54 protein-coding genes and 1 tRNA gene are annotated in these 53392 nt (G+C 67.6%); 30 read left to right on the top strand and 25 right to left on the bottom strand.

Annotation, left to right across the window (positions count from 1 at the left end):
• Window positions 1–479 precede the first annotated feature (479 nt).
• From OXU42_12535 to OXU42_12510, 6 genes are all read left to right on the top strand, one after another.
• Window positions 480–695: an acetyl-CoA carboxylase biotin carboxyl carrier protein subunit gene (locus OXU42_12535; GenBank protein ID MDE0030215.1), complete on the top strand. Its 216-nt coding sequence runs from the start codon at window positions 480–482 to the stop codon at window positions 693–695.
• A 39-nt stretch (window positions 696–734) separates the two neighbouring features.
• Window positions 735–851, top strand: coding sequence for an OadG-related small transporter subunit (locus OXU42_12530; protein MDE0030214.1), 117 nt, complete (start codon window positions 735–737; stop codon window positions 849–851).
• Window positions 852–863: 12 nt separating this feature from the next.
• Window positions 864–2006 carry a sodium ion-translocating decarboxylase subunit beta gene (locus OXU42_12525; GenBank protein ID MDE0030213.1) on the top strand — a complete coding sequence of 381 codons (1143 nt, stop codon included), beginning with the start codon at window positions 864–866 and terminating at the stop codon, window positions 2004–2006.
• Window positions 2007–2354: 348 nt separating this feature from the next.
• On the top strand, window positions 2355–2651 hold the full coding sequence (locus OXU42_12520; protein ID MDE0030212.1) for a GIY-YIG nuclease family protein: 297 nt from the start codon (window positions 2355–2357) through the stop codon (window positions 2649–2651).
• A 250-nt stretch (window positions 2652–2901) separates the two neighbouring features.
• Window positions 2902–4485 (top strand): acyl-CoA carboxylase subunit beta, encoded by a 1584-nt coding sequence (locus OXU42_12515; GenBank protein ID MDE0030211.1) that lies wholly within the window; start codon window positions 2902–2904, stop codon window positions 4483–4485.
• Window positions 4486–4621: 136 nt separating this feature from the next.
• Complete coding sequence (locus tag OXU42_12510; protein ID MDE0030210.1) at window positions 4622–4996, top strand: hypothetical protein; 375 nt, start codon at window positions 4622–4624, stop codon at window positions 4994–4996.
• Window positions 4997–5099: 103 nt separating this feature from the next.
• On the opposite strand, the gene OXU42_12505 is transcribed toward OXU42_12510, so the two are convergent.
• Window positions 5100–5516 (bottom strand): biopolymer transporter ExbD, encoded by a 417-nt coding sequence (locus OXU42_12505; protein MDE0030209.1) that lies wholly within the window; start codon window positions 5514–5516, stop codon window positions 5100–5102.
• Entirely contained in the window at window positions 5513–6151 is a 639-nt protein-coding gene (locus tag OXU42_12500; GenBank protein ID MDE0030208.1) for a MotA/TolQ/ExbB proton channel family protein, read from the bottom strand. The genes OXU42_12505 and OXU42_12500 overlap by 4 nt, the downstream gene beginning before the upstream one ends.
• 242 nt (window positions 6152–6393) lie before the next feature.
• Between OXU42_12500 and OXU42_12495 the strand changes: the two genes are divergently transcribed.
• The 4 genes from OXU42_12495 to OXU42_12480 all read left to right on the top strand — a co-directional run bounded on the left by OXU42_12495 (window position 6394) and on the right by OXU42_12480 (window position 9052).
• The gene (locus tag OXU42_12495) at window positions 6394–7122 is read left to right on the top strand and encodes a cytochrome c biogenesis protein CcdA (GenBank protein ID MDE0030207.1); all 729 of its coding nucleotides are present in this window, start codon (window positions 6394–6396) and stop codon (window positions 7120–7122) included.
• Between the two features lie 163 nt (window positions 7123–7285).
• Window positions 7286–8566 (top strand): phosphopyruvate hydratase, encoded by a 1281-nt coding sequence (gene eno, locus OXU42_12490; GenBank protein MDE0030206.1) that lies wholly within the window; start codon window positions 7286–7288, stop codon window positions 8564–8566.
• A gap of 48 nt (window positions 8567–8614) precedes the next feature.
• Window positions 8615–8941, top strand: coding sequence for a septum formation initiator family protein (locus OXU42_12485; GenBank protein ID MDE0030205.1), 327 nt, complete (start codon window positions 8615–8617; stop codon window positions 8939–8941).
• Between the two features lie 36 nt (window positions 8942–8977).
• Window positions 8978–9052 (top strand) — tRNA-Gly (locus tag OXU42_12480).
• Between the two features lie 4 nt (window positions 9053–9056).
• On the opposite strand, the gene OXU42_12475 is transcribed toward OXU42_12480, so the two are convergent.
• From OXU42_12475 to gpmI, 4 genes are all read right to left on the bottom strand, one after another.
• Window positions 9057–10118: a glycine betaine/L-proline ABC transporter ATP-binding protein gene (locus OXU42_12475; protein ID MDE0030204.1), complete on the bottom strand. Its 1062-nt coding sequence runs from the start codon at window positions 10116–10118 to the stop codon at window positions 9057–9059.
• A complete protein-coding gene (locus OXU42_12470; GenBank protein MDE0030203.1) occupies window positions 10115–10999 on the bottom strand; it encodes a proline/glycine betaine ABC transporter permease in 885 nt (294 codons plus the stop codon). Before OXU42_12470 ends, OXU42_12475 begins: the two co-directional genes overlap by 4 nt.
• Before the next feature lie 191 nt (window positions 11000–11190).
• Window positions 11191–13896, bottom strand: coding sequence for a DNA polymerase I (gene polA / locus OXU42_12465; GenBank protein MDE0030202.1), 2706 nt, complete (start codon window positions 13894–13896; stop codon window positions 11191–11193).
• A complete protein-coding gene (gene gpmI / locus OXU42_12460) occupies window positions 13880–15604 on the bottom strand; it encodes a 2,3-bisphosphoglycerate-independent phosphoglycerate mutase (protein ID MDE0030201.1) in 1725 nt (574 codons plus the stop codon). Before gpmI ends, polA begins: the two co-directional genes overlap by 17 nt.
• A 118-nt stretch (window positions 15605–15722) precedes the next feature.
• Between gpmI and OXU42_12455 the strand changes: the two genes are divergently transcribed.
• Entirely contained in the window at window positions 15723–16445 is a 723-nt protein-coding gene (locus OXU42_12455) for a glutamine amidotransferase (protein ID MDE0030200.1), read from the top strand.
• A gap of 151 nt (window positions 16446–16596) precedes the next feature.
• Here the strand turns inward: OXU42_12455 and OXU42_12450 are convergent, their stop codons facing one another.
• A complete protein-coding gene (locus OXU42_12450) occupies window positions 16597–17514 on the bottom strand; it encodes a hypothetical protein (protein MDE0030199.1) in 918 nt (305 codons plus the stop codon).
• 231 nt (window positions 17515–17745) lie between these two features.
• Here OXU42_12450 and OXU42_12445 point away from each other — a divergent pair, with 231 nt between their 5' ends.
• Complete coding sequence (locus OXU42_12445; protein ID MDE0030198.1) at window positions 17746–17940, top strand: DNA gyrase inhibitor YacG; 195 nt, start codon at window positions 17746–17748, stop codon at window positions 17938–17940.
• Window positions 17941–18045: 105 nt separating this feature from the next.
• Window positions 18046–18846 (top strand): acyl-ACP--UDP-N-acetylglucosamine O-acyltransferase, encoded by an 801-nt coding sequence (gene lpxA, locus OXU42_12440; GenBank protein ID MDE0030197.1) that lies wholly within the window; start codon window positions 18046–18048, stop codon window positions 18844–18846.
• A gap of 138 nt (window positions 18847–18984) precedes the next feature.
• On the opposite strand, the gene OXU42_12435 is transcribed toward lpxA, so the two are convergent.
• A complete protein-coding gene (locus OXU42_12435; GenBank protein MDE0030196.1) occupies window positions 18985–19713 on the bottom strand; it encodes a hypothetical protein in 729 nt (242 codons plus the stop codon).
• Window positions 19714–19785: 72 nt separating this feature from the next.
• Between OXU42_12435 and OXU42_12430 the strand changes: the two genes are divergently transcribed.
• Complete coding sequence (locus OXU42_12430) at window positions 19786–20520, top strand: competence/damage-inducible protein A (GenBank protein ID MDE0030195.1); 735 nt, start codon at window positions 19786–19788, stop codon at window positions 20518–20520.
• Window positions 20521–20571: 51 nt separating this feature from the next.
• Here the strand turns inward: OXU42_12430 and OXU42_12425 are convergent, their stop codons facing one another.
• The 5 genes from OXU42_12425 to dnaA all read right to left on the bottom strand — a co-directional run bounded on the left by OXU42_12425 (window position 20572) and on the right by dnaA (window position 24479).
• Entirely contained in the window at window positions 20572–21030 is a 459-nt protein-coding gene (locus OXU42_12425; protein ID MDE0030194.1) for a molybdenum cofactor biosynthesis protein MoaE, read from the bottom strand.
• A 12-nt stretch (window positions 21031–21042) separates the two neighbouring features.
• Window positions 21043–21318 (bottom strand): MoaD/ThiS family protein, encoded by a 276-nt coding sequence (locus OXU42_12420; protein ID MDE0030193.1) that lies wholly within the window; start codon window positions 21316–21318, stop codon window positions 21043–21045.
• Window positions 21315–21821 carry a MogA/MoaB family molybdenum cofactor biosynthesis protein gene (locus tag OXU42_12415; GenBank protein ID MDE0030192.1) on the bottom strand — a complete coding sequence of 169 codons (507 nt, stop codon included), beginning with the start codon at window positions 21819–21821 and terminating at the stop codon, window positions 21315–21317. Before OXU42_12415 ends, OXU42_12420 begins: the two co-directional genes overlap by 4 nt.
• A 5-nt stretch (window positions 21822–21826) precedes the next feature.
• Complete coding sequence (dnaN, locus tag OXU42_12410) at window positions 21827–22933, bottom strand: DNA polymerase III subunit beta (GenBank protein ID MDE0030191.1); 1107 nt, start codon at window positions 22931–22933, stop codon at window positions 21827–21829.
• A 232-nt stretch (window positions 22934–23165) separates the two neighbouring features.
• Complete coding sequence (gene dnaA, locus OXU42_12405; protein MDE0030190.1) at window positions 23166–24479, bottom strand: chromosomal replication initiator protein DnaA; 1314 nt, start codon at window positions 24477–24479, stop codon at window positions 23166–23168.
• A gap of 363 nt (window positions 24480–24842) precedes the next feature.
• Between dnaA and hemL the strand changes: the two genes are divergently transcribed.
• From hemL to OXU42_12380, 5 genes are all read left to right on the top strand, one after another.
• Window positions 24843–26147 carry a glutamate-1-semialdehyde 2,1-aminomutase gene (gene hemL / locus OXU42_12400; protein MDE0030189.1) on the top strand — a complete coding sequence of 435 codons (1305 nt, stop codon included), beginning with the start codon at window positions 24843–24845 and terminating at the stop codon, window positions 26145–26147.
• 78 nt (window positions 26148–26225) lie between these two features.
• A complete protein-coding gene (locus OXU42_12395; GenBank protein ID MDE0030188.1) occupies window positions 26226–26477 on the top strand; it encodes an AtpZ/AtpI family protein in 252 nt (83 codons plus the stop codon).
• Window positions 26474–26848: a hypothetical protein gene (locus tag OXU42_12390; GenBank protein ID MDE0030187.1), complete on the top strand. Its 375-nt coding sequence runs from the start codon at window positions 26474–26476 to the stop codon at window positions 26846–26848. The genes OXU42_12395 and OXU42_12390 overlap by 4 nt, the downstream gene beginning before the upstream one ends.
• A 7-nt stretch (window positions 26849–26855) precedes the next feature.
• The gene (gene atpB / locus OXU42_12385) at window positions 26856–27557 is read left to right on the top strand and encodes a F0F1 ATP synthase subunit A (GenBank protein ID MDE0030186.1); all 702 of its coding nucleotides are present in this window, start codon (window positions 26856–26858) and stop codon (window positions 27555–27557) included.
• 79 nt (window positions 27558–27636) lie between these two features.
• On the top strand, window positions 27637–27963 hold the full coding sequence (locus OXU42_12380; GenBank protein ID MDE0030185.1) for an ATP synthase F0 subunit C: 327 nt from the start codon (window positions 27637–27639) through the stop codon (window positions 27961–27963).
• A gap of 158 nt (window positions 27964–28121) precedes the next feature.
• Here OXU42_12380 and OXU42_12375 read toward each other — a convergent pair whose 3' ends face one another.
• Together OXU42_12375 and OXU42_12370 are read right to left on the bottom strand one after the other, a co-directional pair.
• On the bottom strand, window positions 28122–28580 hold the full coding sequence (locus tag OXU42_12375) for a cytidine/deoxycytidylate deaminase family protein (GenBank protein MDE0030184.1): 459 nt from the start codon (window positions 28578–28580) through the stop codon (window positions 28122–28124).
• A gap of 63 nt (window positions 28581–28643) precedes the next feature.
• Window positions 28644–29438, bottom strand: coding sequence for an SAM-dependent chlorinase/fluorinase (locus OXU42_12370; GenBank protein ID MDE0030183.1), 795 nt, complete (start codon window positions 29436–29438; stop codon window positions 28644–28646).
• A gap of 131 nt (window positions 29439–29569) precedes the next feature.
• Between OXU42_12370 and OXU42_12365 the strand changes: the two genes are divergently transcribed.
• Window positions 29570–30256: a glutathione S-transferase N-terminal domain-containing protein gene (locus OXU42_12365; protein MDE0030182.1), complete on the top strand. Its 687-nt coding sequence runs from the start codon at window positions 29570–29572 to the stop codon at window positions 30254–30256.
• Window positions 30257–30465: 209 nt separating this feature from the next.
• Here the strand turns inward: OXU42_12365 and OXU42_12360 are convergent, their stop codons facing one another.
• From OXU42_12360 to OXU42_12320, 9 genes are all read right to left on the bottom strand, one after another.
• The gene (locus tag OXU42_12360; GenBank protein ID MDE0030181.1) at window positions 30466–30771 is read right to left on the bottom strand and encodes a rhodanese-like domain-containing protein; all 306 of its coding nucleotides are present in this window, start codon (window positions 30769–30771) and stop codon (window positions 30466–30468) included.
• A complete protein-coding gene (locus tag OXU42_12355; GenBank protein ID MDE0030180.1) occupies window positions 30771–31682 on the bottom strand; it encodes a vitamin K epoxide reductase family protein in 912 nt (303 codons plus the stop codon). The genes OXU42_12360 and OXU42_12355 overlap by 1 nt, the downstream gene beginning before the upstream one ends.
• 129 nt (window positions 31683–31811) lie before the next feature.
• Window positions 31812–32450, bottom strand: a complete 639-nt coding sequence (locus tag OXU42_12350; GenBank protein ID MDE0030179.1) for an SCO family protein — start codon at window positions 32448–32450, stop codon at window positions 31812–31814.
• 14 nt (window positions 32451–32464) lie between these two features.
• Window positions 32465–33859: a cytochrome c oxidase assembly protein gene (locus OXU42_12345; GenBank protein MDE0030178.1), complete on the bottom strand. Its 1395-nt coding sequence runs from the start codon at window positions 33857–33859 to the stop codon at window positions 32465–32467.
• A 130-nt stretch (window positions 33860–33989) separates the two neighbouring features.
• Window positions 33990–34808, bottom strand: coding sequence for a metal ABC transporter permease (locus tag OXU42_12340; GenBank protein ID MDE0030177.1), 819 nt, complete (start codon window positions 34806–34808; stop codon window positions 33990–33992).
• A 108-nt stretch (window positions 34809–34916) separates the two neighbouring features.
• The gene (locus OXU42_12335; GenBank protein MDE0030176.1) at window positions 34917–35789 is read right to left on the bottom strand and encodes a metal ABC transporter ATP-binding protein; all 873 of its coding nucleotides are present in this window, start codon (window positions 35787–35789) and stop codon (window positions 34917–34919) included.
• A gap of 152 nt (window positions 35790–35941) precedes the next feature.
• Window positions 35942–36973: an amidohydrolase family protein gene (locus tag OXU42_12330; GenBank protein MDE0030175.1), complete on the bottom strand. Its 1032-nt coding sequence runs from the start codon at window positions 36971–36973 to the stop codon at window positions 35942–35944.
• Between the two features lie 219 nt (window positions 36974–37192).
• Complete coding sequence (locus OXU42_12325; GenBank protein MDE0030174.1) at window positions 37193–38215, bottom strand: metal ABC transporter substrate-binding protein; 1023 nt, start codon at window positions 38213–38215, stop codon at window positions 37193–37195.
• Window positions 38216–41818, bottom strand: a complete 3603-nt coding sequence (locus tag OXU42_12320) for an ABC transporter ATP-binding protein (protein MDE0030173.1) — start codon at window positions 41816–41818, stop codon at window positions 38216–38218.
• A gap of 255 nt (window positions 41819–42073) precedes the next feature.
• On the opposite strand from OXU42_12320, the gene OXU42_12315 reads away from it, so the two are divergent.
• The 3 genes from OXU42_12315 to OXU42_12305 are packed head-to-tail and all read left to right on the top strand — an operon-like array spanning window position 42074 to window position 44344.
• Window positions 42074–43081, top strand: coding sequence for a Fe(3+) ABC transporter substrate-binding protein (locus OXU42_12315; GenBank protein ID MDE0030172.1), 1008 nt, complete (start codon window positions 42074–42076; stop codon window positions 43079–43081).
• 56 nt (window positions 43082–43137) lie between these two features.
• Window positions 43138–43632, top strand: a complete 495-nt coding sequence (gene bfr / locus OXU42_12310) for a bacterioferritin (protein MDE0030171.1) — start codon at window positions 43138–43140, stop codon at window positions 43630–43632.
• Window positions 43633–43678: 46 nt separating this feature from the next.
• Window positions 43679–44344: a metal-dependent transcriptional regulator gene (locus OXU42_12305; GenBank protein ID MDE0030170.1), complete on the top strand. Its 666-nt coding sequence runs from the start codon at window positions 43679–43681 to the stop codon at window positions 44342–44344.
• 107 nt (window positions 44345–44451) lie between these two features.
• On the opposite strand, the gene OXU42_12300 is transcribed toward OXU42_12305, so the two are convergent.
• The gene (locus OXU42_12300; protein ID MDE0030169.1) at window positions 44452–45321 is read right to left on the bottom strand and encodes a hypothetical protein; all 870 of its coding nucleotides are present in this window, start codon (window positions 45319–45321) and stop codon (window positions 44452–44454) included.
• Between the two features lie 226 nt (window positions 45322–45547).
• On the opposite strand from OXU42_12300, the gene OXU42_12295 reads away from it, so the two are divergent.
• The 7 genes from OXU42_12295 to OXU42_12265 form a co-directional block, all read left to right on the top strand.
• Window positions 45548–46981, top strand: coding sequence for a UbiD family decarboxylase (locus OXU42_12295; protein MDE0030168.1), 1434 nt, complete (start codon window positions 45548–45550; stop codon window positions 46979–46981).
• Window positions 46978–47598: an SCO family protein gene (locus tag OXU42_12290; protein ID MDE0030167.1), complete on the top strand. Its 621-nt coding sequence runs from the start codon at window positions 46978–46980 to the stop codon at window positions 47596–47598. The genes OXU42_12295 and OXU42_12290 overlap by 4 nt, the downstream gene beginning before the upstream one ends.
• Before the next feature lie 181 nt (window positions 47599–47779).
• Window positions 47780–49918 carry an SO_0444 family Cu/Zn efflux transporter gene (locus OXU42_12285; GenBank protein ID MDE0030166.1) on the top strand — a complete coding sequence of 713 codons (2139 nt, stop codon included), beginning with the start codon at window positions 47780–47782 and terminating at the stop codon, window positions 49916–49918.
• A 175-nt stretch (window positions 49919–50093) separates the two neighbouring features.
• Complete coding sequence (locus OXU42_12280; GenBank protein MDE0030165.1) at window positions 50094–51086, top strand: protease modulator HflC; 993 nt, start codon at window positions 50094–50096, stop codon at window positions 51084–51086.
• On the top strand, window positions 51083–51991 hold the full coding sequence (locus tag OXU42_12275) for a protease modulator HflK (protein ID MDE0030164.1): 909 nt from the start codon (window positions 51083–51085) through the stop codon (window positions 51989–51991). Before OXU42_12280 ends, OXU42_12275 begins: the two co-directional genes overlap by 4 nt.
• 87 nt (window positions 51992–52078) lie before the next feature.
• Window positions 52079–53176 (top strand): zinc ABC transporter substrate-binding protein, encoded by a 1098-nt coding sequence (locus OXU42_12270; GenBank protein ID MDE0030163.1) that lies wholly within the window; start codon window positions 52079–52081, stop codon window positions 53174–53176.
• Window positions 53177–53235: 59 nt separating this feature from the next.
• A partial coding sequence (locus tag OXU42_12265; protein ID MDE0030162.1) for an ATP-binding cassette domain-containing protein occupies window positions 53236–53392 on the top strand: 157 nt, incomplete at its 3' end.

The following is a 53392-nucleotide window of genomic DNA, read 5'->3' as shown; positions in this document are numbered from 1 at the left end:
CATCACCATGGCGACGGCCAATGCTATTGCGAAATTTCGCTTCAACATTCCCAGTCCCTTCCGACCGTTTTGAAGAGTCCTCAAGATATCCCGCCTCCGCCTGCGTCCTCGACTTTGTTGACAGGCCTAGACGAACCATTCTACCCGGTTCCCTATCTTCATGCGAGTTTCAGAATTTGTCAAATATTTTCAGTATTGTCAAGTGATTGGTTGGCGCGAAACTCACGGTGAAGGAAGTGGACCGGCTGGGAGTGATCGAGGAGGCGGCTCGTGGAAGCCGTTTCCATATCGCCCGATCGAAGAACTTGAACTCGGCTCGTTTGACTTGTCCCCGCAAAACCCTGATAAAGGGACCATCGCGCCCGCCCGCAACCGTCCCTTCGACTTCGCTCCGCGAAGCCTGTCCCGAGTTCCCGAAGGGCTCGGGACGAACGGAGTTGTTGCTCCAGGGCGAATTTCACGCGCAAGGAGAACATCCATTGGCAACCTCCGTCACAGCCCCCATGGTAGGCAAGATATTGAGGATCGAGGCGAACCCCGGCCAAGCCGTGGAAGAGGACGACGTGGTGATCGTCATGGAGGCCATGAAGATGGAGATCCCGGTGGTGGCGCCGGCGGGCGGGACGGTCAAGGAAGTCAAGGTGGAGGTGGGGCAGTCGGTGGAGGCGGGGGAGGAGCTCGCCGAGATCGAGTAGCCGCGCGGCCGCGCACGGCTTGCGCCCGGCAGGGTTGACATGGGCACCTGGGAATTCGGCCTCACGGTTGCGCTGGTGGGCAGCGTCGGCACGCTGGTGGTGCTGTGGCTGCTGAGCCTGCTGATCCTTTTGATCCGGAAGGTATTCCCTTCCTGACACCCTCACAATATGACATCCGCGATCTTTTCGGGCGTCCTCGGGCTGCTTGACGGCATTACGAACCTGGGGCTCGGCCAGGTGGTCATGATGGCCATCGGGGCGGGGCTGCTCTACCTGGGGATCAGGAAGGGCTTCGAGCCGCTCCTGCTGGTGCCCATCGGCTTCGGCGCCATCCTCGTCAACATTCCCCAGGCCGAACTGATGGCCGAGGGGGGCACGCTCCGATTCTTCTACGACTTCGGCATCCGCACGGAGATCTTCCCGGTGCTGATCTTCATCGGCATCGGCGCCATGACCGACTTCGGGCCGCTGTTCTCCAACCCCAGGATCATCATGCTGGGGGCGGCCGGCCAGTTCGGCATCTTCCTGACCGTGCTGCTGGCCCTGGCACTGGGGTTCAGCAAGCTCGATGCCGTGGCCATCGGCGTCATCGGCGCCTGCGACGGTCCCACCTCCATCTACGTCAGCTCGCGCTACGCGCCGCACCTGCTGGCAGCGGTGTCGGTGGCGGCCTACTCGTACATGTCGCTGGTGCCGCTGATCCAGCCGCCGATCATGCGGGCGTTGACCACCGCCAGGGAGAAGCAGATCGTCATGGGGATGGTGCAGCAGGCGCCGGTCTCCAGGACAACGCGCATCCTCTTCCCCATCATCGTCACGGTGGTGGCGTCGATCATCGCGCCCCTGGGGACGCCGCTCATCGGCATGCTGATGCTCGGCAACCTCCTGCGGGAGTGCGGCGTGGTGGAGCGGCTCAAGCTGGCCTCGGAGAACGAGATCGCCAATATCGTGACACTGCTCCTGGGGCTGGCCATCGGCGGCACCATGGCCGCGGACGCGTTCCTGCGCACCGAGACCGTCATGGTCCTCGCCCTGGGGCTCGTGGCCATCGGCCTGGACACGGTCATGGGGGTGCTCTTCGGCAAGGGCATGTGCCTGCTGAGCCGCGGCAAGATCAACCCGCTCATCGGCGCCGCCGGCATCTCCGCCTTCCCCATGTCCGCGCGCGTGGTGCAGAACGAGGGCCAGCGCTACAACAAGAAGAACCACCTGCTGATGCACGCCATGAGCGCCAACGCCGGCGGCCAGATCGGCTCCGTCATCGCCGCCGCCATCATGCTGTCCGTGCTGCGCGGCATGGGGATCATCTGAGGAAGATGGTTCGGAGAGGGCGCAGTTTTAAAAATGGCGTCCTTCGACTTCGCTCGGCAGACCTCGCTACGCTCAGGACGAACGGTGTTGGTCTCCACCGTGCTGTAACCCAACAACCGTTCGTCCTGAGCGTAGCGGAGCGAAGTCGAAGGGCGCCATCCATGCCCGCCGTTCGTCCTGAGCGGAGCGGAGTGAAGTCGAAGGGCGCCATCCATGCCCGCCGTTCGTCCTGAGCGTAGCGGAGCGAAGTCGAAGGGCGCCATCCATGCCTGCCGTTCGTCCTGAGCGTAGCGGAGCGAAGTCGAAGGACGCCATCTCCAACGACGCAACCTCCGAACCCCCACCGCCATGAGCTTCTGGGTCTATATCCTGCGCTGCGGTGATGGCTCCTACTACACCGGCCACACGGACGACCTGGAGCACCGCCTCCAGCAGCACCACGACGGCCTCTTCGGATACACGGCCTCCCGGAAACCATTCTCGCTGGCATACTCCTGTCCATTTCCGACCCGAGCGGAGGCGCTGGAATCCGAACTGCGGATCAAGGGCTGGAATCGAAAGAAGAAGGAAGCCCTGATGCGTGGGGACTGGGCTGGACTTCACCGGCTGTCTCGTGGGAAAAACAGGCATGAGCGGTCGCGGTAGGGGGAATGGCGTCCTTCGACTTCGCTCCGCTACGCTCAGGACGAACGGGAACGGTTATGGCAGTACGGCGCTGTTTCCATCAACCGTTTGTCCTGAGCGTAGCGAGGTCTGCCGAGCGAAGTCGAAGGACGCCATCTCGATCCATCAACCGTTCGTCCTGAGCGTAGCGAGGTCTGCCGAGCGAAGTCGAAGGACGCCATCTCGAAGGACGCAAGCGCAAGCTGAGCGCGGGCCTGTACCGGGGAAGTAAATGGCGGACGAAACGAAATCCCCTGACAATTTCACACCGGAGAATCAGTCACCCGAGCACAAGCTCGCCGACCTGGAGGCGGGCGTCCTCGCGGGCGACGCCCGCGCCATCGACAAGCAGCACGGCGAGGGCAAGCTCACGGCGCGGGAGCGCATCGAGCGGCTGGTGGACCCGGGCAGCTTCACGGAAGAGTTCATGCTGGCCGAGACCCAGTGCACGGACTTCGGCATGGCGGAGCGGCGCCGGCCCACGGACGGGGTGGTGTGCGGGTTCGCGCGGGTCGACGGGCGGCCGGTGTACCTGTTCGCCCAGGACCGCACGGTGCTGGCCGGGGCGGTGGGCAGCGCCCACGCAGAGAAGATCGCCAACGGCATCCGCACCGCCCGCTCCCTGGGGATGCCCTGCATCGGGCTCTACGACTCGGTGGGGGCGCGCATCCAGGAAGGGCTCAGCGTCACCGCGGCCATCGGCGAGATATTCTTCGAGAACAGCATCGCGTCGGGCGCCATCCCGCAGATCTCGGCGGTGATGGGGCCGTGCATCGGCGTGGCCTCCTACTCGCCGGCGCTCACCGACTTCATCCTGATGGTGCGCGGCACCAGCCAGATGTTCATCACCGGGCCGCCGGTGATCAAGGAGGTGCTCGGCGAAGAGGTCTCCATGGAGGAGCTGGGCGGGGTGCGCATCCACTCGGAGGTGTCCGGGGTGGCGGACCTGGTGAACGCGGACGACGAGGCCTGCTTGGCGCAGATCCGGGAGCTGCTGGCGTTCCTGCCGGCCAACTGCAACGAGGCGCCGCCGCGCCGCGACACGCACGACGACCCCGAGCGGCGCCTGGACGGCATCGAGGAGCTGGTGCCCGACGACAAGCGCAAGCCCTACGACATCGTCAAGGTCATTCGGGCGATGGTGGACGGGGGCGAGTTCCTGGAGCTCAAGCGCCGGTTCGCGCGCAACCTGGTCATCGGGTTCGGACGGCTCGACGGCCACCCGGTGGGGTTCGTCGCCAACCAGCCCATGTTCCTGGCCGGCAGCCTGGACGTGGACGCCTCGGACAAGGCGGCGCGCTTCATCCGTTTCTGCGACGCCTTCAACATCCCCATCGTCACTCTCATGGACGTGCCCGGGTTCTTTCCGGGGCGGCAGCAGGAGGAGCAGGGCATCATCCGGCACGGCGCCAAGATGCTCTACGCCTACGCAGAGGCCACGGTGCCCAAGATCACCATCGTGCTGCGCAAGGGCTACGGCGGCGCCAAGCAGGCCATGTGCACGCGCGAGATGGGCGCCGACCAGCTCTGGCTGTGGCCCGGCGTGGAGCTGGCGGTCATGGGCGGCGGCGGCGCCGTCAACGTGCTCTACCGGCGCGAGATCGCCGCCTCCGACGACCCCGAACGCACCCGCCGCGAGAAGATGGCCGAGTTCAACGAGCGCTTCAACGGCCCCTTCGAAGCCCTCTCCAAGCAATTCTCCCAAGCCGCCATCCCACCCGCCGAAACCCGCGCCCGCCTCATCCGCAGCCTGGCGCTCCTGCGCCGCAAGAAGGAAACCAGGCCGGTCAAGAAGCACGGCGTCATGCCGGTGTAGGGCGCCCGTGCCCTAAAGAAGCCGCGCCGCGCGCCGACAGTTCCTTATGAGACCGTTCTTGACTTTGCCGCCGTTTCTTGGTCTCTTGTTCTGGAACGGCCCTTCCCATGCGAGAGCCGCATCTTGGAGACTGCCGATGGGCCTGATCGTATCCGAAGTCTACGATGCGCTGGTCGAAGCCGGGGCCTCCCCGGACAGCGCGAAAGCCGCCGCCGGCGCCGTGCCACCAGCGGAGAACATGGCAACCAAAGAAGACATTGCCAGGCTCGAGAAAGACATTGCCAGGCTCGAAATGGCCACCAAACAAGAGTTTGCCAGGCTCGAGAGCAAACTGGCCACCAAAGAAGCCCTGGCCAAGCTCGAGGGCAGGGTTGCCAGAATTGAGAACACGATGGCCACCAAGGACGACATCGCCAGACTCGAGAAGCAGATCGCCGTCCTTAGCTTCGCGGTCTTCACCGGTATCCCGGCCATGCTGGCCTTCATGGTCAAGCTGACCTTCTTCCCGTAGGTCCTCACCCGGGGTCCTTGCCCGCGGTTCTTGCCCGGGTCCTCGCCCGCGGTCCTCGCAGCCCGTCGGCCGCGCGAAGCCCCTTCCGGCCACCCCGCCACCCCTACTCGCGCCCCCCCTCCCGCCGCGTCATGATGGCCAGCCGCGTCACCCCCGCGGCGCGCGCCGCGTCCATCACCGTCACCACCAGCCCGTGGGCCACGCGCCGGTCGGCGCGGATCAACACCTGGGCGTCGCGCCGTTCGGCGGCCGCCGCGCGCAGGCGCGCGCCCAGCGCCTCCAGCGTCACCGGCGCGCCGTCGAGGCGGACGGCGCCCTCCGGCGTGATGGCGATGGTGATGTCGCGCTCCTGGCGCGCTACCTCCGGGGCCGCGGCGTCCGGCAGGTCCACGGTGATGCCCGGGTTGGTCAGGAAGTTCATGGACAGGGCAAAGAAGATCAGCAGGTTGAAGATGGTATCCACCACCGGCGTCATGTCGATGAAGCCCGCGGCGGCTCTCCTGCGGGTGCGGAAGTTCATGCCGGCCCGCCGCCTCCGTCGCCCCGGTCGCCCGCGCCCTCGCTCAGCAGGTCCATGAAGCGGGTGCACAGGCGCTCCATCTCCAGCGTGAGGGCGTTGGCCTTGTTGAGGAGATAGCGGTGCATGACCACGGTGGGAATGGCCACGCTCAGGCCCGCCAGGGTGGTGACCAGGGCCTCGGAGATGCCCCCGGCCAGGGTGGCCGGGTCCACCACGCTCTGGGTCGAGATGACCGAGAATATCTCGATCATGCCCGAGATGGTGCCCAGAAGGCCCAGCAGGGTGCTGACCCCGGCGATGGTGCCCAGGGTGTCCACGAAGCGCTCCAGCCCCGCGGCCTCCTGCCGCCCCGCCTCCTCCAGGTGCTCCTTCATCACGTCGCGCCGCTGCCCGGCCACGCGCACGCCCACCGCCAGCACCCGCGCCACCGCCGCCGGACTCCGCCCCAGCAACTCCGTCGCCCTCGCCAGGTCCCGGTCCGCCACCAGCGCCTCCGCCCGCCGGACCAGGTCCGCCGGCACCACCCGCCCCCGCCGCAAACTCCACAGCCGCTCCACGAAGATCCCCAGCGCCGCGACCGAGCACAGCAGGATCGGCACCATGAAAAAGCCGCCCTTGGAAAGGAATTCAAACATGACGGAAGCGCCTTGTGCTCACGTGAGCGGGCATGAAATGGCGTCCTTCGACTTCGCGCCGCTGGCGCGGCGCTACGCTCAGGACGAACGGGTATGCGTGGGTGCTTGTCATCCACCCGTTCGTCCTGAGCGTAGCGCCGTCAGCGGCGCGAAGTCGAAGGACGCCATCTTGTGCCGTGCTCCCCTGTGCCATATCATCTAATCATGGCCCCCGGTAAGCGCCTCGCCCCAAGCGTTCTCCCATGAGCGATGTCAACCTCATCGTGGCCTTCGCCGCCGGCGCACTCTCGTTCCTCAGCCCCTGCGTGCTGCCGCTGGTCCCGTCCTACCTGTCGTTCGTCTCCGGCATTTCGCCGCGCGAGATGACCGAGGGCGGCGCCGGCAGCGGCCGGGTGATGGGCAACGCCCTGGCGTTCGTCCTGGGCTTCTCCATCGCCTTCGTGGCGCTGGGCGCGTCCGCGAGCCTGCTGGGACGCCTGCTGCTCGGCTACCAGGACGTGGTGCGCGTGGTCGGGGGCCTGTTCATCCTGGTGGTGGGGGTCTACCTCACCGGACTCTTCCGGGTCGCCACCCTGGAGCGCTACGCCCAGTTCAACCTGCGCAGCAAGCCCGCCGGCTATCTCGGCTCGGTGCTCGTGGGCCTCACCTTCGCGGTGGCCTGGATCCCCTGCGTCGGGCCGATCCTCGGCGCCATCCTGACCCTGGCCGGCACCTCCGGCGAAGTGTACCGGGGCATGCTGCTGCTCTCCGCCTACGCCGGCGGCCTGGGCCTGCCGCTGCTCCTCAGCGCCCTGGCCATGAACCAGTTCTTCCGCCTCTCCCGCGCCCTCGGCTCCTGGCTCCCCGCCATCCACGTCGCCGCCGGCCTTCTCCTGGTCGCCGTCGGCCTCCTCCTCGTCACCGACAACATGACCGCCGTCAACGCCTACGCCCTCCGCCTCACCCCCGCCTGGCTGGTGACGCGGCTGTAGGCGCGGCCCGCCACCGACCCGACAACCCTTGCGAGGCGCAGCCGAGCCCAATTTGGGCCGTCGTTTACGACCAGGGACCGTCCATTCCGCCGCCCCAAATTCGTCATGCCTTGCGTGATCTGTTACGAAAAAGTGACAGACGGGTACAGATCGGAGGCAAGCGATGAAGATCAAGGGCGTTGCGGCGCGGGAGGTGCTGGACTCGCGGGGGAATCCCACGGTCGAGGTGGAGGTGGTGCTGACCAACGGCGCCCGCGGGCGAGCCACCGTGCCGTCCGGCGCCTCCACCGGCGAGCACGAGGCGGTGGAGCTGCGCGACGGCGGTGAGCGCTTCCTGGGCAAGGGCGTGCGGCGGGCCGTGGGCCACGTGCGGCGCAACCTGGCGCGGCGGGTGGCAGGCATGGACGCCCGCGCCCAGCGCAAGCTCGACCGGTGCATGATCGACCTCGACCGCACCCCGGACAAGGGACGCCTGGGCGCCAACGCCATCCTCGGCGTGTCCTTGGCCGCCGCCCACGCCCAGGCCGCCGCCGACAAGGTGCCGCTCTACCGCTACCTCGGCGGCGAGGAGGCGCGCACCCTGCCCGTGCCCATGCTCAACGTGGTCAACGGCGGCGCCCACGCCGACAACAACGTCGACGTGCAGGAGTTCATGCTGATCCCCTGGGGCCTGCGCTCCTTCGCCGAGGCCCTGCGCGCGGGCGCGGAGATCTACGCCACGTTGAAGAGCGTGCTGTCGAAGAAGGGCTACGGCACCAGCGTGGGCGACGAGGGCGGGTTCGCGCCGCGGCTCAGGAGCAACGAGGAGGCCATCGAGCTGCTGCTGGAGGCCGTGACCAAGGCGGGCTACCAAGTAGGCGGCCAAGTGGTGCTGGGGCTCGACGTAGCGGCCAGCGAGTTCCACGAGAACGGGGCCTACGTCCTCAGGAAGTCGAGCGGCGCCACGCTGAGCAGCGACGACTTGGTGGAACTCTACGCCAAATGGGCGCGCGACTACCCCATCGTGTCCATCGAGGACGCCCTGGGCGAGAACGACTGGGAGGGCTGGGAGGCGCTCACCGCCGCCCTCGGCGGCAAGGTCCAGCTCGTGGGCGACGACCTGTTCGTCACCAACCCCGCGCGCCTGGCCGAGGGTATCCGCCGGGGCGTGGCCAACTCCATCCTGGTAAAGCTCAACCAGATCGGCACCCTGAGCGAGACCCTGGAGACCATCGCCCTGGCGCGCGGCTCCGGCTACACCACCATCATCTCGCACCGCTCCGGCGAGACCGAGGACACCACCATCGCCGACCTCACCGTCGCCACCGGCGCCGGCCAGATCAAGACCGGCGCCCCCTGCCGCGGCGAACGCACCGCCAAGTACAACCAGCTCCTGCGCATCGAGCAGGACCTCGGCCGCCGCGCCCGCTACGCCGGAAGGAAGGCCTTCGCCGCCGCCGGGTGATCCTCCGGTTGCACTCCGGGCGCCGATAAACCATGATAGAATTGTCTTATGGCTCCGGCGAAAACATGGTCGCGGCGCACCGTCAACTATGGTTTGGCGGCCGCGTTGTCGCTGATGCTGGTCTTCCTGGTGTTCGGCGAGTGGGGGCTCTTGCACTACCGCCGCCTGGTGGAGGAACGGCGCCTGCTGGAAGAACGGTCCCAGGCGCTGCAGCGGGAGAACGAGCTGCTGCGCGAGAAGATCTATCGCATCCGCAAGGACGACCGCTACCTGGAGAAGCTCGCGCGGGAGGAGTTCGGGCTGGCGCGAGAGGGGGAGACCATCTACCTGTTTCCGGCCGGCGGGGTGAGGACCGCGAACCGATCGGAACATTGACATCGCTGCCGCGATCCAATATGGGATTGACCTAGAGCGGGCGTAATTCAGCGGTAGAATGCCAGCTTCCCAAGCTGGACGTCGCCGGTTCGATCCCGGTCGCCCGCTCCAACTCCTACGCCGCGCCCGTCAGCCTGTCGCCCGCCAACGCGTGCACCATCCGGCCCACCGAGATGGCGCCCACGGTCTTGCCCTTGACGTCCACCACCGCGGCCTTGTCGTTGGGCGACGCCACCACCACGGGCAATGCCTCCTCGATCAGCATCTCCGAAGGAATGGAGCAATCCTTGCCGCCCGGTTCCGGCGCACGGGGCTGGGTGGGCTCCATGATGGAGCCGACGCGGATCACCCGGCCGCGGTTGATGTTCTTGGTGAAGTTGGAGATGTAGTCGTCGCTGGGCTTGAGCACGATCTCCTGGGAATCGCCGTTCTGCACCACCTCGCCGTCGCGCAGGATGGCGATGCGGTCGCCCAGGGTGATGGCCTCCTCGAGGTCGTGGGTGACGAACAGGATGGTGCGGTGCAGCTCCCGCTGAAGCTCCAGCAGGAGCGTCTGCATGTCCGCCCGGATCAGCGGGTCGAGGGCGCTGAAGGCCTCGTCCATGAGCAGGATCTCGGCCTCGGTGGCGAGCGCCCGGGCGAGGCCCACGCGCTGCTGCATGCCGCCGGAAAGCTGGTGCGGATAGGACCCCTCGTAACCCGAGAGCCCCACCCGCTCGATCCACCGCTCGGCCCGTTCGTCGCATTCCGTCCGCGCCACGCCCTGCATCAGCAGGCCGTACCGGACGTTCTCCAGGATGGTCCGGTGGGGGAACAGCGCGAAGCGCTGGAACACCATGCTGACCTTGTGGCGCCGCAGGTGCTGCAGCGCGGCCTGGCCCAGGCCGAGCACGTCCTGGCCGTCCACCAGCACGGTCCCCTCGGTGGGGTCGATGAGCCGGTTGACGTGCCGCACCAGGGTGGACTTGCCGCAGCCGCTGAGCCCCATCACCACCTGGATGCTGCCCGGGTTGACCGTCAGGTTGATGTCCCGCAGCCCCAGCACGTGCCCGTGGGACTCCAGGAGCTCCTGCTTGTCCACGCCCTCCCGCACAAGGCGCATCACCGACGGGGGATTGTCGCCGAACACCTTGTAGAGGGAATGGATCTCGATATTCGAAGCGCTTGCCGTAGTCATGACGTCTGCCTGCTGGTTTGTATGCGCCTGCCGTAGCTCTGGGTGATGCGGTCGAAGACGATGGCCAGCGCCACCACCGCGGCCCCGTTGAAGAGGCCCAGGGCGAAGTACTGGTTGGTCACCGCCTGGAGCACCGGCTGCCCCAGGCCCTTGACGCCGATCATGGAGGCGATGACCACCATGGAGAGCGCCATCATGATGGTCTGGTTCACGCCCGCCATGATGTTGGGCAGCGCCAGCGGCATCTGGATGTCGAACAGCCGCCTCCAGGTGTCGGTGCCGAAGGCGTCCGCCGCCTCCAGCACTTCCTTGTCCACCAGCCGGATGCCCAGGTTGGTGAGCCGGATCACCGGCGGCACCGCGTAGATCACCACCGCGATCAGCCCGGGTATCTTGCCGAGCCCGAACAGCATCACCACCGGGATCAGGTAGACGAAGATGGGCATGGTCTGCATGATGTCGAGGATCGGCGTGATGAACGCCTGCACCCGGTCGGAGCGGGACATCCAGATGCCCACCGGAATGCCGATGGAGATGGCGATCAGGGTGGAGACGAAGATGATCGCCAGGGTCCGCATGGTGTCTTCCCACATGCCCAGGTAGCCGATGAGGAAGAGCGCCGCGGCCACGGTGATGGAGAGCTTGCGGCTGCGGCCGGCGACCCAGCACACGAACGCCACCACGACGATCACGAGCCACCAGGGGGCGGCCAGGAGCAGCCGCTCGAACCACACCAGGAAGTAGAGCAGGGGATCGAAGAAGGCCTCGATGGCGTCGCCGTAGCTCCGGGAGAACCCCCGGTACCCCGAGTCGAACGCCTTCTTGAGGGCGCGCAGCGAAGCCTGGTCGAGGGTGGGAAATTGCCAGAGCCAACCGTTCATGAACACCTCCCGCCTTCCTAGTGTCCTGTCTCACAAATAGCGTTATGAATCTGCGGGTCCTTTTTGCCGTCGGCTGCGTTGCTCTTCCTCGCGTGGTGCCCGCCACTGCTCGTCATCGCGCCTTGCCGACAACCAAAATGCCCTCGCATCTTCACAACCGTATTTGTGAGACAGGACACTAGAGTGAGAGCCTACGCGTGCGCGTCCGCCCAGTTGCCGCCGGTGTGGACGTCCACCACCAGGCCGCAGCGCAGCTCGGCGGCACCCTCCATGCGCTCCTTGACCAGCGCCGTGGCCCGCTCCAGCGAGGCCCGCGGCACCTCGAACACCAGCTCGTCGTGCACCGTCAGCAGCATGCGCGCCACCGGCTCGTCCAGTAGCGCCCGGTCCACCGCGATCATGGCCCGCTTCATGATGTCGGCGGCAGTGCCCTGGATCGGCGCGTTGAGCGCCATGCGCTCGCCCACCGCCCGCAGGCGGAAGTTGGCGGACTGAAGCTCCGGCAGGTAGCGCCGCCGGCCGAACATGGTGGTGGTGAAGCCGTCCACCCGGGCCTTCTCCACCTGCGCGTCCAGGAACGCCTTCACCGCCGGGAACTGGGCGTAGTAGGCGTCGATGAACTCGCGCGCCTCGCCCACCTCGATGCCGAGCCGCTGGGAAACGCCGAAGGCGGACATGCCGTAGGCGATGCCGTAGGAGAACTGCTTGACGCGGCTCCGCATCTCCGCGGTGACGCCGTCCAGCTCCACGCCGAACACCTTGGCGGCGGTGGCGGCGTGGAAGTCGTGCCCTTGGGCAAAGGCCGCCAGGAAACTCTCGTCCTCGGACATGTGCGCCAGCACCCGCAGCTCGATCTGCGAGTAGTCGGCGGACAGCAGCACGCTGTCCGTGGGCGCCACGAAGGCGCGCCGGATCTGCCGCCCGAGGTCCGCCCGGATCGGGATATTCTGGAGGTTCGGCGCCGACGACGACAGCCGGCCGGTGGCGGCCGCGGCCTGCTCGTAGGTGGTGTGGATGCGCCCCGTGTCCGCGTTCACCAGGCTCAGCAGCGAGTCGGTGAAGCCGGTCCTGAGCTTGGCGACCTCGCGGTACTCCAGCAGCGCATCGATGATGGGATGGCTGCCGGCGAGCTTGCCCAGCTCCGAGGCGTCGGTGGAGTAGCCGGTCTTGATCTTCTTGGTCTTGGGAAGTTCGAGCTTCTCGAACAGGATGCGCGACAACTGCGGGTGGGAGTTCACGTTGAAGGACTCGCCGGCGTGCTCCTGCACCTTGGCCTGGAGCGAGTCCATGCGCTCCCCCAGCTCCCGGTTGAGCCCGTCGAGGTAGCCGTCGTCCACCGCGATACCGGCGTGCTCCATGCGCGCCAGCACCTCGGTCAGCGGGAACTCCAGCGTCTGCGCCAGCTCCCAGCTCCCGGTCTCCTTGAGGCGCGCCTCCAGCACCGGCGCCAGGGCCTGCACCGCCGCCGCCTCGGCCGCCAGCCGGCGCCGGCGCGCCGCTTCCTCCCGGGCCTCGTCGCCGGGGTTGAGGAGGTCGCCCTGGACCGGGCCGCCCCGGGCCTCGGCCTCCGCCCCCTCGCCGTCCAGCTCCGCGTCCAGGTGGCGGCGCACGAGGTCCTTGAGCGCGTAGCCGCCGCTGGCGCCGGGGTCCAGCAGGTAGGCGGCGATCTTGAGGTCGCAGCGCACCCCGCGCAGCGCCGCGCCCCTGGCGATCATGGCGCCGTACAGCGGCTTGGCCTCGTACACCACCTTGGCGGTGCCCTCGGCCGCCAACAACTCGCCCGGGCCGGCGGCCAGGTCCAGGGGCAGCATTCCCACCTCGCCGGGGCGCGCGCACAGCGCCGCCATGCCGCCATTCCCATCGTCCCACGCCACCGCCACCGCGTCGGCCTCGGGCACGTCCGCGCCCGAGTTCCACCGGGAGATGGACGACGGCCGGATCACCGCCTCCTCCGGCGGCTCCGCGTCCGGCGCCAGCGCCAGGAGCCGCTGGTAGAGCGTCCGGAACTCCAGGGAGGTGAACAGCTTGCGCACCGTCTCCGGATCCCACGGCCGGCGCACGAACAGGCTTTCGTCGGTCTCCAGCGGCACGTCGTCCAGCAGCCGCCCGAGCTTGCGGTTGAGCTTCACCTGGTCGGCGCACTCCTCGATGCCCTTGCGGATCTTGGGGGTGAGTTCGGCGGCGTGCTCGATGATCCCTTCGATGTTGCCGTACTTTTCGAGGAGCCGGGCCGCGGTCTTGTCGCCCACCCCGGGCACCCCCGGCAGGTTGTCGGCCTGCTCGCCCTTGAGGGCGGCGAAATCGGTCCAGCGCTCGGGGCTCACGCCGTAGCGCTCCTCCACCATGGCGGGATCGTAGCGGATCATGTCGGTGACGCCGCGCCGCGTCATCAGCACGGTGACGTCGTCGTTCACGAGCTGGAGGCAGTCGCGGTCGCCGCTCACGATGATCACGTGGTGCCCCGCCTCGCGCCCACGCCGGGCCAGCGTCGCCAGCAGGTCGTCCGCCTCGTACCCCTCCAGCTCCACCACCGGCAGGCACAGCGCCTCCAGCACCTCGCGGATGAGCGGGAACTGCCCGCGCAGGGTCTGCGGCGTCTCGTCCCGGCCCGCCTTGTACGCCGGATACTGGTCCAGCCGGAACTGCGGCTCGCCCTTGTCCATGCACGCGATCACCGCGTCGGGCCGCTCCTCGCTCTCCAGCTTGAAGAGCATCGAGGTGAACCCGAACACCGCGTTGGTCACCTGCCCGGAACTGGTGACGAGGCTCTCCGGCAAGGCGAAGAAGGCGCGGAAGGCCAAGGAGTAGCTGTCCAGCAGCAGGATGCGGCTCTTGGCCGAACCACCCCTGGACGCAGAGCTCGTTGTTGTCCCGGACTTGTCACCCTTCGCGGCCATGCAGAGAGTCTACTCCGGGGCGCGAAGGAGGGTCAACAGGCACCCGCAGCAGGCTCGGGGCGAACTCCTCGGGGGGGTGGTAGCCCAGCAACTCGAGCAGGGTGGCGGCGAGGTTGGCGAGGCCGGCGTCCGGCGGCGGGGCGAGGCTGTAGCGGCGGTCCGAGAAGTCCCGGACCACGAACGGTACCGGGTTGATGGAGTGGGCGGTGCGGAAGACGGGCTTGCCGTCCTCATAGAGCGGCGCGCCGTCCTTGTCGCGCTCCACCATGTCCTCGGAGTTGCCGTGGTCGGCGGTCACGACCAGGCAGCCGTGGACCGCCGCCACGGCCGCAAGGATCCGGCCGAGGGCGCGGTCGATGGCTTCCACGGCCCGGACGGTGGCCTCAAGGTTGCCGGTGTGGCCGACCATGTCGCCGCCGGCGAAATTGGCCCGGATGAAACGATAGCGCCTCTCCCAGATCGCGCGGTTGACGGCGTCGGCGGTCTCCGCCGAGCGCATCCACGGGCGCTGCTCGAAGGGCACCTGCTCCGAGGCGATCTCGACGTACTCCTCCAGCGCGTCGTCGAACTTGCCGGAGCGGTTGCCGTTCCAGAAGTAGGTGACGTGGCCGTATTTCTGGGTCTCGGCGCAGGCGAACTGCGGCACGCCGGCGGCGGCGAGGTACTCGCCCAGGGTGCGGCTGACCTCGGGCGGCGCCACCAGGTAGTGCTCGGGGATGCCCAGGTCGCCGTCGTAGAGCATCATGCCGGCGAAGGCCACGTCCGGCACCCGTCCGCGGTCGAAGCGGTCGAACCCGGCACCCTCGGTGAATGCCCGGGACATCTCCATGGCGCGGTCGCCGCGGAAGTTGAAGAAGATGACGCCGTCGCCGTCCTCGATGGGGGCCACCGGCGAGCCGTCGGCGTTGCGTACCGTGAACGCGGGCAGCACCTGGTCGCTGATGCCGGGCTGGGCGGCGCGGAAGTGCTCCACCGCGGCGGCGGCGCTAGAGAACCCTTCGGCCTCGCCCAGCACGTGGGCGCGCCAGCCGCGCGCGACGATGCTCCAGTCCGCCTCGTAGCGGTCCATGGTCACCACCATGCGGCCGCCGCCCGAGGCGATGCGGTAGTCGCGCCCGCCCTGGTCGCGGATGGCGGCGAGGACCGTTTCGAGCCGTTCCAGGTAGACCGGCGCGGTGCGGTCCGGGACGTCGCGGCCGTCCAGGAGCGCGTGCACGTACACGCGTTCCAGCCCTTCGTGGTCGGCGCGGCGGATGAGCGCGTGCAGGTGCGCCTCGTGGGAGTGCACGTTGCCGTCGGACAGGAGGCCCATGAAGTGGAGCGCACCGCCGCCGGCGCGGACACGTTCCACCAGGGTCTTCCAGTAGCCGTCGTACAGCGCCCCGGTCTCGATGGCCTGGTCCACGCACTTGGCGCCCTGGTCGAAAACCCGGCCCGCGCCCATGATGTTGTGCCCCACTTCGGAGTTGCCGATGTCGGCGTCCGAGGGCAGCCCGACCGCCGTACCGTGGGCCCGGAGGGTCGCCGCCAGGCCGTCGCGGCGCAACGAGTCCAGCGTCGGCGTGCGCGCCAGCGCCAGGGCGTCGAATTCGTCCCCCGCGCCCACGCCCACGCCATCGAGTATCAGCAGCACCACCGGCCCCGCCGGCGCCGGCAGAACCGGATGCCCGCGCAGCACCAGCGGCGCGGACCTGTTGTCGTCATCCATGTGTTCGTCTCCTTCACCGCCCTTCCCAGCCGCCTCCGTTTGAGTTTAGACGGTTTGCGCGCTAGGGGGAACTTGCCGAGAGTTTGCCGTCCACGAGCATTCCCATGAACTGCCGCCCATGAGCTATTCCCCGGAAACCATCCCCCGGCGCGCAGTCGTGATCCGGCACGTCGCTTTTGAAGACCTGGGCTCTTTCGCCGGCCCCCTGGCCGAACGCGGCTGCCGCATCCAGTACCTCGAGGCCGGTCTGGACGGTTTCGACCCGGCCGCGGACGCCGATCTGCTGGTGGTCCTGGGCGGGCCCATCGGCGCCGGAGACGACGGCCAGTATCCGTTCCTGGCGGAGGAGGTGCGCCTCATCAAGCGCCGCCTGGCCGTGGACCGTCCGACCCTGGGTATCTGCCTGGGCGCCCAGCTCATGGCGCGGGCGCTGGGGGCGCGGGTGTACGGCGCGGGGCGCAAGGAGATCGGCTGGGGTCCGCTCTCCCTGAGCGAGGCCGGCGCGGCGTCGGCCCTGGCCCTGCTGGCGCCGCCCCATGCCTCGGTGCTCCACTGGCACGGGGACACCTTCGACCTGCCGCGGGGCGCACTTCACCTGGCCTCCACCGAGGCGTGCGAGAACCAGGCCTTCGGCTGGGGCGAGCGCGCCCTGGCGCTTCAGTTCCATCCCGAGGTGACCGCCGCCGGCCTCGAACGCTGGTTCATCGGCCACACCCTGGAGATCGAGACCACCCCCGACATCTCGGTGGCCCAGCTCCGTGACGCCACCCGCCGCTTCGCCCCCGCCCTGGAACGCCAGGGACCGGAGTTCTTCCGCCGCTGGCTCGCCCGCGTGCTGTAGGAGTTTGTCGGATTTGGTTTGGCGTCCTTCGACTTCGCTTCGCTACGCTCAGGACGAACGGTGACAAGTTTGCGACTCCATCAATACTTTTCCGTTCGTCCTGAGCGTAGCGAAGCGAAGTCGAAGGACGCCATCTAGTCCTTACGAAACGTCACCCCGCGACTTCCTCCAGTTCGCGGCGGGTGTCGATGTCCTTGGCGAAGGAGCGGATCCGGGTCACGGTCATGGCTACCGGGTGGGGCATGCCGCCGGCGTCGTCCCGCACCATGATCTGGCGCGACAGCTCGGCGGCGAGCTCCGGCACCGCAAGGCGGTGCGCGGTGTAGCGGAGGTAGGTCTTCAGGATGCCGTACGGCGCCGCCAGGGTGCGTCCCGGGCAGCGGACGTGCCGCAGACGGCGCCAGTCTTCCTCCAGCCACAGGCCCACGGCCCTGAGCGTGATGCGGATCAGGCGCTCGTAGATGCTGCGGTTGCGGTAGCGGTACGCCATCATGAGGAACATGTTGAACCAGTCCAGGCGGACGGCGTTCGGCCGCAGCACCAGCAGGTGGCCCGGATAGAGGTTGAGCAGCGGCTCCCGGGGCGCCGGACGCATGCGGTAGCTGGGCTTCCAACTGCTGACGCCCATCTCCCGGGGCTCGGCCGCGATCATCTGCCACCACAGGCCGCTGCCGGCGCTGGGCGCGTAGCCCTCGTCCAGCAGGGAGCGGAACTCTTCCGCCGTGGGCAATATGTCGCAGGCCGAAACCGCCACCGGGCGCTCCGGGTAGCGCTCGGTCAGGAGCGTGGCGAACCGCTGGATGTTGGCCAGCAGGTCTCCGGGGGTGTCGCTGATCTCACAGTCCACCAGGTCCCCGTAGACGCGCCGCGGCCCCACCAGGACCGGGTCCTCGAACCGGCGGCTGTCACGCATCCGCTGGATCAGCTCGCCCGCGATACAGCGGCCGGACGGCAAGCGTACGGCGCCCTTGAAACCCTTCAGGACTTCGTCGGGCGCCACGCCCTCCGGGATCGTTTCAACCCGGTCGTTGCCGCCGGCCATCACGAGGACCGGCAACGGGTCAATCATTCCCCTCTCGCTCCGTGGGTGTAGCACTGCCGCGCCGGGGTCCGGTCCGGGGACCCGTGGCGCTCGGTCGCGAGGCATCAGTATGCCTCCCTCCGGCGGCGCTCTCAAGTTCCATTCTCAAGTGCCTCATCTTTGAAAAAGCAACATGAAACTGCTAGTCAAGAAGGAGGAGCCGCACGCTGGCGGGAACGTTCTTCGACACGGAACACGCCGGTGCCGGAAAGCGGCTGCATCAACATGCCGACCACTGTCAAGTGCCCGATCTGTCGTACCGAAACGCCATGGACCGGCAATCCTTACCGGCCCTTCTGCTCGGAGCGTTGCCGGTTCGTCGACCTCGGCGCCTGGGCGGACGGGGCCTATCGCGTTGCCGGGGACGAACTTGACGACGAGTCGCGGCCCGTCGAAGAATCCGAGCATCAATGAACCAGGACCCCCTACCCGTGCCCGTGCCCGAATCCGGCGTCTCGCGGCCGAGTGCTTTCGCCGCATCCCTTGCGGCGCTTCAGCCGTAGGAGCCGGAGAGCGAACATGTCGATACATCCTACCGCCGTGGTGGATCCACGGGCCGAAATCCATCCGGACGCCGAGCTGGGGCCCTATGCCGTCATCGACGGTCCGGCGAAGATCGGCGCCGGCACGCGCCTCTTTCCCCACGCCGTGGTGCTGGGTTGGACGGAACTGGGCGAAGGCAACCAGGTTCACAGCGGCGCCGTGCTGGGAGACGCGCCGCAGGACCTCTCGTACCGGGATGCGAAGTCCTACCTCCGCATCGGCGACCGCAACGTGTTCCGCGAGGGCGTCCAGGTCCACCGGGGCACCGCGCAGGACACCACCACGGTGCTCGGCGACGACAACTTCCTGATGGCCAACAGCCACGTGGCCCACAACTGCCGGCTGGGCAACCGCATCATCATGACCAACAACTCGGTGTTGGGCGGCTACGTGGAGGTCGGCGACCGCGCGGTGCTGTCCGCGAGCTGCGCGGTGCACCAGTTCGTGCGCGTCGGTACCATGGCCATGATGCGCGGCTTGAGCGCCACGAGCCGCGACGTGCCGCCGTTCTCCATCATCGACTGGCAGCACACCGTGCGCGGCCTGAACGTGGTGGGACTGCGCCGGGCCGGTTTCGAGGAACCCCGCATCCGGGTCCTGAAAAACGCCTTCCAGATCCTCTTCCGCAAGCGGCGCAACCTGAGCGCGGCGGTGAAGGAACTGGAAGAACACCTCTCCGATCCGTTCGGCGACGTCGCCTTCCTGCTCGAGTTCATCCGCGCGTCCAAACGCGGGGTCTGCGCCGGCCCCAAGTCCCATCCGCTGGGCCGGCCGTAGCCGGGGTTGGCGCCCTTCGAGTTGGCGCCCTTCGACTTCGCTTCGCTTCGCTCAGGACGAACGGTTTGAAACACCAACCGTTCGTCCTGAGCGTAGTGAGGCGCAGCCGAACGAAGTCGAAGGGCGCGCGCATACGGTTCACACCGGGCGGTAGTGTTTCGCGACGCAGCGCTCGACGCCCTCCTCGGACAGCGGGTACTGGAACATCTCGTTGCGCATGCGCACGCGCTGCAGGCTGACGCGCTCGATGGCCCGTTTCATGGTCTTGAGGTGGCGCTTGTTGCCCACCGCCGCGGCCGCCTCGCGCGCGGCCTCGCGGTAGTGGTTCTTCTCGTCCTGGTAGACCACCTCCATGGCCGCGGCGATCTTGCGCGCCAGCACGCTGCCCTTGAGCTTGCGGCCCTCCCGGAAGAGGCGCGCGCCGCCGCCCTCGGTGACCAGGACCGCGGCCTTCTCCACCGCCGAGCCGGCCACGTAGGCGCGGCGCAGATCGCCCAGGGCCTTCTCCTCGGGCAACTGGATGGTGTCCTCGGCGGCGATCTTGCGGCCGAGCAGGTACTCCAGGATGTCGGCCTGGAGGACGTAGTGGTTGAACTCCTGGACCATCTGCTCCATGAGCCCGTGGTAGTGGTGCCGGTCGACGGTGCGGTCCACTTGGGGGAACATCTCCACGAGGTTGGCCAGCTCCCGGTGCAGGCCGGTGAAGTAGCCGTCCACCGGGTGCAACTCCTTCCATAGCTGGGCCTTGAGCCAGTAGACGTGCTGCTCCCGCGTCGGGTTGTTGCGGAAAAAGCGCCTGGCGATCTCGGCCTCGGTCTCCCAGAAGGGATAGGCCACGTCGATCAGGTATTTCTCGGTCTCGTTCATTGCACGCGCACCTCCCTGGTATGCGGCAGCGCTTTCGCTTTGCCGTTCCTTGGCATACTATGAGCCTTCATCATGTCCAAGACCGCGGGCATCATCATCATCGGCAACGAGGTCCTTTCAGGCAAGACCCAGGACATCAACTCCACGTTCCTGTGCCGGGAGTTGCGCGAGCTCGGCGTCGAGGTCCAGCGCGTGACGGTGATACCGGACGACCTGGAGCTCATCGGGCGCACTGCGGCGCGCTTCGCCGAGCGGTGGGACCTGGTCTTCACCACCGGGGGTGTCGGCCCCACCCATGACGACGTCACCATCGAGGGGATCGCCCACGGCTTCGGGGTCAAGGCCGTCATCGAGCCGAGCCTGGAAGGGCGCCTGCGCGCGCGCTACGGCGCGGACGTGAACGCCGCGCGGCTGCGCATGGCCATGGTGCCGGAAGGGGCGGAGCTGCTCGCCGCCGGGGCCATGTTCGCCCCGGTGATCCGCATGCGCAACGTCTACATCTTCGCCGGCGTGCCGCGCATCCTGCAGGACCGTTTCCACGCCATCAAGGAAGCCTTCCGCGAGGAGCCGTTCCACCTGCGCAACATCTACATCAAGGACGGCGAGGGGGTCATCGCGGGCACGCTCAACGACTTGCTGGAGCGCTTCCCCGACATCCTCCTGGGCTCGTACCCGGTGCTGGACAACCCGGACTACAAGGTGAAGGTGACGGTGGAGTCCAAGAGCGGGGACTACCTCGACCGCGCGGTGGCGGACCTGTTGGGGAAGCTGCCGGAGGACGCGATTCTGCGCGTCGAGGAAGGCTAGGATTGCCCCACCGCCCCGCCCCTGGATTCCCGCTTTCGCGGGAATGACGTTTCAGGGGGTGGGGCGGGGCGCGACGGGCGTGTCTCCCTCGAAGCGTTCGCCGGTCTGGGTGCCGATCCAGATTTCGCCGCCCTGGTAGATTTCCTTCTTCCAGATGGGGACGCGCTTCTTGAGTTCGTCGATGGCGTAGCGGCATGCCTTGAAGGCGGCGTCGCGATGCGGCGCGGAGACGGCGATCATCACGCTGGCCTCGCCGATGGGGACGTTGCCGAGGCGGTGGACGATGGCCATGCGGGTGATCTCCCACTTTGCGGCGGCCTCCTCGCCCAGCTTGGCCAGCTCCTGCTCGGCCATGCCGGGGTAGGCCTCGTAGTCCAGGGAGATGATGGAACGCCCCTCGTTGTTGTCGCGGGTGGCGCCGATGAAGGTCGAGACGGCGCCCGCGCCGGGGTCGCCCACGCAGGCCAGCAGTTCGTTCAGGTCGATGGGTTTGTCGGTCAGCCGGTACACGTCATTCTCCGCTCAACGGCTCTGTCGGTCAGCCGGTACAGATGATCCTCCGCTCACGGGCGGGATGAAGGCCACCTCGTCACCGTCGGCGAGCCGGTGTCCGCGGTCGACGTATTCGCTGTTGACCGCGTAGAGGAGCTTGAGGTCGATACCGGAGAGTCCGGGATAGACGTCGCCAAGCCGGTTCCACAACTCGCTCACCGTGCAGCCGTCGGGCACCTCGTGGACCGCGTCGCCGGCGCCCGCTCGCTCCCGCAGCATGGCGAAGAGCTTAACGCGCACGTTCATAGGCCGCGGGCCTGCGCCACCATGTGGCCCAACTGGGGCAGCAACAGGTTCTTCATGGCCGTTTCCACGGCTCCGCGCGAACCCGGCATGGACACCACGATCCGGGGACCCACGGCGCCCGCCACCGCGCGGCTCAGCATGGCCGCGGCGCCGATCTCCTGGTAGCTCAGGGACCGGAACAGCTCGCCGAAGCCGTCGATGCGCTTTTCGATGACGCCGCTCACCACCTCGTAGGTGCCGTCGCGCGGCGCGATGCCGGTGCCGCCGTTGAGCAGCACCACGTCCACGCCGTCGGCCGCCAAGGCCCTGTCCAGGAGGGCGCGGACGTCCGCGGGCTCGTCCTTGACGATCTCGTAGCCCGCCAGCGGGTGCCCTGCTTCCTCGAGCATCCCCTTGATGGCCGCCCCGCTCCGGTCCGTCGTGGCATCGCGGGTGTCGCTCACGGTGATGACGAAGCAGGCGACGGTGTCGAGGCTTCGGTCGAAATGGGACTGGTCGGCCATCCGCTTCAGATCCTCATGGGCATGACCACGTACAGCAGGCTGTCGTCGCCGCCGCGGCGCACCACCGTGGGGCTTTCGTCGTCCATCAGGCCCATCTCGACGTGGTCGTCCTGTTCCATGACGTTGAGTATCTCCAGCAGGTACTGGGCGTTGTAGCCGATGACGATGCGGTTGCCCTCGTACTCCGCGTCCACTTCCTCCGCCGCCTCCCCGAGATCCGGGTTGTTGGCGGAAATCCCGATGGTGCCGCCGGTGAACTCCACCCGGACGCCGCGGAAACGGTCGCTGGAGAGCAGCGATACCCGGCGCAAGGCGCGGAACAGCGTGGCTTGAACCACGTCCGCCCGGTTCTTGTTGTCCGCCGGTATGACCTTGTCGTAGTCGGGAAACTCGCCGTCGATCAGCCGGATGGACATCTCGACGTCGCCCTTCCACACGAACACCATGTTGTCGGTGAAACCCAGGGACACGGTGTCGCCGGCGGGGTCCTCCAGGAGCCGCCGCAACTCGGCCAGCCCCTTGCGCGGGACGATCACTCCCTTGGCTATACCCAGCGGTCCGATTTCCCGCTGCACCAGGGACAGCCGGTGCCCGTCGGTGGTCACCATGCGCACCCGGTTGTTCTCCGTCTCGTGCAGCAACGCTCCGTTCAGGTTGGACCGGGTCTCGTCCGTGGATATGGAGAAGATCGTCTTGTCGATCATCTCCTTCAGCGCCGGCGCCGGGCATTCCTTGCGCTCCGCCTCTCCGCTCGACACGAACGCGGGGAACTCGCGCGCGTCAAGACCCACCATCTTGAACACCGACTTGCCGCTCTGTATCTCCACCCGGTCGTTGTCGAGCCGCTTCACGTCGACGAATTCCTCGGACAGCTCCCGCACGATCTCGTAGAGCTTCCTGGCGTCCACCGTGACGCTGCCCGAAACAAGGATCTCGCCGTTGAGGCTGGCGCGTACGCCCACCTCGAGGTCGGTGCCGGTGAGGCGTATCCGATTGCCATGGGTTTCCACCAGCACGTTGGCCAGGATCGGCATGGTATTGCGCCGCTCCACCGTGCTCTGGCTCCAGTACAACGCGTCCAGAAACTCTTCGCGTTTGGCTCGGATCTGCATTTATCCTCCAGTCCCGCCGGCCCCTATGTATCTTCTGTCTTCTTGAAAATATCAGAAGTAGCAGTAGTGCCTGTGGATATCGGGATAGGCGCGGGAACCTACCGCCATTAAAGCATTATTGCGGTGGAAAAAAAATCGCGGCCATGCCCCTTGTTAGTGGAAGCCGGCCGCGTGATGGCTGAAATGAACGGGGTTTTAACAGGCTGTGTCAGGTTTTCCACAGCGTGTCCACTCAACTCTTGAGCCGCCGCTCCAGGCGTTCCACCGTGGCCTTGATCTCGGGGTCGGTGGTGGCCTTCCTTTCGATGGTCCTGGAGGCATGGATGACCGTGGAGTGGTCGCGCCCGCCGAATTCCGCGCCGATGGCGGGATAGGACGTGGCGGTGTACTTGCGGCAGAGGTACATGGCCACCTGGCGCGCGACGGCGATGTTTTTCGTGCGCCGCTTGGACTTGAGATCGCTGATCTTGACGTCGAAGTGCTCGCAGATGGCTTTCTGGATGTTGCGCACGGTGACTTGTTTTTCGTTCTCCCTCAGGGTGTGCTTCAGCACTTCCTGGGCAAGGTCGATGGTGATCTCGACGCTGGTGAGCGAGGCGAAGGCGCCGAGGCGGGTGAGCGACCCTTCCAGCTCGCGGACGTTGGAGCGGATGTGGGTGGCGAGGAAGTCCGCGACCTTGTGCGGCAGGTCGATCTCTTCCTCCTCGGCCTTCTTGATGAGGATTGCGATGCGCGTCTCGATGTCCGGCGGCTGGATGTCGGCGGTCAGGCCCCACTCGAACCGGTTCCGCAGCCGGTCTTCCAGGTCCGGGATCTCCTTGGGGAAACGGTCGGACGTGAGGATGATCTGCTTGTGGTTCTCGTAGAGCGAGTTGAAGGTGTGGAAGAACTCCTCCTGCGTGCGTTCCTTGCCCGCGATGAACTGGATGTCGTCGAGGATGAGCACGTCGATGCTGCGGAAGTGGTTCTTGAACTCGTTCATGCGGTCGCGCCGAAGAGACGTGATCAGGCGGTTCATGAACGATTCGGAGGTCGTGTAGACGACCTTCTGGCCGGGACCCTGCTCCATCAGCCGGTTTCCCAGGGCGTTCACCAAGTGGGTCTTGCCGAGGCCCACGCCGCCGTAGATGAACAGCGGGTTGTAGTGCTCCGCGGGCCTGCTGGCCACCGCCAGGCACGCGGCATGCGCGAACTGGTTGCTGGTGCCGACCACGAAGTTCTCGAAGGTGTAGCGCGGGATCGGCGTTGATGAATCCGCCGGTTTGGCGGCGGGTTTGGGCGGAGGCGGCGCCTCCCGGGCCGGGCGCGACGGATTCACCGAAAGGCCGACGGGTACGGCCTCGCCGTAGTAGCGGTTGAACTCTTCCTTGATTGCGTCGAGGTAGTTCTCGTTCAGCCAATCGCGGAACAGGATGCTGGGGACCTCGATCGTGATCTCGCCGCCCGCGCTCGCGTTAAGTGTCAGGGGTTTGATCCATGTCTCGAAATCGTGTAAGCCGAGCCTTTCCTTCAACCGGTCCTGGATCTCACGCGGGAGCTTTTTCATTGTATTCTTGCAGAGTTAGAGTGCTTGCGTGACCATGGTTGTCAACAAAATTATCCACAGATGTGGACAACTTTTAGGATATGGTTTTCGGTTTCAGGCCATAGCGGAACCCGAAACCCCGCCTGAATTCCTTGCGGAGGCGGTGAGTGTTCAACCCGTTCGCTGACGAGATGTGTCCAAAGAAAAACCGTCCTTTTAGTGGTTTTGAGGGCGGTTTGCAATACCAAAAACGGACCCGAATTTTTTCTGTAAGGATATCGCTGGATTCGCCGTCTCCTCCGTGTGAGCGGAGGCGCCGGAAAGACAAAGGCCCGGCTGACGGGCGCGTTTCGGCGCGACCGGAGAGAGGCAACGAGGTGCAGTTTGGATAACCGCCCAAGGCCGTCCTCGGCGGATCTGGTCGCACGTTCGCGGCACGTCGTTCCCGGCGGTGTCAACAGCCCGGTGCGGGCGTGGAACGCCGTCGGCGGCGACCCGCTCTTCATCGCCCGCGCCGAGGGGTCGAGGGTCGTCGACCACGAAGGGCGAGGGTACATCGACTACGTCTGCGCCTGGGGGCCGCTGATCCTGGGACATGCGCCGTCCGGGGTGGTGCGGGCCGTGGTGGAGGCGGTGCCCGAGGGGACCGGCTTCGGCGCTCCCACCGCGAAGGAGGTGGAGATCGCCGAGTTGGTGCGCGAGCGCATGGGCGGCATCGAGCAGCTTCGCCTGGTGAACTCGGGCACCGAGGCGACCATGAGCGCCATCCGCCTGGCGCGGGGCTGCACCGGGCGGAGCAAGGTGCTGAAGTTCGACGGCTGCTACCATGGCCACGTCGACGCCTTGCTGGCCAAGGCAGGTTCCGGGGTGGAGAGCTTCTCCCTGCCCGACAGCGCCGGCGTGCCGGAGAGCTTCACCGCCGGCACCGTGCTGGCCCGGTTCAACGACGCGGATTCCGTGCGGAGCCTGGTGGAGCGGCATGGCGAGGACCTGGCCGCGGTGATCGTCGAGCCGGTGTGCGGCAACATGGGAGTGATCCCGCCGGCGCCGGGTTTTCTCGAAGGATTGCGGGAGGTTACGGCGCGGCAGGGCATCGTCCTCATCTTCGACGAGGTGATCACGGGGTTCCGGGTGGCGCGCGGCGGCGCCCAGGAACGCTATGGCGTAACCCCGGACCTCACCTGCCTGGGCAAGGTGCTGGGGGGAGGGCTTCCGGTGGGGGCGTTCGGCGGACGGCGGGACATCATGGCGCGCCTGGCGCCGGAAGGACCCGTGTACCAAGCGGGCACGCTCTCCGGCAACCCGGTGACCGTCACCGCCGGGCTCGCGACCCTGAGGGCGCTGGAGGGGCCGGACGTGTACCGGGAGCTGGAGGAGAAGGGGCGCCTGCTCGAAACGGGACTCCGTGAGGTGCTGGCCCGGGGCGTGCCGGGCACGGTCAACCGCGTGGGCTCCATGCTGACGCTGTTCCTGGGCCCCGAGCGGGTGGCGTCGCCCGACGACGCCAGGACCTGCGACCGGGAACGCTTCGCTCGCCTGTTCCACGGCATGCTCGCCCGCGGCGTCTACCTGCCCCCGTCCCAGTTCGAGTCCTGGTTCGTCTCCCTGGCCCACACGGAGCAGGACATCGCCGCGACGGTGGAGGCCTTCGCGGACTGGGCCGAGGAAGAGGCGGCGACCCCGCGTTGAGCCGCCGGCGTTGCGGTGGTCCTCAACCGGACCGTGCCGTTGACCGGTCCCGGTACGCGTGTTAGTAAACCGGTTTCAGTGAGCGACGCACGGGACGGCCGGGACGGGCCACCTGCAAAGAGCCCGGTTCTCTTCCGGGCCGCCAAATACACCGCCATCGGGTTCGAGTTTCCCACCACGGTGGGAGCCGGGTTGCTGCTGGGGCACTACGCGGACTCTTACTTCGGCAGCTCTCCCTGGATGGTGCTGGTGTTGGGGCTCTTGGGGCTGGTGGTGGCGTTCTACCGGCTCGTGTTGCTCTTGCGGCATTTCGCCAGGGAGCGCGGATGAGCTGGGAAGCGAGCGGCCTCCCGGTCTGGCGCGTGGAGTTGTGGCACGGGCTTCTGGTGGCGGGTTTCCTGGCGCTCGTTCCGCTGGAGTGGCTGGAGCCCGGCGGGCTCTTGCTGGGCGGCCTGTTCATGGGAGTGAACTTCCTGCTCCTGGCGGTGGGCATCCGGTGGGTGATCACGCCGTTCGCGAGCAAGGGGCGGGTCCGGGCGGGCATTTTCCTGCTGGTCTTCAAGTTCTGCTTCCTGCTGGGCGCCTCCTGGTTGTTGCTGACCCGCATCTCGCCGGACGCGGTGTCGTTCGCGGTGGGGGTCAACTGCCTGATCCTGGCGCTCTTGTGGGATCGGCTGTACGATACCAAAATCGGCAGGTAAGTCATCGATGGGACATCATCCATTCACTTGGTACGACCTGGTACCCGCTTTCTTGCAAGGGTGGGTGCCCTTGCAGATCTTCTTCTCCGTGGTGAGCATGGTGCTGCTGGTCTGTCTGGCTGTCGCGGCGCGCCGCCGGCTGCTGGACACCCATAACGCGGTCATTCCCAGCGACCGCATCACCCTGGTCAACATCTTCGAGCTGTTGATCGAGTTCGTCACGAACCTGAGCGACAGCATCATCGGGCACCACGGCCGGCGCTACCTCTCCCTCTACGGGACGTTCTTCATCTTCATCCTGCTGTCCAACTTCATCGGCCTCGTGCCCGGGTTCTCGCCGCCCACGAGCAACCTCAATATCACCCTCGGCATGGGCCTGGTTTCCTTCGGGGCGTACCATTACTTCGGCGTGCGCGAGCACGGCGGCGCCTACCTCAAGCAGTTCATGGGGCCGTTCCTGGTGATCGCGCCGCTGTTCTTCCTGATCGAGGTGTTCTCGCACATGTTCCGGCCGCTCACCCTGGGTCTGCGGCTCGCCTTCAACATGTTCGCCGACCACCTGGTGGTGGAGATCTTCACCGGCCTGACCTACGTGGCGATCCCGGTGCTGTTCTACCTGCTGGGGGCCCTGGTGTCCGTCATCCAGGCCTTCGTTTTCACGCTGTTGAGCATGATCTATGCGTCTCTGGCTCTGAGCCACGATCATTGACGCCGCGGTTTGCCGGTCGGAGAGGATGAGGATGAGAGGCTGGCGGCAACGGCCTCGGCGCCGGAAAGGAGAAAGAAAGATGAAGCAACTCACAGCCTTCGTACTGACGGGACTCTTCACGCTGCTGCTGTCGGGCGTGGCCGTCGCCGCGGACGCCGCGGGCGGCGGCTCGGCCGGCCTGGTCCCGGGCATCGTCGCACTGGGCGCGGGCCTCGGCATCGCCATCGCCGCGTTCGGCTGCGCCCTCGCGCAGGGCCGGGTGGGCGGCGCGGCCATGGAAAGCATCGGCCGCAACCCCAACTCCGCCGACAAGATCTTCACGCCGTTGATCCTGTCGCTGGCCCTCATCGAAGCCCTGGGCATCTACGCCCTGATCATCGCCTTCCTGCTCGCGGGCAAGGTCTAACCGTTTTCCGCTTCGCCGCATGCGGCGCACGGGACACTCGAAAGGCAGGGGCCGCCATCCGGGGCTCCTGCCTTTTTTCGTCCGGCGCGAAATGACACCGGCACCCCGGAACGTCATTCCCGCGGAAGCGGGAATCCAGGCGAGGTGGGCGGGGGACCTTACGGCATGGTCACCGGGTGCAGCCGGACGCCGGTGTGCTCCAGGATGTCCGCCACCGTGTCGAGCTTGTACGGCTTCTCGTAGAAGATGTCGCCGATGCCGGTGTTCACCAGCACCTTGAGGCAGTGGATGCAGGGCGTGTGGGTGATGTAGATGGAGGCGTCCTTGATGCTGGCGCCGTTCTTGGCCGCCTGGGCGATGGCGTTGATCTCCGCGTGGATGGTGCGAAAGCAGTTCTGCTCGATCTCGCCGTCGGGGTTCCTGGATTCATAGACGAGACAGCCCACCTCCGTGCAGTGGGGCATGCCCGCGGGCGAGCCGTTGTAGCCGGTGGCGAGAATGCTCCGGTCGCGTACGATCACCGCGCCCACCTTGGCGCGGGTGCAGGTGGAACGCTCCGCCACCTGCCGGGTGATGGTCATGAAGTACTGGTCCCAGCTCAGCCGCTCGTCTGTCATCGCCACCTCCGCGGACGTGTCCCGGGCCGTTCGGTTCCACGGGCCGGCCAACACAATACCACATCAAGCGCACCGCAGAAGCACCCGCGTGCCGACATGGGCGTCGAGGCCGGATCGCGCGCTGCCCTCGCACCGGGAGACCTCCAGGTGCCCCCAGCTATTGATCAGGGCGAGGTAGTTGCCGGCGCCGGCCGAGGCGTAGTTGGGGGACAGGCCGCGGACCACACGGGCGCCGATGCGCACGGCTACTTGCGACGGATCGAAGGCCGCCAGGTCCTCGCGTCGTATGTTGGTGGTGAGGTTGCCGAAACCGTCGATGTAGATGACCTCGCCGGCGATGCCGCGGTCCTCCCGTTGCGGTTCGGGTACTTCCAGGCGCTTGAAGCTCTCGACGGCTTGCCCCAGCTTCTCCGGCGGCACCCCGGCGGAAAGATGGGCGGCGACGGGCGCGAAGACGTCCCTGCCGTGGAAGGTCGTGCTCGTGGGCCGCAGGTGGTAGTCCGGGTTGGACAGGTGAACCACCCGGATCAGCCGTTGCCGGCCCCCGGCGAGGCTCAAGAGCCCGTTGTCCGGGCCGACAAAGCGGGCACGGTCGGTCTCCACGAGAATGGGGCGCCGCGCACTGCCCACTCCCGGGTCCACCACCGCCACGTGAATGGTGCCGGGGGGAAAGAAGTCCACCGCGGCCGCCAGCGCCAGCGCGCCGCCCCTGACGTCCTGCGGCGCCACCCCGTGTGTCAGGTCCACGATCGCGGCCGCCGGGTCGATGCCGTGGATCACCCCTTTCATGATGCCCACGAAAGGGTCCCGGTAGCCGAAGTCGGTGGTGAGAGTGATGATTCGTGCGGCCGGCGCCATCCCGTCGGAGCCTCCCAGGGTGCTGTCCCGTTCAAGCACATGGTAAGATGTGCAGGAATTCCCGCCGCAGGCAAGGATACGAATCTCCTGGGAGTATCCTGCCTCGCGGAAAGTCCCGCAAGGAGGCCGCCATGATCGAGCTCTACACCAGCGCCACGCCCAACGGGCAGAAGATCCACATCATGCTCGAGGAGACGGGCCTGGACTACCGGCTTCACTGGGTGGACCTGCGCAAGGGCGAGCAGTTCGACCCGGATTTCCTCAGGATCAGCCCCAACAACAAGATTCCGGTGATCCTCGACCGGGACGGCCCGGGCGGCGAGCCCCTGTCGGTGTTCGAATCCGGCGCCATCCTGATCTATCTGGCCGAGAAGACCGGGAAGTTCCTGCCGGCGGAACCCCGCGCCCGCATCCAGGTGCTGGAATGGCTGATGTTCCAGGTGGGCGGCGTCGGCCCCATGCTCGGGCAGGCGCACCACTTCCGCGCCTACGCGCGCGAGAAGATCCCCTACGCCATCGACCGCTACACCAGCGAGGGCGCGCGCATCTACCGGGTGCTGGACAAGCGGCTCGCCGAGCACGAGTACCTGGCCGGCGACTACTCCATCGCCGACATGGCGGTGTTCCCGTGGATCCGGCTGCACGAGCGCCAGGGCCAGGACATGGCCGACCACCCGCACCTGACCCGCTGGTTCGACACCATCGCCGCCCGCCCGGCCGTGGCCAAGGACATGGAGAAGACCCGCGACGTGGTGGGCACCATCACCAACGAAATGTGGGACAACCTCTGGGGCAAGAAGCAGTTCGAGAAGCGGTGATTTCCGCCGCACCCCGAAACGTCATTTCCGCGAAAGCTTGCCCTCGACCCCGATCGGGGGCGGGAATCCAGGCGACACTACGAATCGCCGTCCACCGGGTAGCCCTTCTCGGTCCACCCCGGAAGCCCCTCGTAGAGCACGACCATGTTGCGGTAGTCCTGCTTGTAAAGAATCTTGTAGGCCAAACTGGCCAAGTGCCGCGGGCACGCTCAATAGAGGACGACGAGGCCCTCCCGAGGCACGAGGTCGGCGCCCCGATAGAATGTCCCCAGAGGGATGGAGCGCGCCCCCTTGATGTGGCCCATGGAGTAGTCGAGCGGTTGCCGCACGTCCACGAGGATCAGCGGCTTGCGGTCGAGGATGTGCTGGACCAGTTCCTCAACCCGGATATACCGGACCGCGATCTTGTCCGACGAATCCACCTTGGCGTACTCCGGGTACTTGCCGGGATCGCCCCAGGCCGGAGCCGCCGCCATGAAGAGCAGGGCCGCGAGGCCCATCCCGAAACGCCGCATCAGCCGCCCTCCTTTTGCGGGGTCTTGACCCCGGCGAAACCGCTCCGGTCCGCCAGCGCCGCCGGCGTCAGCACACCGACGTGACGCTGGCCCTTGATGGTCCACGTGGGATAGGAGCGCACACCCGCCGCCAGGCACGTCGACGCCGTCGGCCCGCTGCGTCCGGCGGGACTGCATTCGACGTAGGGAATGCGCTTGGCGGAAGCGCCGAACAGTTCCTTTTGGCTCTCGCAGGCCGGGCACCAGAACGCCCCGTACATCTTGGCCCCGACATCGTCGAGGTGGACGGCCAATCCCCGCAACCACGGGTCTTCGTTCGCCGACGCGTTCACCGTCACGCCCGAGTAGAAGACCAGGTGCACCGCCAGCACCCCCACCGCGGCGGCGCCGAAGCTCGCGCCGAGCCAGGGTCTCCAGGGCACGCGATGGCTGACCTGGCGGACCTGCGCGAGCGTCACGATGAAGATGACGGACAAGAGCGCCAGGGAGGTCAGGCAGTACTGGCACGCGGCCTCCAGCACGAACAGGGAGACGTACGTCAGGTACAGGCTGTAGGCCACGCCGAAGAGCGATACCGCGGCCAGGACCTTCCAGCGCCGGCTCCGGCGCTTGATGAGCGCCGCCCCCGCCAGCACCGCGTACACGAGAAACCCCCAGAGCGAGGTGGGCAGACCCAGCAGCTCCGACCAGCGGCTGTGGAGCACGATGTCGCAGTCGGCCCCGGCCTCGCAGAAAGCGGCCTCGCCGCCCGACCAGGCCGTGCCGGTCAGGTAACCCGCGAGCACCAGCCCCACCGCGGACAGCCCCAGCACCGGCCAGTTGGGGGTTGGCTGTGTCGGCGTTGCCGCGGCCTGCTGCTGCCGCGGTGCCCGCGGTCCTCGCGCCCCTCTTTTCCTGGATGCCTTGGCCACTGGATTACTCCCTCGGGATGGCCGGCAGGTCATGTCCAGCCGGCGGATTGAACTCTCGTGAGAATCTATCAACGCGGCGCCGGCAAAACAAGAAAGCGGCGCGGAAATGACGTACCGGGACGGCCGCGCTTACGCCTTCCCGGCCAGCAGGCCGCGGGCGTTCTCGCGCAGGCGTTTCAGCGCCTGGGGGTCGTTGCTGTCGTAGTAGCCGCGGATCTCGCCGTCGCGGTCCACCAGCACGAAGCGGGAGCTGTGGAACACGACCGGGTCGGGGGTGGCGCCGTCCACCGGGGCGGCGCTCAGGCGGAAGCCGTCCTGGACGATGCGGCGGATCTGCTCCACGTCGCCGGTGAGGAACAGCCAGCGGTCCGGGTCGGCTCCGTACCGGTCCGCGTACGCGGACAGCAGGGCCGTGGAATCGGTCAGCGGATCCACGGTGATGGACACCGAGCGGAGGTCGCCGTAGTCCTTCAGGTCGGCCTGCACCGCGGCCATGGAGCGGCTCTGCAGCGGACAGGTGTCCTGGCACGTGGTGTAGATGAAGTCCGCGATCCACACGCGGCCGCGCAGGTCGCCGGCCGATACGGGCCTGCCGCTGCGTTCCACCAGCGAGAAGTCCGGCGCCGGGCCGTAGCGCGCCAACTCCTGCAGGACGGGCTGGCGGGGTATCGCCGGAGTTGTACGAACCTGTTGGACGACGAGCCCCGCGAGGACGACGAACAGCACGGTGCCGACGGTCACCTGTATGGCGAAGCGCGGTTGCGTCATGGCGTGAACCCCGGCTATGCGGGCGGAATCCTCCGCAGCAGGCGGCCGTCTTCGTAAAGCTCGTAGCCCTTGATGAGCAGCTCGTAGCCGCGCCCGGGATGATCGCTCAAGTCGAGCAGATCCAGGTCCAGCACCACCACGGTGGTCACGCCCGGCTTCACCTCGAAACCGAGGCGGATCGGTTTCACCGCGTTCTTGACCGAGCCCGGCGAACCGGATTTCGCCAGAATGCCACGGATTTCCGCCACCTGGAGGTCGACGGCCGCGAAACGCCCCGGCGCAAGCGCGCCCCGGTACACCGTGGCGGCGGCCTTCCCGTCCTTGTACCGGGTCAGGTCCATGCGGTCCAGTTGCGGCGTCAGCTCGAGCCATCCCGGATCGGAGGAGCGCAGGCGGGCATTGGGCGCCAGCCGCAGCTTCCCCAAGCGCAGATTCACGCTGCGGAAGTCGTCGATGGCGTCGCGGTGGTCCTTGACCCGGACTTCCAGGGTGCCCTGCGCTTGCGCCTGCACCTGTTCCCGCGCGGCGGCCGTGCCGTTCTCGCCGGGGAACTTGTCGCTCGGGAAGAACTGGTAGGTCACGTGGAACTCATCGTGCGCGCGCGGCGTGTCCCAGTCCACGCGGAACACGAGCGGAAGCTCCGTTTCCCGCCCGGGTTCCAGGACCTGCCGCAGAAAGCAGAAACACTGGATGATGTCGAGGTACCTGGCGGCCGCCTCCTTCGGCGTGTCCACGTGGCGCGCCTTGGCCGTGACGGTCCGGTCCGACAGGTTGCGCGCGCGGTAGGCGGCGTGCAGGGTCTCCCCCGGCTGGGCCAGCACCATCTCCTGTACCGGCTCGAAGGCCCAGGGCAGCCCTTCCTTGACCTCGGCATGGAAGAACACCCGCACCGCGTCGCTCCAGTTGTGGAACACAGCCCAGCGGCCGTCCTCTTTCAGAAGCTCCAGCGACTCTTCCCCGGTGACGACGGGCAGGGTGCCGGCGCGCGCCATCCGGGCGACCGCGTCGAGGATTTGCCCGCGCTGTTCCGCCGTCAGGCGGTTCAGTTCGTCCGGGTCGAAACCGGCGAAGAGCTTCTCCAGCTCGGGGGAATTGGCGTCCGGGAGGCTTATTTCGAAACGGACCGTGGCGCTGTCGCCGCGGGTCTCCAGGGACAGGGGCCCCACCTCGATTTGCTGCGCCAGCCCGCGCGCCAACTCCGCGGCCGCGCCGGTGAAGGACGGGTTCTCGCGCAGGTAGTCCGCTTCGCTCTTGGCCTCCCGGTCGCGCTTCGAGACGTGCCGGTAAGCCTCGGCGTAGTCCTGGGCGTACACCGCCTTGAGGTAGCGCGACACCAGGTAGCGCGCCGCGCCGGCGTCCGCCTGAGCCGCGGTCGAGCTCGCCCAGAGCAACACCGCCACGGCGGTCACGGCCAAGCGGCCAATCCTGGTGCGGGGACACATCTTGTAGTTGCGGAAGTCCATAACCGGCTTGTTCGAACAGGTCCTACAATTAAAGCATGAACCGGCGATGAGTTCTGCCCCGGAGTGTCGTCCGGTCCTACCGGTTCCCGCGCAGCCAGCGCCGGCCGCCGACCAGGAAGAAGACCAGCGCGAAGGTGAGCACGATCATGGCCCCGGAGGAGATGTCGATGAAGTAGCTGAGGTACATGCCGGTCGCGGCGCACACCGCGCCGATGATCGGGGTGATGAGGAGCAGGGTCTGGAAGCGCTGGGTCAGGTAGCGGCCGATGACGGGCGGGATCACCACCGCCGCCGACACCAGCGTGACGCCCAGGATGCGGGTGGACGCCACCACCGTGACCGCCAGCAGCAGGATGAAGATCAGCTCGGTGCGGCCGGTGGAGATGCCGTACACCGGCGCCACCTCCGGGTCGAAGGTCGAGAACAGGAGCTCGTGGCGGATGACGATCATGACGAAGGCCACCGCCGCCGAGGTGAGGGCGATGACCCAGAGGTCCGTGGCGGTGATGCCCAGGAGGTTGCCGAACAGCGCGGCCTCGAAGTCCAGGGTGAAGCGCCGGTAGGTGGAAACCACGGCCACGCCCAGGGCGAAGCTCGACGTGGTCACCACGCCGATGGCGGCGTCCGCGCCCACCAGGCGGCGGTGGCTGATGAGGTGGATCAGCACCGCGCTCACCAGCGCCCACACGCCGGCGCCGATGAAGAAGTTGACCCCGACGATGGTGCTCAGCACCGCGCCGCCGAAGAGCGCGTGGGCGAGCCCGTGGCCGATGTAGCTCATGCGCCGGAGCACGACATAGACCCCGACGTAGCCGCACACCGCCCCGACGATGACCGAGGCGATCATGCCGTTGCGGAAGAATTCATACGCGAAGGGTTCGAGGAGCGTGTTCACGACCGGTCCTCGTGACCGCGGCGGAAGCCCGCCGGCGCGCGCTTGGACATGAACGCCCGGCGCGCGGGCCGCCGGTCGAGGCGCTTCGGCGAAGGACCCATGGAAGTGTCACCGCCCGTTGGGAGAATGGGGCCGCTCCCCCACCATGATCATGTCGCCGTGCTGGAGCACCACCATCTCGCCTTTGTAGGTCTCCCCCAGCACTTGGGGGTTGAAGACCGCCTGAGGGTCCCCCTCGGCGATGACGTGGCGGTTGAGGCACACCACCCACGGCAGGTGCGCCGCCACCCAGTTGAGGTCGTGGCTGGTGATGAGGATGGCCACGCCCGAGTGGTTGATTTCGTGGAGGAAATGGACCACTTCGTCGCGCGAGCGGATGTCCAGGCCCGAGGTGGGCTCGTCCAGCAGGATCAGCTCCGGCTCGCCCAGCAGCGCCCGGGCGATGAACGCCGCCTGCTGCTGCCCGCCGGAAAGCTCCCGGATCTGCCGCTGCCGCAGTTCCAGCAGGTTCAGCCGCTCCAGGATCTCGTGCGCCCGGTCGCGCTCCTCGGCGCGGGTGCCGCGGAACCAGCGCCTTTGCCGCGACAGTCCCAGCAGCACCACCTCCTCCACCGTGATGGGAAAGCTCAGGTCGATCTGCTCCAGTTGCGGCACGTAGCCCACGGCGCCAAGAGAAGAGCCGGCGGCCGTCGTCCCGTGGACCGTCACCCGCCCTTGCCGGGGCCGGATGTGCCCCAGGATGGTGCGCAAGAGCGTTGTCTTGCCGCCGCCGTTGGGCCCCACCACCGCCAGGAACTGCGCCGGCCACAGCTTCAGGTTCACGTCCGCGATCCCCAGCGTCTGCCGGTAGCCGCTGGACACGTCCACCAGCTCCACGATGGGCCGCCCCTGCTCGCTCCACTCACGCCCCTCCGCATGCCGGTGCCCGTGCAGCCGGCCGTGCACATGATGGACCCTGTCGGTGTGCTTTTCGGAAGTCATTGCTTCTCTGCCTGTCCAAGACTTCGCGAGTTTACGTTCAATGGACGTTGTCGTACCACCACGGTTCGATCGCAGCCTACCACCACCGTTCGTCCTGAGCGTAGCGAGGTCTGCCGAGCGAAGTCGAAGGACGCCATTTCAAAAAACGCCCCTCAAATCCTGTACAGCCGCTTCGGGTTCTCCGACAGGATCTTGCGCTTCGATTCGGCGGAGACGTCCTCGCGGGCGAAGAACGCCGGGAGGTCGCCGAAGAACTCGGCGCGCGGGCGCTCGTGCGGGTAGTCGGAGGGCCACACGAGCTTTTCGTCGCCGAGGAGCTGGATGAAGAAGGGCAGGGTCCGTTCCTCGATCTCGAAGGAGAAGTAGACGTTGGGGTCCATCAGGTACTCGCTGGGCTTGCGCTTGAGGTCGCCGGCGCCCTTGCGCTCGAACTGCTCGTCGAGCACGTCCATCAGGTAGGGCACCCAGCCGCAGCCGGCCTCCAGGTAGGCCACCCGCAGGTTCGGGTAGCGGTCGAACACACCCTGGGAGATCATGCTGGTGGCGTGGCTCATGAGCGGCACCACGTGCTTGAGGGAGCGGACCTCGCGGTAGGTGCGCAGCGGGTCGGCGAAGTTGTGTGCGCCCACGAAGCCGCCGTGGATCGCCACCATGGTGTCCAGCTCGTTGGCGGTGGCGAAGATGGGATCGAACTCCGGGTTGCCGTAGGCCATGAGCGGCGACGAGATGGACGGCAGGATGGCGCCGACGAAGCCCAACTCGCCCACGCAGCGGCGCAGCTCGGTGACGCAGGCGCCGACGTCGTGCACCGGCAGCAACGCGACTCCCAGCAGGCGCTCGCTCTGCCGCATGAACTTGTCGTGGAGCCAGTCGTTGTACGCCCGCGCGAGGTCCACCGACCACTCCACCCGGCGCACCATGCCCACGGCCGCGGCGTTGCTCGGGTAGAGCACGGTGGCGCTGATGCCGGCCTCGTCCAGGAAGCTCAGCCACATGGCCGCGTCCGGCACGTCCTGCTTGTGCGGGTCCACCACGCCGAAGGCCCAGGCGTCCTGGGGAAACAGCGAGTAATCGCGGTTCCCCGGAATACGCCGGAACCGCTCCGGCAGGTACTGGGCCATCTCCTTGTCCGGCTCCACCACATGCCCGTCGCCGTCGATGATGGGGTAGTCTACGTTGATCATGGGATTCGTTCCTTTCTTTCCAGGAAGGATGGCGCCCTTCGACTTCGCTACGCTACGCTCAGGGCGAACGGGTTGAAAGGGGCTCCTGCAACCGTTTGAGCTGCGCCTTCGAAATCAGGACAGGCTTGGTGAAGCAACTTCGGTTGTCCTGGTGTTGCAGATAATGTCAACCCCGTTCGTCCTGAGCGTAGCGTAGCGAAGTCGAAGGACGCCATTTTTCTACCGGTAGCGCGCGTGATGCCCGGCCACCGGCGCCGGGTCGACGGCGTCGAGGGCGGCGGCGGTGCCGCCCAGGGCGGTGACGATGGTGCGGATGTTGGACAGCATCATGCCGGTGTACGAGTGGACGGCTTCGCCGGGCTCACCGGGGAGGTCGTCGTCCCGCAGGCTGTCGATGAACCGGGTCTCCGCCTCCCGGGCGATCTGCTGGAGCACCGGGCTCGGGAACACCTCGGAGCCGAACACCGCGGGCACCCGCTCCGTGTTCAGTTGGTCGATGAGCCGGGCCACCTCGCGCGGGCTCGGCTCGGCGAAGCTCGAGGGCTGCACCGCGCCGATGACCGTGAAGCCGTAGCGCTTGGCGAAGTAGGGCCAGGAGTCGTGGTAGGTGAGGAGCCGGCGGTTGCGCTCCGGCACGGTGGCCACGGCTGCTGCGATGGCCTTGTCGAGGGCATCGAGCTGGGCCAGGTAGCGCTCCGCGTTGGCCTCGTACACCGCGCGGCCCGCCGGGTCGGCCGCGATCAGGGCGTCGCGTACTAGGCGTGCGTAAGTCATCACGTGCGCGGGGTCGGGCCACAGGTGCGGGTTGGGATGGCCCTGATCCTTGGGGAAGCTGAAGTCGAAGACGTAGTCCTTCTCGGCCAGGGTGCGGTCGGCCAGCATCAGGATGGGCGTGTCCGCGCGCTTGTTGGCGCGCGCCAGCTTCAGCGTGGGGATCTCCAGGTAGAGGCCGTTCAGGATGATGAGGTCCGCCCGCGCCATGATGCGGGCGTCGGACGGCACCGGCCGGAACGTGTGGGAGTTCACCCCTTCGGGGACGATGCCGGTGACCTCGGCCCGATCCCCGGCGACGTTCTCGACGATGCTGGTGATGGGCGCCACGGTGGTGACCACGCGCGGGGAGGCGGCGTGGAGCGCGGCGGGGAGCGCCAGCAGCATGGCGACGAGCAACGCGTGGAAAGGCCTCGGGACGAAGCGGGCACGACGGAACAAAAGACGGGACTGCCGCAGAGACAACATCATTCATACTCCTTCCATCCGCGCCGGCTCGGCGGCGCTGACGAGTTGGGTCATGACCAGGTTGGCGTAGAGGCCGTTGGCGCGCAGCAGGTCGTCGTGGGTGCCCTGCTCGGCGATGGCGCCGGAGTCGAGCACGACGATGCGGTCGGCGTCGCGGATGGTGGACAGGCGGTGGGCGATGACGAGGGTGGTGCGGCCCTGCACCAGCTCGGCGAGCGCCTGCTGGATCAGCTCCTCGTTGATGGCGTCGAGGTGCGACGTGGCCTCGTCCAGGACCAGCACCGGGGCGTCCTTGAGCAGCGCCCGGGCGATGGCGATGCGCTGCCGCTGGCCGCCGGAGAGCTGCACGCCGCGCTCGCCCACCACGGTGTCGTAGCCCTCGGGCAGGCGCGCGATGAAGTTGTGGATGTGGGCCAGGCGCGCGGCCTCTTCCACCTGCTCCTGGGAGGCCTCCGGCGCCCCCAGCCGCAGGTTGTCGCGTAGCGAGGTGTTGAAGAGATAGGTGTCCTGGGACACCAGGGAGACCTGCGCCCGCAGGTGATCCAGGGTGAAGTCCCGCAGGTCCCGGTCGGCCAGCCTCACGGTGCCGCCGGCCGGGTCCCAGAAGCGCAGCAGCAGGTGCGCGCAGGTGCTCTTGCCCGCGCCGGACGGCCCCACCAGCGCCATGGTCTGGCCCGGCTCCACGTCCAGGCACACGTCCCGCAGCGCCAGGCCGTTGCCGGCGTCGTAGCCGAAGTTCACATGGTCGAAACGGATGGCCGGCGGCGTGTGGCCGTTGGCCGCGAGCACGGGCACGCCGGCGCCGTCCCGCACCGGCACCGGCTCGTCCTTCACCGCGAACACGCGCCGCCCGGACTCCAGCGTCTCCATCAGCTCCTTGAACGTGCGCGCGATGTCGGTGATGGGGCCGAAGGCCAGGAGCGCCAGCACGCTGGCCAGCGGCAGCAGCGCCCGCTCCATCTGGAGCTGGCCCACCAGGTACACGCCGGTGCCAAGCACGGCCAGGGCGCCGATGCCGGTCACCGCCTCGTTCAGGCTCGCCTGCACCGCCTGGTCCCGGTGGAACGCGAGCTGCGCCCGGGCGAGCTTCAGGCTGTTGGCCAGCACCGACGCGAGCTGGCGCTTCTCGTGGCCGAAGGCGACGATCTCGCGCATGCCCTGGATGCTGTCCACCAGGTGGGCGTTGAGCTGTCCCAGCTCCCGGCGCACCGCGCCCCCCAGCTTGTCCGAGCGCTTCTGCGCCATGAACGGCGACAGCGCCAGCAGCACCAGGAAGGGCGCCAGCGCCAGCATCAGCGGCCACGCCACCAGGCCCAGCACGGTGAGGATGCCCACGGGTACCACCACGGCGATGAAGGCCGGGGAGATGGTGTGGGCGAAGAACAGTTCCACGGTCTCCACGTCGCCGCCGGCGATGCTCACCAGGTCGCCGGAGCGGCGCCGCGACAGGTACGCGGGCGCCAGCGGGTCCAGGGTGTCGTAGAAGTCGATGCGCATCTCGGCCAGGAGCTGGTAGGCGAGGTCGTGGGGCAGCCAGCAGTCGGCCCAGGACAGCACCGACGCCAGCGTCACCACCGCCCCCAGCACGACCAGGTGGAAGACGATGCTCTCGCCCGCGATGAGCTGCCCCACCAGCAGCGCGCTGGCCGCGCCCGCGCCGACCACCGACGCCTGGAACAGCACCCCGGCCGAGAACGACACCGCCACCTTGCGCAGCAACGGGCGCACCAGCGCCCCCAGCCTGCGCAGCACGGTGAAGGCGGAAAGCGGCGCCGCGGCGCGCGCGTCCCCGGACACCGGGACGGCGGCGGGCTCGGTTTCCACCGTGTCCGGCTCCTCGGCCGACGTCTCCTGCTCCTCCAGCGCCTCGGCGCCGCCCGCGTGGGCCTGGGCCGCCATGAGCCGGGCGTAGGTGCCGCCGCCCGCCAAGAGCTCCGCGTGGCCGCCGGTCTCCGCCACCTGCCCGCGTTCCAGCACCAGGATGCGGTCGGCGTGGATGACGCTCGACAGGCGGTGCGCGATGATCAGCGTGGTGCGCCCCTCCATGAGCTTGCGCAGGGCCTCGTTGATCACCGCCTCGCTCTGGGCGTCCACGCTGGACAACGCCTCGTCGAGCACCAGGATGGGCGCGTCCTTGAGGATCGCCCGGGCGATGGCGATGCGCTGGCGCTCGCCGCCGGACAGGCGCGCGCCGCGCTCGCCCACCACGGTGTCGTAGCCCTGGGGCAGCCCCGCGATGAAGTCGTGGATGTTGGCCGCGCGCGCCGCCGCCTCGATCTCTTCCGGCGTCGCCTCCGGCCGGGCCATGCGCAGATTGTCGGCGATGGTGCCGTAGAAGAGGTACATGTCCTGGGCCACCACGGCGATGTGCCGGCGCAGCACGGGCAGCGGGACGGCGCGGATGTCGCGCCCGCCCAGGAGCACGCGCCCCTCCTGCGGGTCGCCGAAGCGCAGCATCAGGTTCACCAAGGTGGACTTCCCGGCGCCGCTGGGGCCCACCACGCCGAGCTTCTCGCCGGGGCGGAGATCGAATGAGACGCCCCGGAGCGCGGGCCGGGCGCCTTCCCGGTACGCGAAGTGGACGTCCTCGAAGCGGACCTCGGGAGAGAAGGCCGTCTCGGTGGCGGCCTCGGCGGGCTCGGGCGCGCGCACCGTCACCGGCGCCTCCAGCAGCTTGAAGATGCCTTCGGCCGAGGCCATGGCGTCGATGCCCTGGTGGTAAAGGACCATCAGCTCGCGCATGGGGCGGAAGATCTCCGCGCCCATCAGCAGGATGACGATGAGCGAGCGCAGCTCCAGCTCGCCCGCGCTCACCTTGAGCGCGCCCCAGCCCAGGGCGCAGGCGGTGCCGCCGAGGATGCCGAAGGTGGTGATGCCCACGGACACCATGTTGACCGCCAGCACCCCCATGGTGGTGCGGTAGAGGTGGCGCGCGCGCTCGGCGAGGCGCGCGCCCTGGGCGCGGCTCCGGCCGAAGATCTTGAGGGTGGCGATGCCCTGGATGCTGTCCAGGAAGTCGGCGCTGAAGGCGCCGTAGGACGCGCGCCGGCGCCGGCTGGTCTCTTCGTTGTAGACCATGAACAGCGGCGTGGTCACCAGCGTGATCAGCGCGAAGACCACGAAGATGATCCCGATGACCACGTCGAAGGAGGCCATGAGGAAGAAGATCAGCACCGGCGCCACCGCGGCCACCACCATCTGCGGCAGGAACTGGCCGTAGAAGACCTGGAGCCGCTCCACCCCTTCGCCCAGGGACAGCAGCACGTCGCCGGTGCGCTCCTGGTTGAAGTGGCCGGGTCCCAAGTCGAGGGCGTGCCCGTAGAGCTTGCCGTGGAGCGTGTTCTTGACCCGCGCCGCCGTTTCCTGGCTCACCACGTCGCGCAGGTACTGGAACACCGCGCGCAGCGCGATGAAGCCGGCCACGGCCCCGAGGTAGGGGATCAACGACGAGAACGGCCGCCCGGTGAGCACGCCGGCGATGACCAGCCCGGAGAACGCCAGCCGCGAGATGCCCGCGGCCACGGCGCACAGGCCGAGCACGACGGCGGCGGCGATGCGCACGCGCACGCCGCGGGTGTGGGTCAGCAGTCGCCGGTCGAGGTACATGAGGACATTCGTCTCCGTCTGTTCCAGGAAATTAGAAGGTCGCCGCCGGGAATACAAGCCAGCCGGGCCAACACCAAGGCCCACCCGCGCATGGCCGTCGTGATGGCGTGACCACCCTGGCGTTTATAGGCAAAAGAAAAAATTAGGTCAAACAAACTTTTGCTATTGCACTAAAGAGATATTTGGAGTATGGAGGCCGGAAATATATCGCGAAGGGAGACCTAATCAATGGCAGGAAGACAGTTGGCGAACAGGATGCTGGTGTCCTTGGCGGCCATCGTCGGCCTCTCCATGGGTGTCGCGGGGACCGCCGTCGCGGACGGCGAGGTCAACATCTACTCCTACCGGCAGCCGTTCCTGATCAAGCCGATGCTGAACGCCTTCACCCAACAGACCGGCATCAAGACCAACGTCGTGTTCGCGCCCAAGGGAATGATCGAACGCCTCAAGCGCGAGGGCCGGAACAGCCCCGCCGACATGATCCTGACCGTGGACATCGGGCGGATCAACGACGCCGTGGAAGCGGACGTCCTGCAGCCGGTGAAGTCGAAGAAGCTCATGGCGAACATTCCGTCGCACGACCGGGACCCGTCGGGCCTGTGGTACGCCCTCACGAGGCGCGCCCGCGTCGTCTACGCCTCCAGGGAACGCGTGAAGCCCGGCGACCTTTCCACCTACGAGGCCCTGGTCGATCCCAAGTGGAAGGGCCGCATCTGCATCCGTTCGTCGCAGCACGTCTACAACGTGGCCCTGCTCGCGTCCCTCGTGGCGCACCACGGCGAGGCCAAGGCCGAGGAATGGGCTCGGGGACTGAAGGCCAACCTGGCGCGCAAGCCTCAGGGAAATGACCGCGCGCAGGTCAAGGCGGTCTTCGCGGGCGAATGCGACCTGGCCCTCGGCAACACCTACTACATGGGCAAGATGCTCACCAACGAGAAGCAGATCGCGTGGGCCGAGTCCGTGTTCGTCTTCTTCCCCAACCAGAAGGGCCGCGGCGCCCACATGAACATCAGCGGCGCCGGCGTCACCAGGCACGCGCAGCGGAAGGACAACGCCGTCAAGCTGCTGGAATTCCTGAGCGACGACCTGGCCCAGAAGATGTACGCGGAGCAGAACTTCGAGTATCCGGTCAAGCCCGGCGTGCCCTGGTCCGGCCTTGTGGAATCGTGGGGCAGGTTCAAGGCTGACGACATCGACATGACCAAGGTCGCCAGGAACCGCGCGACCGCCATCCGAATCTTCGACCGCGTGGGGATACCGTAGAGATGTGTTTCCCGCTAAAGTGAGCGGTGAACCCCATTTGCGGAGGAGGAAAACACATGAAAGGCGACCCCAGGGTCCTCAAGGCGCTCAACGACGTTCTGCGGAAAGAGCTCACCGGGATCAACCAATACTTCATGCATTCGCGCATGTGCCGGAACTGGGGCTACCAGGTCCTGGACCAAGTCATTTTCAAGGAATCCATCGAGGAGATGGAGCACGCGGACCGGATCATCAACCGCATCCTGATCCTGGACGGGGTTCCCAACGTTGCCGGTTACGACAAGATCATGGTGGGGAAAACCGTCAAGGAGCAGTTCGAGAACGACCACGGCCTGGAAGTGGAAGCCATCAAGGTGCTGCAGGAGAGCATCGCGACATGCCAGGAACAGGCGGACCACGTGAGTCGCGAGCTGCTGGAGCAGATTCTCGCGGACGAGGAAAATCACGCCGACTGGATCGAAGCGCAACTCCGCCTGATGGAGGAGGTCGGCCAGGAGAACTACCTGGCGCAACAGATCTACAGTACCGGTGGCGCCGGAGACGCGGCCTGAGGACGAGGCCGCGCAACAGTTCTCCCGTCGCACGGTTGAGGTTATCGTGGCTGAAAAGCGCTCGGAAGCGACCGAAGACTATCTCAAGGCTATCTACAGCTTGGCGGAGGAGAACGACCAGGTCATCGCCGCGCGGGTGGCGGAAGACATCGGCGTAACGCCTTCGACCATGTTCAGCGCCCTGCGGCGGCTCGAGAAGGAAGAGTTCGTGCGCGTGGAGCGGCGCAAGAACATCTACCTGACCCCCAAGGGCCGGGATGTGGCCGAGGCCATCCTGCGCCGGCACTTCCTCACCGAGCGGCTCCTCACCGACCTGCTGGGCCTCGACTGGGTCACGGCCCACCAGGAGGCGCACCACCTGGAGCACGCCATCTCGCCGGTGGTGGAGGAGCGCCTGGCCGCCATCCTCGACAATCCTTCCACCTGCCCCCACGGCAACCCCATACCCGTAAAGGGAGAGGCTTCGCCGCGCCGGCAGTGGATCACCCTCAACACGGCGGAAGCGGGCACCGAGGTCATCTTCCGCTGCATCACAGAGACCGGAGAGCGCGACGAGCGGCTGCTCTCGTTCCTGTACGACCACAACGTCCGCCCCGGCGCCACCATCGGCATCCTCGACGTCGCCCCGTCTCTCGGCACCATCAGCCTGCGGGTGGGCAAGGACGAGGTGGTCCTCGGGCTTGAGGCCGCCAAGAAGATTTACGTGCAGTGACCGGAGTTGGTTGCCAGGTGGGACGGCCAAGTCACCGAGGGTCTGTACCCAAGCGCCGGAACCGACTGGACGACTGACATGGCTTGATTTGCACCTGACGAGTGTTCTCACGGCGTGGCGGCGGCGGCCGTGGCCACGCCGGCGGCGACTACGGCCATCCAGCATAGCCGCCGGAGGCCGATGCGGTCCCCCAGCCAGATCCGCGCGGCGACGGCGGTGACGGCGGCGAAGCAGGAGAAGCCGATGGCGGCGCCGACGCGTTCGCCGCCGGCGGAGCCGGTCAGGAACAGGCCCAGGGCCCCCGTTTCCAGGACCGCCTGCAACAATACGAGGGGCCACGTCGTGCCGCGCGGCCAGGCCAGCGGACCTTGTCGCCGTTGGAGGGCCATGAAGCCCAGCGAGCCCGCCAGAGCGAAGGCGCGGTTCAGGTAGACCGCCGGGACCGGGCCGAGCGCGGTGCCGGCCTCCTGTGCGAGGAACATGCGCAGCGCCACCGTCACGGCGGCGCCGAGTCCCAGGAGCGCGGTCACGCGCAGCCAGGCGCGGTCGTAGTGCTCCTTCCCCGGCCGCTCGGGCTGGGCCAGCATCGCCACTCCGCCGAAGACCGTCAACGCCGCGACCCCGTGCAGCCAGTGATACGGATGGCCGGCCAGCACGTTCAACGCCACGAGCATCACCGTGAAGCTCGACGTGGCGGGGGAGGCCACCGTCACCGGACCCCGCACCAGCGCGCGGAACAGCAGGGCCAGCACCGCGACGTTCAGCAGGCCGGACACAACCGAGGCGCCCCAGCCCCAGGCGTTCCATGCCGGCCAGCCGCCGCTCGCCGCGAACCAGATCGTCATGACGGCGAACGGAACGATCATGATGAGCGCGATGAGCACGGACAGGGAGACGCGGCTCGCCGTCACCCGCGCCACGCAATCGGAAACGCCGATCAGCCCGGCGCCGCACAACCCCCAGACCAGTCCGCTCATGACGGTCCCCGGCTTCCGGCTTCCATGCCTTATCTGCTCCTTTCCACGTTCCCTCAGACCTTTCAGACTCTCCGGCCGGTGGCAACCGCGGACTCGAAATGTCCCCGAGACTATGGTACGGCTCAAAGAAGGAAAGTGCCCGTCCCGCAACGGTGTTCGCCGACCGGGAATGGGCGCGGTACAGGCCTTTTGAAGCGGGTCATAACGGGCGGGAAGGGAGAACTGAATGCAACCGGTAACCGACATGCGGAGCTACATCGAGCGGCTGGACGCCATGGGCGAGATCAAGCACATCGAGGGGGCGGACCTCGACACGGACGTGGGGGCGCTCACCGAGCACATGGGCGACATCGAGTCGCAGGCGCTGCTGTTCGACGGGTTCGCGGGGTTTCCCAAGGGCTTTCGCATCATCTCCAACCTGTTCCGCACCTGCCCGCGCTCGGCGGTGGCCATGGGCCTGCCGACGGACGTCAAGGGGGTGGACTTCCTCCACGCCTGGCGCCAGCGCAGCCTGGAATTTCAGCCGATGCCCTACGAGCAGGTGGAAGGCGGGCCGGTGTTCGACAACCAGATGGAAGAGGACGACGTGGACCTGACCCGGTTCCCCACTCCCATGTGGCACGACCTCGACGGCGGCCGCTACATCGGCACCGGGTGCGGCGTCATCACCAAGGACCCGGAGTCGGGCGGCATCAACATCGGCACCTACCGGGTGATGATCCAGGAAAAGAACAAGGTCTCGGTCAAGATGAACAAGGGCAAGCACGGGCGCCTGGCCATGGAGCGCGCCCACGCCCGCGGCGAGTCGCTGCCCGTGGCCATCACCCTCGGGCAGGAGCCCAGCGTGATGCTGTCGTCGCAGATGCCGCTGCCGCCGTCGGTGAACGAGTACGAGTTCGCCGGCTGGATGCAGGGCAGCCCCATCCCGGTGGTGCGGGGCGCCGTCACCGGCCTCCCCATCCCCGCCAACGGCGAGGTGGTGCTGGAAGGCGAGATCCCGCCGCTGCCGCCGGAGGAGTTGCCCAAGGAGGGCCCCTTCGGCGAGTGGCCGGGCTACTACACCGAGGCCACCGAGGGCGACGTGCCGCTCATGACCGTCAAGCGGGTCTACTACCGGAACGACCCCATCATCCTGGGCGCGCCGCCGGTGCGGCCGCCCAACAGCTATCTGCCGATTCCGCTGGGCGCCATCACCCTCTGGGAACAGCTCGAGAAGGCCGGCATCCCCGACGTGAAGGGGGTCTGGGGCTTCGTCTACGGCGGGCAGCCGGGACCGTTCACGGTCATCTCCATCAAGCAGCGCTACACCGGCCACGCCAAGCAGGCGCTGCTGGTGGCCGCCGGCGCGCGCGCCGGCGCCTACGGCGGCAAGATGGTGGTGGTGGTGGACGACGACGTGGACATCACCAACCCCGGCGAGGTCATCTGGGCCCTTTCCACCCGCTGCGACCCGCGCGAGGGCATCGACATCGTCAAGAACGTGTGGGCCTCGGTGTGCGAGCCCGTGATCTCCCCCATGGACCGGGACACCAAGGGCTACGTCACCGACCGCGTGCTCATCGACGCCTGCCGCCCGTACCAGTGGATCGACCGCTTCCCGCCGGTGAACGCGTTCGAGCCGCAGTACAAGCAGGACATCGCCAAGAAGTGGGGCGTATGAACGCGATTCTCTGCAGGACGTTGACGGCCGCGGCGTTGGGGCTGGCGGTCCTGCTGGCGCCGGGCGCGGAGGCGCCCGCGCACAAGTCCGTCCTCAAGGTCGAGTTCGCGGAGCGGCGCGAGTTCAACGTTCTCATCGAGGACTTCGCGCTCACCGACCAGGACGGCAAGCGCGTGCGGTTCGGCAAGCTCCGCGGCAAGCCGGTGGTCATCAACTTCATGTACACGTCGTGCCCGGACGTGTGCCCGCTGCTGACCGCGAGCCTCAAGATCCTGCGCGACCACATGAAGCCGGCGGAGGCCCGGGACATCCGTTTCCTGTCCATCACCACCGACCCCGAGGTGGATACGCCCGAGGTGCTCAAGGCCTACAGCCGGCGGCACAAGGCGGACGTTCCCAACTGGTCGTGGCTCACGGGCGATGACCGGGAGCTGGCGCCGGTGTGGCAGGGCTTCGGCGTGAGCGTGGAGCGCATCGCCAAGGGGCTCATCGAACACACCACGCTGACGGTGGTGGCGGACGCCAAGGGGTTCATGCGCTTCGCCTACTTCGGCTCCGCGCCGGACCCGGACATGCTGCTCAAGGACCTGCGGGCGCTGGCAACATCAACAAGTTAGCACAATCGGGTCATTCGCAATGGCGCCCTTCGACTTCGCTCAGCTATGCTTCGCTACGCTCAGGGCGAACGGAGAAAAGGCCGCACAACCGTTCGCCCTGAGCGTAGCGGAGCGCCAGCGAAGCGAAGTCGAAGGGCTTGGCCGGGCCTGCTCGAAGGCCGGGTCTGCCGGAGACTGAGTCGTGGAATCGTTGTTGAACGCCATCGTCTGGGAGACCGTGGGGGTCTTTTACGAGGCCTCGGTGTACCTCCTCATCGGGTTCTTCGTCGCGGGGCTGCTCCACGTGTACCTGCCGGCGGATCTCATCGCCCGCCACCTGGGCCGGAACGACACGCGCTCGGTGGGTCTGGCGGCGCTGTTCGGCGCGCCGATTCCCCTGTGCTCGTGCGGGGTCCTGCCGGCGGCGGCCTCGCTGAAAAGGCAGGGCGCCGGCCGGGCACCGCTGGTGTCGTTCCTGATCTCGACTCCCGAGACCGGAGTGGACTCGGTGGCGCTGACCTACGGACTCATGGGTCCGGTCATGGCCGTGGTCCGTCCCGTGGTGGCGGTGGTGACGGCGCTCGTGGCCGGCATCGCTTCCATCGGTGTCCGCGAGGATGAGACGGCGCCGGGCGCTTCGGCGGAGGCCGCCAGCGCCGACGCGTGCGCGGACCCCGCCTGCGATGACGCGGGTGCGACGGGCGCGGATCAGGACACGTGCGACGACACCTGCGCGCCGGGCGCGGCGCCGCCTTCACAGGGGCATCGCTTCTTTCATTCGCTGGAGTACGGCTTCACGTCGGTGCTGGACGACATCGCGCTGTCGCTGGTCGTCGGCATGCTGCTGACCGGGGTTCTCGCGGGCCTTCTGCCCGACAACTTCTTTGACGAGGTGCTCGGCTGGGGCTCGGGGATCATGCCCATGCTGGCCATGATCGTGCTCGGCCTGCCGTTGTACCTCTGCGCCGCCGCCTCCACCCCCGTTGCCGCCGCGCTCATGGTCAAGGGGCTCTCTCCGGGAGCGGCGCTCGTGTTCCTGCTGGTGGGGCCGGCCACCAACCTCGCCACCATGGCCGTGGTGGGGCGGCTCCTGGGGCGCCGTCTTCTCGGCGTCTACCTCGGCGCCATCATCCTCGTGAGCCTGATGGCCGGCCTCCTGGTGGACGCCACCCTGGCGGACTCCATCCAGGTGGCCTCCTTCGGCGACCTGGGGCGGGACAGCGACGCGGTCTTCGTCCTCAAGGCCATGTCGGCCGTGGGGCTGGTCCTGCTGTTGCTGCGGAGCTTCGTGCGCAAGGGCTATCGCACGGTCTGGCGCGACGCCGCGGAACAGCTTCTCCAGACCGGCCGGGCGCTCAAGGCCTTCCGCCCCGGCAACCTGCTGCGCGGCCCCGTGCTCGCGGCCGCCGTGGCCATCGGGGCGGTGGCGTCCATTCCCGCGTTCACGCTCGTCGTCGAACCCGGCCAGCGCGGCATCATCCAGCGCTTCGGCCGGGTGGTGGCCGCGGACCTCGATCCCGGCCTGTACTTCCATCTGCCGGCGCCCTTCGGCCGCGGGACCGCGGTGGACGTGGCGCTGGTCCGGCAGGTGAGCGTGGGCTTCCGCGGCCCCGTCAACGGTGCAAGACGGGTCGTCGACGAACAGGCCTTCTACCTCACGGCGGACGCCAACGTCATCGACATCCGCGCGGTGGTGCAGTACCGCGTGCGCGACCCGGCGGTGTACGCCCTGGGCGTCGAGGAGACCCCCGCGGTGGTCCTGGGGCTGGCCCGGCGCGAGTTGGTGGCCCTGCTGAGCCGCAAGCCCATCGACCGGATCTACACCGTGGACCGGCGCGGCACGGAACGGGAGCTGCGGGACCGCCTGGCCCGGCGCCTGGCGTCCCTGGGCCTCGGCAGCGAGATCCTGGACGTGCGGCTCCTGGACGTGCACGCGCCCGGACGGGTCCACGACGCCTTCCGCGACGTGGCCAGCGCGCTGGAGGACCGCCAGCGCGACGTCCACGTGGCCACGGGGGCGGCGACCCAGTCCACCACCGCGGCCACGGGCGAGGCGGAACGCATCACGCAGCGGGCCGAGGGCCGCGCCGTGCGCGAGACGCGCCGGGCCGAGGGCCGCTCCGCCGCGTTCCGGGATACCGCGGCGGTGCACCAGGCGAGCCCCGGGGTCACCGAAGCCCGCCTCTACCTGGAAACCCTCGAGCGGTCGCTGGAGCTGCCCCGGAAATACATCTACATGCCCGAGGCGGGCGGGGGCGGCGACGTGGACCTCTGGGTCGGCGCGCCGTCCGCGGACTTCCTGAACCTGGGGGCGCCCGTGCCGCCCGGCGGGAATCGGTAGGAGTCTGTCGGATTTGGTTTGGCGTCCTTCGACTTCGCTTCGCTACGCTCAGGACGAACGGTGACAAGTTTATGATTCCACCAATATACTTTTCCGTTCGTCCTGAGCGTAGCGAAGCGAAGTCGAAGGACGCCATTCAGTGCAGCGTTTCACCGAAACGCGAGAGGAATCGACCATGACCAGACGCGTCCTCGCGGTCCTCGTCCTGACGTTGGCCGTCTTCGCCGCCGCCACCTCGTTCGTGGTGGTGGACGAGAAGAGCCACGCGGTCATCACCCAGTTCGGCAAGCCGGTCTCCGTGCTGAGCGAAGCCGGCCTCTACCTCAAGCTGCCGGTGCCGGTTCAGCGGGCCAACCTGCTGGACAAGCGCATCCTCATCACCAACACGCGGGAGACGGAGCTGTTGACCGCGGACAAGAAGAACGTGCTGGTGTCCACCTACATCTCCTGGAAGATCGCCGACCCGGTGCGCTACCTGGCGGCGCTGCGCACCCGGGATTTCGCGGAGAACCGGCTCGCCGCGCTGGTGCAGTCCGAGCTGGGCAGCGCGCTGGGCGGCCGGCCCTTCGGCACGATCCTGGGAACTTCCGGCAACGGCGCCAGCCTCGCCGAGCTGGAAGGTTCGGTGGAGCGGGCGGTGGCCGGGGTGGCGCGGGAGGACCTCGGCATCGAGGTGGTGAGCCTGGGGGTGACGCGCCTCATCTTCCCGCAACAGAACCTCGACAGCGTGTTCGCGCGCATGCGCGCCGAGCGCGCGCGCATCGCCCGCGGGTTTCGCTCGGAGGGGCGGGCCGAGGCGCAGAAGATCGCCGCCCGCGCCGAAAAGGAACGCGCGCGCATCATCGCCGAGGCCGAGGCCAAGGCCGCCGTGCTGCGCGGCCGCGGCGAGGCCGAGGCGGCGCGCATCTACGCGGAAGCCTACCAGGGGCACGCGGAGTTCTATCGTTTCCTGCGTACGCTGGAAGCCTACAAGAAGGTGCTGAACGAGAAGACCACCCTGGTCCTGCCCGCGGATTCGCCGTTCCTGGAGATCCTGACCTCCAGGATTCCGGGCGCCGGGGCGCGGGACGGCGATGCGCCCGCGGCCGAGAAGCGAGTGCCGGACGCGGCGGGCAAGGATCCCCGTGTCGCGGCGCCGGTGCCAAGCCAGGAAAACACCGGCTCATGACCCGAAGCACACGAAACCGGACGCTTCTCGGCGGCGCTCTCCTGCTCGCCGGCTGGCTCGCCCTCGGGATCTACAACGTCGAATCCGACGAGAGCGCGGTGGCTTACGTCCTCGGCAAGGCCGTGGGCCGCGACGTGCTTCCGGGCATCCATTGGAACCCGCCGTGGCCGCTCGGGCAGGTGGTGGTGGCGCGGACGGCCACGAACTTCCTGATACCGGTGGAACACCGGGAGCCGACAGGCAACGTCACGGGCGCGTCCGAGTCCCTCTGGCTGCTGGGCGACACCAACGTCATCGTCGGCCGGCTGGGCATCCAGTACAGCATCGGCAGCCTGACGCGCTTCGAGGTGTCGCACGAGGACCCGCGGGAGCTGCTGCGCCGGGCCGGGCGCCGGATCGTGACCCGGTTCCTCGCCGGCGAGAGCGTGGACGCGGCCCTCACCACCCGGCGGAACGAGCTCCTGGACACGGTGCAGCGGCGGGTGCAAGCGATACTCGATGATCACGGTTCGGGAATCGAGATCCAGTCGGTGAACGTCGAGGCGCTGGCGCCGCCGGAGCAGGGCGGCGTGCGGCAGGCCTTCCAGGAGGTGCAGAGCGCGCTGGCGGACAAGGAGCGGGTGGTGGACGAGGCGCGCGCCGACCGCGCCCAGATCCTCGCGGAAGCCGAGGGAGAGGCGGAGCATCGCGTGACCCAGGCCGAGGCCGCGCGCCATCGGCGCGTGGAGATCGCCAAGGGCGAAGGGGAGCGTTTCCTCCGCCTCGCGCGGGAGCACCGCAAGACCCCCGGGCTCACCGAGGAACGGCTCTATCTGGAAACCATCGAGGAGATCCTGCCGCGCATGGACACCTACGTGGTCCAGGCCGGCCCGGACGGAAAGGTCAACCTGCGCGTGGTGCGGTGAGAACGAAATGTTCCGGCGCAGCGCTTGACAAAAGGGAAATCCATGAGAATATCTTCTCAATTGCCTTTTGATCAGGAGGATCGTGCCATGAGGAGAACTGTGAGTCTGTTCCTTGCCATTCTTGCGGGCTGTTGGATCGGCGCGGTTGCGGTCCCGGCGAGCGGCGAGCCGTTGAACGTCGTCACCAGCGTGATCCCGGTGGCGTATATCGTCGAAGAGTTGGGTGGCGAGCGGGTCACGGTACATGCGCTGGTGCCGCCCGGGGCGAGCCCCCATACGTTCGAGCCGGTGCCGAGCGACCTGCGAACGCTTGCCGGGGCGCGCGTTTTCGTCGCCATCGGAGGAGGCTTTGACGGATGGTCCGACAGGCTGCTCGGAGCCGCTCCGAAGGGAATCGAAGCCATGCACCTGATCGAGGCGCCGAACCTGAACCCCGTGGAAGGAGAGGACGATCATCACGGCGAGGAGACCGCAAAGGAAGAGGATCACCACGGTGAGGAAAAGGTAGCCAAGAAGGAAGAGGATCACCACGGCGAGGAGAAGGTAGCCAAGAAGGAAGAAGATCACCACGGTGAGGAGAAGGTAGCCAAGAAGGAAGAAGATCACCACGGTGAGGAGAAGGTAGCCGCAAAGGAAGAGGATCACCACGGTGAGGAGGAGTTCAACCCGCATTTCTGGCTGGACCCGATCCGCGTGAGAGACGCACTCGTGCCGGTGCTGGTACAGGGGCTGATGGCGGCGGATCCGGCCGGCAAGGATCACTACGAGAAGCGCCGGAAGGACTTTCACCAGCGGTTGACGGCACTGGACCAGGAGATCAGAACGGAGCTCGGCAAGGCGAAGACGCGCAAGTACATCGCCTTTCACGCGGCGTGGCCCTACTTCGCCGAACGCTACGGCCTTGAGAAGGTGGCGGTGGTGCAGGAGTTCGGCGGCGAGGAGCCGACTCCCAGGGAAGTCGCCACCTTGGTGCGGGATGCCCGCGCGGCGGGTGTCGGGGCCATCCTCGTGGAGCCGCAACTGAATCCCCGAGTGGCGCAGACCATCGCCGCGGAGTTCGGCGCCGGAACGGTGGTGGTGGATCCGGTGGGCGACCCGGGCGATCCGGCGCGCGACAGCTACGAGGATCTGATGCGGTTCAATGCCCGCGCCTTCGGACAGGCACTGCAAGGGAAACGCAATTGAACCACGACAAGGTGGTAGTCGGCCTGAGCGGCGTGACGGTGGAGCTCGATGGCCGTTGCGTGCTGCACGACATCAACTTCGACGTGCACGCGGGCGGGTTCGTGGGCATCGTCGGACCCAACGGAGCCGGCAAGACGACGCTGATGCGCACGATCATGGGGCTCATGCCGGTGGTGAGCGGCCGGGTGGAGGTGTTCGGCTCCCCGCCCGGCGGGA

Source organism: Deltaproteobacteria bacterium, assembly GCA_028818775.1.
Classification (GTDB): Bacteria; Desulfobacterota; Binatia; order UBA9968; family JAJDTQ01; genus JAJDTQ01.
Note: the sequence above shows the minus strand (reverse complement) of the source record. Positions and strands in the feature narration are given on the sequence as shown.

Coding starts and splice junctions, on each gene's coding strand:
- OXU42_12280 (MDE0030165.1), top strand. CDS start 50,094: ATGACCAGACGCGTCCTCGCGGTCCTCGTCCTGACGTTGGCCGTCTTC.
- OXU42_12475 (MDE0030204.1), bottom strand. CDS start 10,118: ATGACTACGGCAAGCGCTTCGAATATCGAGATCCATTCCCTCTACAAG.
- polA (MDE0030202.1), bottom strand. CDS start 13,896: ATGGCCGCGAAGGGTGACAAGTCCGGGACAACAACGAGCTCTGCGTCC.
- OXU42_12315 (MDE0030172.1), top strand. CDS start 42,074: ATGCTGGTGTCCTTGGCGGCCATCGTCGGCCTCTCCATGGGTGTCGCG.
- lpxA (MDE0030197.1), top strand. CDS start 18,046: ATGTCGATACATCCTACCGCCGTGGTGGATCCACGGGCCGAAATCCAT.
- OXU42_12455 (MDE0030200.1), top strand. CDS start 15,723: ATGAGCTATTCCCCGGAAACCATCCCCCGGCGCGCAGTCGTGATCCGG.
- OXU42_12300 (MDE0030169.1), bottom strand. CDS start 45,321: ATGAGCGGACTGGTCTGGGGGTTGTGCGGCGCCGGGCTGATCGGCGTT.
- OXU42_12275 (MDE0030164.1), top strand. CDS start 51,083: ATGACCCGAAGCACACGAAACCGGACGCTTCTCGGCGGCGCTCTCCTG.
- OXU42_12485 (MDE0030205.1), top strand. CDS start 8,615: ATGGCTCCGGCGAAAACATGGTCGCGGCGCACCGTCAACTATGGTTTG.
- OXU42_12495 (MDE0030207.1), top strand. CDS start 6,394: ATGAGCGATGTCAACCTCATCGTGGCCTTCGCCGCCGGCGCACTCTCG.
- OXU42_12450 (MDE0030199.1), bottom strand. CDS start 17,514: ATGATTGACCCGTTGCCGGTCCTCGTGATGGCCGGCGGCAACGACCGG.
- OXU42_12360 (MDE0030181.1), bottom strand. CDS start 30,771: ATGCGGCGTTTCGGGATGGGCCTCGCGGCCCTGCTCTTCATGGCGGCG.
- OXU42_12380 (MDE0030185.1), top strand. CDS start 27,637: ATGAAGCAACTCACAGCCTTCGTACTGACGGGACTCTTCACGCTGCTG.
- OXU42_12350 (MDE0030179.1), bottom strand. CDS start 32,450: ATGACGCAACCGCGCTTCGCCATACAGGTGACCGTCGGCACCGTGCTG.
- OXU42_12325 (MDE0030174.1), bottom strand. CDS start 38,215: ATGATGTTGTCTCTGCGGCAGTCCCGTCTTTTGTTCCGTCGTGCCCGC.
- OXU42_12525 (MDE0030213.1), top strand. CDS start 864: ATGACATCCGCGATCTTTTCGGGCGTCCTCGGGCTGCTTGACGGCATT.
- bfr (MDE0030171.1), top strand. CDS start 43,138: ATGAAAGGCGACCCCAGGGTCCTCAAGGCGCTCAACGACGTTCTGCGG.
- OXU42_12375 (MDE0030184.1), bottom strand. CDS start 28,580: ATGACAGACGAGCGGCTGAGCTGGGACCAGTACTTCATGACCATCACC.
- dnaN (MDE0030191.1), bottom strand. CDS start 22,933: ATGCAGATCCGAGCCAAACGCGAAGAGTTTCTGGACGCGTTGTACTGG.
- OXU42_12320 (MDE0030173.1), bottom strand. CDS start 41,818: ATGTACCTCGACCGGCGACTGCTGACCCACACCCGCGGCGTGCGCGTG.
- OXU42_12435 (MDE0030196.1), bottom strand. CDS start 19,713: ATGAACGAGACCGAGAAATACCTGATCGACGTGGCCTATCCCTTCTGG.
- OXU42_12290 (MDE0030167.1), top strand. CDS start 46,978: ATGAACGCGATTCTCTGCAGGACGTTGACGGCCGCGGCGTTGGGGCTG.
- OXU42_12530 (MDE0030214.1), top strand. CDS start 735: ATGGGCACCTGGGAATTCGGCCTCACGGTTGCGCTGGTGGGCAGCGTC.
- OXU42_12335 (MDE0030176.1), bottom strand. CDS start 35,789: ATGACTTCCGAAAAGCACACCGACAGGGTCCATCATGTGCACGGCCGG.
- atpB (MDE0030186.1), top strand. CDS start 26,856: ATGGGACATCATCCATTCACTTGGTACGACCTGGTACCCGCTTTCTTG.
- OXU42_12510 (MDE0030210.1), top strand. CDS start 4,622: ATGGGCCTGATCGTATCCGAAGTCTACGATGCGCTGGTCGAAGCCGGG.
- OXU42_12330 (MDE0030175.1), bottom strand. CDS start 36,973: ATGATCAACGTAGACTACCCCATCATCGACGGCGACGGGCATGTGGTG.
- eno (MDE0030206.1), top strand. CDS start 7,286: ATGAAGATCAAGGGCGTTGCGGCGCGGGAGGTGCTGGACTCGCGGGGG.
- OXU42_12505 (MDE0030209.1), bottom strand. CDS start 5,516: ATGAACTTCCGCACCCGCAGGAGAGCCGCCGCGGGCTTCATCGACATG.
- dnaA (MDE0030190.1), bottom strand. CDS start 24,479: ATGAAAAAGCTCCCGCGTGAGATCCAGGACCGGTTGAAGGAAAGGCTC.
- gpmI (MDE0030201.1), bottom strand. CDS start 15,604: ATGGATGACGACAACAGGTCCGCGCCGCTGGTGCTGCGCGGGCATCCG.
- OXU42_12415 (MDE0030192.1), bottom strand. CDS start 21,821: ATGGCCGACCAGTCCCATTTCGACCGAAGCCTCGACACCGTCGCCTGC.
- OXU42_12420 (MDE0030193.1), bottom strand. CDS start 21,318: ATGAACGTGCGCGTTAAGCTCTTCGCCATGCTGCGGGAGCGAGCGGGC.
- OXU42_12500 (MDE0030208.1), bottom strand. CDS start 6,151: ATGTTTGAATTCCTTTCCAAGGGCGGCTTTTTCATGGTGCCGATCCTG.
- OXU42_12430 (MDE0030195.1), top strand. CDS start 19,786: ATGTCCAAGACCGCGGGCATCATCATCATCGGCAACGAGGTCCTTTCA.
- OXU42_12295 (MDE0030168.1), top strand. CDS start 45,548: ATGCAACCGGTAACCGACATGCGGAGCTACATCGAGCGGCTGGACGCC.
- OXU42_12270 (MDE0030163.1), top strand. CDS start 52,079: ATGAGGAGAACTGTGAGTCTGTTCCTTGCCATTCTTGCGGGCTGTTGG.
- OXU42_12515 (MDE0030211.1), top strand. CDS start 2,902: ATGGCGGACGAAACGAAATCCCCTGACAATTTCACACCGGAGAATCAG.
- OXU42_12470 (MDE0030203.1), bottom strand. CDS start 10,999: ATGAACGGTTGGCTCTGGCAATTTCCCACCCTCGACCAGGCTTCGCTG.
- OXU42_12365 (MDE0030182.1), top strand. CDS start 29,570: ATGATCGAGCTCTACACCAGCGCCACGCCCAACGGGCAGAAGATCCAC.
- OXU42_12520 (MDE0030212.1), top strand. CDS start 2,355: ATGAGCTTCTGGGTCTATATCCTGCGCTGCGGTGATGGCTCCTACTAC.
- OXU42_12370 (MDE0030183.1), bottom strand. CDS start 29,438: ATGGCGCCGGCCGCACGAATCATCACTCTCACCACCGACTTCGGCTAC.
- OXU42_12390 (MDE0030187.1), top strand. CDS start 26,474: ATGAGCTGGGAAGCGAGCGGCCTCCCGGTCTGGCGCGTGGAGTTGTGG.